50 protein-coding genes (1 of these 50 running past the window's edge) are annotated in these 57,671 nt (G+C 60.5%); 35 read left to right on the forward strand and 15 right to left on the reverse strand.

Translation table 11 applies throughout. From position 1 onward, the window contains the following. Nucleotides 1–49 precede the first annotated feature (49 nt). The 5 genes from RI101_13295 (at nt 50) to RI101_13315 (ending at nt 3,965) form a co-directional block, all read left to right on the forward strand. The gene (locus tag RI101_13295; protein MEC4891023.1) at nt 50–667 is read left to right on the forward strand and encodes a c-type cytochrome; all 618 of its coding nucleotides are present in this window, start codon (nt 50–52) and stop codon (nt 665–667) included. Between the two features lie 29 nt (nt 668–696). Beyond that, a complete protein-coding gene (locus RI101_13300) occupies nt 697–1,044 on the forward strand; it encodes a DUF5666 domain-containing protein (protein ID MEC4891024.1) in 348 nt (115 codons plus the stop codon). Between the two features lie 8 nt (nt 1,045–1,052). After that, the gene (locus RI101_13305; protein ID MEC4891025.1) at nt 1,053–1,508 is read left to right on the forward strand and encodes a phage holin family protein; all 456 of its coding nucleotides are present in this window, start codon (nt 1,053–1,055) and stop codon (nt 1,506–1,508) included. 71 nt (nt 1,509–1,579) lie between these two features. Next, nucleotides 1,580–3,412 carry an ATP-binding protein gene (locus RI101_13310; GenBank protein ID MEC4891026.1) on the forward strand — a complete coding sequence of 611 codons (1,833 nt, stop codon included), beginning with the start codon at nt 1,580–1,582 and terminating at the stop codon, nt 3,410–3,412. Between the two features lie 187 nt (nt 3,413–3,599). After that, nucleotides 3,600–3,965 carry a hypothetical protein gene (locus tag RI101_13315; protein MEC4891027.1) on the forward strand — a complete coding sequence of 122 codons (366 nt, stop codon included), beginning with the start codon at nt 3,600–3,602 and terminating at the stop codon, nt 3,963–3,965. Between the two features lie 94 nt (nt 3,966–4,059). Here RI101_13315 and RI101_13320 read toward each other — a convergent pair whose 3' ends face one another. The 6 genes from RI101_13320 to RI101_13345 all read right to left on the reverse strand — a co-directional run bounded on the left by RI101_13320 (nt 4,060) and on the right by RI101_13345 (nt 12,111). After that, nucleotides 4,060–4,641, reverse strand: a complete 582-nt coding sequence (locus tag RI101_13320) for a DNA-3-methyladenine glycosylase (GenBank protein MEC4891028.1) — start codon at nt 4,639–4,641, stop codon at nt 4,060–4,062. A gap of 139 nt (nt 4,642–4,780) precedes the next feature. Then, nucleotides 4,781–6,823: a TonB-dependent receptor plug domain-containing protein gene (locus RI101_13325; GenBank protein ID MEC4891029.1), complete on the reverse strand. Its 2,043-nt coding sequence runs from the start codon at nt 6,821–6,823 to the stop codon at nt 4,781–4,783. A 7-nt stretch (nt 6,824–6,830) separates the two neighbouring features. Next, nucleotides 6,831–7,247, reverse strand: a complete 417-nt coding sequence (gene nikR, locus RI101_13330) for a nickel-responsive transcriptional regulator NikR (protein MEC4891030.1) — start codon at nt 7,245–7,247, stop codon at nt 6,831–6,833. Between the two features lie 103 nt (nt 7,248–7,350). After that, entirely contained in the window at nt 7,351–8,757 is a 1,407-nt protein-coding gene (locus RI101_13335; protein ID MEC4891031.1) for a Do family serine endopeptidase, read from the reverse strand. An 80-nt stretch (nt 8,758–8,837) separates the two neighbouring features. Next, nucleotides 8,838–11,375 (reverse strand): heavy metal translocating P-type ATPase, encoded by a 2,538-nt coding sequence (locus RI101_13340; GenBank protein MEC4891032.1) that lies wholly within the window; start codon nt 11,373–11,375, stop codon nt 8,838–8,840. Between the two features lie 85 nt (nt 11,376–11,460). After that, nucleotides 11,461–12,111, reverse strand: a complete 651-nt coding sequence (locus tag RI101_13345; GenBank protein ID MEC4891033.1) for a thioredoxin domain-containing protein — start codon at nt 12,109–12,111, stop codon at nt 11,461–11,463. Between the two features lie 86 nt (nt 12,112–12,197). On the opposite strand from RI101_13345, the gene RI101_13350 reads away from it, so the two are divergent. Continuing rightward, nucleotides 12,198–12,731: a Slp family lipoprotein gene (locus RI101_13350; protein ID MEC4891034.1), complete on the forward strand. Its 534-nt coding sequence runs from the start codon at nt 12,198–12,200 to the stop codon at nt 12,729–12,731. Nucleotides 12,732–12,734: 3 nt separating this feature from the next. Here RI101_13350 and RI101_13355 read toward each other — a convergent pair whose 3' ends face one another. From RI101_13355 to RI101_13375, 5 genes are all read right to left on the reverse strand, one after another. Further along, entirely contained in the window at nt 12,735–13,808 is a 1,074-nt protein-coding gene (locus tag RI101_13355) for a tetratricopeptide repeat protein (GenBank protein MEC4891035.1), read from the reverse strand. 121 nt (nt 13,809–13,929) lie between these two features. Then, a complete protein-coding gene (locus RI101_13360) occupies nt 13,930–14,973 on the reverse strand; it encodes a hypothetical protein (protein ID MEC4891036.1) in 1,044 nt (347 codons plus the stop codon). Between the two features lie 143 nt (nt 14,974–15,116). After that, on the reverse strand, nt 15,117–15,431 hold the full coding sequence (locus RI101_13365) for a hypothetical protein (protein MEC4891037.1): 315 nt from the start codon (nt 15,429–15,431) through the stop codon (nt 15,117–15,119). Between the two features lie 4 nt (nt 15,432–15,435). After that, nucleotides 15,436–15,990, reverse strand: a complete 555-nt coding sequence (locus RI101_13370) for a redoxin domain-containing protein (protein ID MEC4891038.1) — start codon at nt 15,988–15,990, stop codon at nt 15,436–15,438. Nucleotides 15,991–16,018: 28 nt separating this feature from the next. Then, nucleotides 16,019–17,128: a transporter gene (locus RI101_13375; GenBank protein ID MEC4891039.1), complete on the reverse strand. Its 1,110-nt coding sequence runs from the start codon at nt 17,126–17,128 to the stop codon at nt 16,019–16,021. Nucleotides 17,129–17,807: 679 nt separating this feature from the next. Here RI101_13375 and secA point away from each other — a divergent pair. The 17 genes from secA (at nt 17,808) to RI101_13460 (ending at nt 40,016) form a co-directional block, all read left to right on the forward strand. After that, nucleotides 17,808–20,549, forward strand: coding sequence for a preprotein translocase subunit SecA (gene secA / locus RI101_13380; protein ID MEC4891040.1), 2,742 nt, complete (start codon nt 17,808–17,810; stop codon nt 20,547–20,549). A 586-nt stretch (nt 20,550–21,135) separates the two neighbouring features. Beyond that, nucleotides 21,136–22,386, forward strand: a complete 1,251-nt coding sequence (locus RI101_13385; GenBank protein MEC4891041.1) for an SAM-dependent methyltransferase — start codon at nt 21,136–21,138, stop codon at nt 22,384–22,386. A 5-nt stretch (nt 22,387–22,391) separates the two neighbouring features. Beyond that, nucleotides 22,392–22,763, forward strand: a complete 372-nt coding sequence (ndhC, locus tag RI101_13390) for an NADH-quinone oxidoreductase subunit A (protein MEC4891042.1) — start codon at nt 22,392–22,394, stop codon at nt 22,761–22,763. A gap of 79 nt (nt 22,764–22,842) precedes the next feature. Beyond that, nucleotides 22,843–23,322, forward strand: coding sequence for an NADH-quinone oxidoreductase subunit B family protein (locus RI101_13395; protein MEC4891043.1), 480 nt, complete (start codon nt 22,843–22,845; stop codon nt 23,320–23,322). Further along, nucleotides 23,322–25,076, forward strand: coding sequence for an NADH dehydrogenase (quinone) subunit D (gene nuoD / locus RI101_13400; GenBank protein ID MEC4891044.1), 1,755 nt, complete (start codon nt 23,322–23,324; stop codon nt 25,074–25,076). The genes RI101_13395 and nuoD overlap by 1 nt, the downstream gene beginning before the upstream one ends. Before the next feature lie 102 nt (nt 25,077–25,178). Continuing rightward, nucleotides 25,179–25,715, forward strand: coding sequence for an NADH-quinone oxidoreductase subunit NuoE (gene nuoE / locus RI101_13405; protein ID MEC4891045.1), 537 nt, complete (start codon nt 25,179–25,181; stop codon nt 25,713–25,715). A gap of 68 nt (nt 25,716–25,783) precedes the next feature. Beyond that, a complete protein-coding gene (nuoF, locus tag RI101_13410) occupies nt 25,784–27,091 on the forward strand; it encodes an NADH-quinone oxidoreductase subunit NuoF (GenBank protein ID MEC4891046.1) in 1,308 nt (435 codons plus the stop codon). An 80-nt stretch (nt 27,092–27,171) separates the two neighbouring features. Beyond that, a complete protein-coding gene (nuoG, locus tag RI101_13415) occupies nt 27,172–29,841 on the forward strand; it encodes an NADH-quinone oxidoreductase subunit NuoG (GenBank protein ID MEC4891047.1) in 2,670 nt (889 codons plus the stop codon). A gap of 119 nt (nt 29,842–29,960) precedes the next feature. Then, nucleotides 29,961–31,037, forward strand: coding sequence for an NADH-quinone oxidoreductase subunit NuoH (nuoH, locus tag RI101_13420; protein MEC4891048.1), 1,077 nt, complete (start codon nt 29,961–29,963; stop codon nt 31,035–31,037). 15 nt (nt 31,038–31,052) lie between these two features. After that, nucleotides 31,053–31,613, forward strand: a complete 561-nt coding sequence (gene nuoI, locus RI101_13425) for an NADH-quinone oxidoreductase subunit NuoI (protein ID MEC4891049.1) — start codon at nt 31,053–31,055, stop codon at nt 31,611–31,613. Between the two features lie 109 nt (nt 31,614–31,722). Further along, nucleotides 31,723–32,238: an NADH-quinone oxidoreductase subunit J gene (locus RI101_13430; protein ID MEC4891050.1), complete on the forward strand. Its 516-nt coding sequence runs from the start codon at nt 31,723–31,725 to the stop codon at nt 32,236–32,238. 70 nt (nt 32,239–32,308) lie between these two features. Then, nucleotides 32,309–32,614: an NADH-quinone oxidoreductase subunit NuoK gene (gene nuoK / locus RI101_13435; protein MEC4891051.1), complete on the forward strand. Its 306-nt coding sequence runs from the start codon at nt 32,309–32,311 to the stop codon at nt 32,612–32,614. 7 nt (nt 32,615–32,621) lie between these two features. Next, nucleotides 32,622–34,523 (forward strand): NADH-quinone oxidoreductase subunit L, encoded by a 1,902-nt coding sequence (nuoL, locus tag RI101_13440; protein ID MEC4891052.1) that lies wholly within the window; start codon nt 32,622–32,624, stop codon nt 34,521–34,523. 6 nt (nt 34,524–34,529) lie between these two features. Continuing rightward, a complete protein-coding gene (locus RI101_13445) occupies nt 34,530–36,098 on the forward strand; it encodes an NADH-quinone oxidoreductase subunit M (GenBank protein ID MEC4891053.1) in 1,569 nt (522 codons plus the stop codon). Then, a complete protein-coding gene (locus RI101_13450; GenBank protein ID MEC4891054.1) occupies nt 36,095–37,570 on the forward strand; it encodes an NADH-quinone oxidoreductase subunit N in 1,476 nt (491 codons plus the stop codon). Before RI101_13445 ends, RI101_13450 begins: the two co-directional genes overlap by 4 nt. A gap of 102 nt (nt 37,571–37,672) precedes the next feature. Continuing rightward, entirely contained in the window at nt 37,673–38,527 is an 855-nt protein-coding gene (locus RI101_13455; protein MEC4891055.1) for a YihY/virulence factor BrkB family protein, read from the forward strand. Between the two features lie 133 nt (nt 38,528–38,660). Beyond that, entirely contained in the window at nt 38,661–40,016 is a 1,356-nt protein-coding gene (locus tag RI101_13460) for a hypothetical protein (GenBank protein ID MEC4891056.1), read from the forward strand. Nucleotides 40,017–40,059: 43 nt separating this feature from the next. Here the strand turns inward: RI101_13460 and RI101_13465 are convergent, their stop codons facing one another. After that, nucleotides 40,060–41,211 carry a site-2 protease family protein gene (locus RI101_13465; GenBank protein ID MEC4891057.1) on the reverse strand — a complete coding sequence of 384 codons (1,152 nt, stop codon included), beginning with the start codon at nt 41,209–41,211 and terminating at the stop codon, nt 40,060–40,062. A gap of 71 nt (nt 41,212–41,282) precedes the next feature. On the opposite strand from RI101_13465, the gene RI101_13470 reads away from it, so the two are divergent. From RI101_13470 to uvrC, 5 genes are all read left to right on the forward strand, one after another. Then, entirely contained in the window at nt 41,283–41,984 is a 702-nt protein-coding gene (locus tag RI101_13470; protein ID MEC4891058.1) for a polysaccharide deacetylase family protein, read from the forward strand. After that, nucleotides 41,981–42,454 (forward strand): GNAT family N-acetyltransferase, encoded by a 474-nt coding sequence (locus RI101_13475; GenBank protein ID MEC4891059.1) that lies wholly within the window; start codon nt 41,981–41,983, stop codon nt 42,452–42,454. Before RI101_13470 ends, RI101_13475 begins: the two co-directional genes overlap by 4 nt. A gap of 84 nt (nt 42,455–42,538) precedes the next feature. Next, the gene (locus tag RI101_13480; GenBank protein MEC4891060.1) at nt 42,539–42,937 is read left to right on the forward strand and encodes a VOC family protein; all 399 of its coding nucleotides are present in this window, start codon (nt 42,539–42,541) and stop codon (nt 42,935–42,937) included. Nucleotides 42,938–43,021: 84 nt separating this feature from the next. Next, nucleotides 43,022–43,891 carry a diaminopimelate epimerase gene (dapF, locus tag RI101_13485; GenBank protein ID MEC4891061.1) on the forward strand — a complete coding sequence of 290 codons (870 nt, stop codon included), beginning with the start codon at nt 43,022–43,024 and terminating at the stop codon, nt 43,889–43,891. 87 nt (nt 43,892–43,978) lie between these two features. After that, entirely contained in the window at nt 43,979–45,781 is a 1,803-nt protein-coding gene (gene uvrC / locus RI101_13490) for an excinuclease ABC subunit UvrC (GenBank protein ID MEC4891062.1), read from the forward strand. A gap of 13 nt (nt 45,782–45,794) precedes the next feature. Here the strand turns inward: uvrC and RI101_13495 are convergent, their stop codons facing one another. Further along, nucleotides 45,795–47,186, reverse strand: coding sequence for an outer membrane protein transport protein (locus RI101_13495; protein MEC4891063.1), 1,392 nt, complete (start codon nt 47,184–47,186; stop codon nt 45,795–45,797). A 179-nt stretch (nt 47,187–47,365) separates the two neighbouring features. Between RI101_13495 and RI101_13500 the strand changes: the two genes are divergently transcribed. Continuing rightward, complete coding sequence (locus RI101_13500) at nt 47,366–48,166, forward strand: LuxR family transcriptional regulator (protein MEC4891064.1); 801 nt, start codon at nt 47,366–47,368, stop codon at nt 48,164–48,166. A 48-nt stretch (nt 48,167–48,214) separates the two neighbouring features. Here RI101_13500 and RI101_13505 read toward each other — a convergent pair whose 3' ends face one another. Next, on the reverse strand, nt 48,215–48,886 hold the full coding sequence (locus RI101_13505) for a GNAT family N-acetyltransferase (protein ID MEC4891065.1): 672 nt from the start codon (nt 48,884–48,886) through the stop codon (nt 48,215–48,217). A gap of 228 nt (nt 48,887–49,114) precedes the next feature. On the opposite strand from RI101_13505, the gene RI101_13510 reads away from it, so the two are divergent. From RI101_13510 to RI101_13535, 6 genes are all read left to right on the forward strand, one after another. Next, on the forward strand, nt 49,115–49,903 hold the full coding sequence (locus tag RI101_13510) for a sensor histidine kinase (protein ID MEC4891066.1): 789 nt from the start codon (nt 49,115–49,117) through the stop codon (nt 49,901–49,903). Next, entirely contained in the window at nt 49,900–50,580 is a 681-nt protein-coding gene (locus RI101_13515; protein MEC4891067.1) for a response regulator transcription factor, read from the forward strand. The genes RI101_13510 and RI101_13515 overlap by 4 nt, the downstream gene beginning before the upstream one ends. Nucleotides 50,581–50,799: 219 nt before the next feature. Continuing rightward, on the forward strand, nt 50,800–53,190 hold the full coding sequence (locus RI101_13520) for a PAS domain S-box protein (protein ID MEC4891068.1): 2,391 nt from the start codon (nt 50,800–50,802) through the stop codon (nt 53,188–53,190). Continuing rightward, nucleotides 53,171–53,851: a response regulator transcription factor gene (locus tag RI101_13525; protein ID MEC4891069.1), complete on the forward strand. Its 681-nt coding sequence runs from the start codon at nt 53,171–53,173 to the stop codon at nt 53,849–53,851. The genes RI101_13520 and RI101_13525 overlap by 20 nt, the downstream gene beginning before the upstream one ends. A gap of 134 nt (nt 53,852–53,985) precedes the next feature. Beyond that, nucleotides 53,986–54,669: a response regulator gene (locus RI101_13530; protein MEC4891070.1), complete on the forward strand. Its 684-nt coding sequence runs from the start codon at nt 53,986–53,988 to the stop codon at nt 54,667–54,669. Nucleotides 54,670–54,788: 119 nt separating this feature from the next. Continuing rightward, nucleotides 54,789–55,355 (forward strand): TIGR00645 family protein, encoded by a 567-nt coding sequence (locus RI101_13535; protein ID MEC4891071.1) that lies wholly within the window; start codon nt 54,789–54,791, stop codon nt 55,353–55,355. Between the two features lie 72 nt (nt 55,356–55,427). On the opposite strand, the gene RI101_13540 is transcribed toward RI101_13535, so the two are convergent. Next, nucleotides 55,428–57,671 carry the 3' portion of an ATP-binding protein gene (locus tag RI101_13540; protein MEC4891072.1) on the reverse strand. The gene runs 261 nt beyond the window's last position, so 2,244 of the gene's 2,505 nt are visible here — the last part of the coding sequence; its start codon lies beyond the right edge, outside the window; its stop codon occupies nt 55,428–55,430.

A 57,671-nucleotide genomic window follows, 5' to 3' on the forward strand; every position in this document is an offset into this window, starting at 1 on the left:
AGTAGCATTGATCGGCGAGACTTTGTATAGTGGATGAACTGGAGACCCGATGCGGAAGAAGCTCATCACGATTCTCGTCGTCGGCATCGTTGGAACCCTGGCGTTGCTGGGCTGGTTCGGCTATCAGTCCTTTACGACCGGGTTCAGCGCCAAGGCCGAGCCGCATGCGCTTGAAGTGTTGATGGCCCGACAGGTCCGCTACCTCGCGATTCCGTTGGAGCACCGCAACAAAACCAACCCGGTCGCGGTGACCCCGGAAATCCTGCAGGATGGGCTGGCGCACTTTGCCGACCATTGCGCCACCTGCCACGCGAATGACGGCAGCGGACAGACGCCGATCGGCAAGAACGTGTACCCGAAGGCCCCGGACCTGCGCGAACGGGCCACCCAGAATATGTCGGACGGCGAACTCTTCTGGGTCATCCATAACGGCATCCGCTTCACCGCCATGCCGGCCTGGGGCGAGGGCGATCCGGAGCAAGATATGGATAGCTGGAAATTGGTGCATTTCATCCGCCACCTTCCCCAGCTCACGCCTCAGGAGTTGGAACGGATGAAATCGTTGAACCCGAAAACCCAGCACGAGCTGGACGAACAAGCAGCCCTTGAGAAGTTCCTGCAAGGCGACGATTCCGCCGCAAACGCCGGAACCGGGCATCACCATTAAGTGTCCGTGAAAGGAAAACTGGCCCTACCATGATGATTCGAACGATTCTCCTCAGCCTCGCACTCATCCTGACCTCGTCCGCTGCCTGGGCGCATGGGTCGGGACAGCATGTGTTTGGCACCGTCACCGCCATCGATAGCACCCATATCGAAGTCAAAACACCGAAAGGTGCCATGATGACGGTGAAGGTGACGAAACAGACCCGGTTCAAAGAGAAAGGCAACCCGGGGTCACGGGAGCAGCCGGTCATCGGCGACCGCGTCGTCATTGAAGCCACGAAAGACGCCAAGACGCTGACGGCGACGGAAGTGAACTACTCCTCGGCCAAGAAAGCGGCTGGCGCCGCCGCCCCGGCGCCGGCGCCAGCCGCGCCATAGAGGTCCCAATGCCGACCGTCCACATCTCTCGATTCGCGCAAGCGTCGCCCTTCCATGGCGGGCTTCAGGCCTTTTTCGCGCGCACGCTGATCACGGGCATTGCCGTCTTTCTCGCCGTGACCATCGTCCCCGGCATCGACGCGGAGACTCTGGCAGCCGGCGTGGCCGCCGTGCTGGTCTTGACGATTCTGAACCTGATTCTGCGGCCGATCTTGCTGGTGCTGACGCTGCCCTTGATCGTGCTTTCGCTGGGATTGTTTCTGGTCGTCTTGAATGCGCTCTTGCTTGAATTGACATCCTATCTCGTGAAGGGATTCACCGTATCCGGGTTCTGGCCCGCCGTCGGCGGCGCGCTGGTCATCAGCCTCGTCAGCAGCCTGCTGAGCCGGTGGAAGGGCGACCCGCCGCCCGTCGAACCCTACTTTGCGGAGCACCGCAAGCCAAAAATTATCAATCCGGAATGACCGGAGCGTCCCTTTTCATTGCATCACTGAACTATCGTTGCTAGAATGCGCCCTTTGATCCCCACACACCTATGATGACTACACCAGCGACATCCACGAAACCGACAGCCGAAACGCATTTGCAGCGGACGCTGAACACCGCCCTGAACGAGTTGGGGATGGAGGCGGCCTTGGCCGCCATCTTCCATCAAGAACAAGGGCCGCTCGTCGCCCATGCCGCCCGCGGATTCACGCCGCGCGATGTGCAATCGATTCTCCGAACCCTGTCGGCCCACGCCTCGATCCCGCAACCGGCGGCCCAGGACTCCGAGAACGGGCGGACGATTCGCCTTAGGCTGATCACGCCCGGATCGAAATCGCTCTTGGGCATGCCGCTCCGCTATCGCCAGCGAACGTATGGCTTTGTGGTGATCGGACGAAAAGAAGGCGCCGCCTTCGCCAAGAAAGAGAAATCCCTGCTGGAACAGGCGGGCGATGGCATCACGAAGGCCCTGGAGCAAGAGGGGCTCTTCGATATGAACGTCGTGCTCAGCCGCCCCTATGTGGCGCGCGAGCCATTGCCGGCGACTCCGGCCGTTGCAGAAATGTTCGCCGCCCCGGCCTCGCAGCTGACCCCGGAATTGCAAGACAAGATCGTCGCTGTCCTGGGAGAAGCGAACCAATATGTGGCCTTCGATCGCGCCTGGGCCTCCTCCTATGATCCGCTGGCGGGCAGTGTGGAAGTGCTCGGCTTGGCCGGCGATCAAAAGGGCGAGCAGAAAGACGGCAAGAAAGATTTGCGGGCGGGCTTGCGCCTGACGCTCGACAGCTCGGCCTCCGGCTGGGCCGTCCGGCACCGCAAACCGCGCGTGGATCACGACCTGGCCTCGACGCAGGGCCGGTTCCTCGACCACAAACATCTCTACAAAGACCGGTTTCTGTCGTCACTCGTCGTCCCCTTCTTTGTGCGCGGACAGGTGGGCGGCACACTGACGCTGGGCTCGAAAGAATCCTCGCGCTATCAAGTGACGGATGCCCGCACCCTGGAGCCGATTATCCTTAAATTGGCCGATCTCCTTCAGGCCCCGCCCGTTGCCGCCCCGGCACCGGCGCAGGCGCCCGGAACCGAGGGTGGCGATGAGACCGCCTCCGTTGCCGCTCCGACAACCTTGGAACCGGCCATCCGAAAACAAGAACGTCAAGCCGCGATCGGGGAATTCAGCGCGTTCCTGGCCACGGAAATCCGTGAGCCGCTCGCGTCGATTCGCTCTCAATTGGAAGAAGTGACCGGCGAAGGCATCTTGGATTTCGACCCGCAGACCCGCGTCGAGAACGCCATGCGCGATCTGATGCGCGTGGAAGCCATCCTGAACGAGATCCTCGACTTCGCCAAACCGCTCGAACTGAACCGCCGCCTCTGCCGCATTCCTGAAGTCCTGGAAAGCGCGCTGGTCGTCGTAGGGACCGATCTGGAGGTCACACGCATTCAGGTCACCAAAGATTATGCGACCCAGATTGCCCCGGTGCGCGGCGATGAAGCCAAGCTCCAGCAGGTGTTCCTCAGCATCTTCAAGAATGCGGGGGAAGCCATGACGCCGGGCGGCCATTTGCACATTCAAGTCACTCAGCATCGCGCCGGCCGGGGCATTGAAGTTCAGACGCTGATCAAAAACGACGGTGCGCCGATCCCTGCCGACATTGTCGACAAGGTATTCGAACCCTTCTTTACGACGAAGCGGTCCGGAACCGGATTGGGCTTGGCAACCGTGAAAAAGATCATTGAAGAGCATGGCGGGTCGATTGCCATCGGCAGCGCCCCCGGCGAAGGCACGACCGTCACGATTCGCCTTCCCGGTGTCAGCCGTGGACCGGCCTTCCGCCATCGCGGGCGTGGCCGCCGGCCGACTCGCCGGCCGGCCAGTTAGCGGTTTCTGCCGATTCGCCCATGAGCGGGCCTCGGCATCGAGCATGGAGATCGGAGACCCAACCGGCCGCTTTCATGCTTGACAGGGGTACCCCCCCGTCGCTATGATCTCGGCCACTTGATTCGGCTTTGAATTCGATTGTTTTAAAACGTATTTCTCCAGCCACCATTATTCAAAGGAGTAGGGTATGAAGCTCGTACTCGGCACTATTGCGACGTTGTCCGGTGTGCTTTTCGTGTTGTCGATGGCCTCGGCCAATCCGGCGCTGCTCCCCAAGCATGAAGGCTATCCGATGAAGAACAGCGGGAGCCCTGTCACGGGCCAGCCCACGGCCAATGATCCAGGCCAGTCGGATGCCCGCGGCGAAGCCACGCTGCTCAAGTCGGCGGATTCGATCAAGCACAGCCAGCAGAACCTGACCAAGACGGACAATGCCCGTATCGTCGAGGGCGCAGGCGCAGGCCGGCTCCCGAAGGTGCAAGGTCCCCAGATTCAGATTGCACCGCCGGTCACCTCGGCCACGAAGATCGGTGCCGATCGTAAGATCGAGTAGTCGGTCCCTCGTCCAAGTTGAAGTTGAAAAGGGGGATGCCGTCTCGCACGGCATCCCCCTTTTTCATTTTACCCGCATGCGTCAATCCACTCGATCAGGGCGGCGTCCCTCTCCTGCCACGCGTGCTGATCGGACGAGGCAAATCGAGCCGAAACCGCCAGGGCTTCTTCGCCCACTCACCGGCATAATCCACGCCGATGCGCGGGAAGGCATTGACCAACCGCCGGGGGATGCGCTCCCCTCGCTCCTCAAACCAGAGTAACTCTTGAATCGTCAGGTCATGCCGGTTCAAGCTGCGATCGATCTGCAGCGCCCGGCAAAGCCGGCCTGGGCCATCAATCAGCTGTCCGCCGACTTCAATCGCGCGAATCAACACCGCCGCAGGACGCTCCTCCCGCTCCGTCACCACATTCAAACAGTGATACATGCCATAGATGAGATACACGTAGGCGATCCCGCTCGGACCGAACATCACCTCCGTTCTAGCCGTTTTCCCTTTCGAGGCATGACAGGCCTGATCCTCGCCACCCACATAGGCTTCGACTTCGATAATCCGTCCGGCAATCTCGTGGCCGTCGATGACACGCACCAGATACTTGCCAATCAAGGATCGGGCAACCTGCACCGTAGGCCTGGAGAAGTAGGCTTTCGAGAGAACTGTTCGAGGGATCTCCATTACAGCCTCCATGTGCCTGCTCAAAACGTTCTTCTAACAAGGCCGCAGGCGACGAAAGCACCGGAGGCGTACCCTCTGGGGGTACGTTGAGGATGCTTTCGAGCCGAGAACGCAGTTAGAAGACGTTTTCAGCAGGCACTTAAAAGTACCAGGACAGGCCGCCCAAGACCATCCGCGGATTCCCCGGCACAAAATGGATGTCGGTGACGGCCGCCGCTTCGCTACGCAGCCGGGAGGCGAATGCGAAGGTCGCCTGTTCCCACTTGGTATTGAACAGATTCTGGATAAACAGAAACGCCTCCATCCGGCCATGAGGCAGCGTCATCGGCAACTGATAGCGCTCCGACAGGTCTACCTCGATCCATGCCGGAGACGTGATGCGGCGATCTTCGGTCAACGGCCGCACCCCGAGATAGGTGGCTTGCAGTTGGGAGGTCACGCCCTCCGGCCATTTCAAGAGGAGGGCTCCGTACGCCGTCATTTCAGGAGCCAAGGGAATGGCATTCCCATTGCGGAATTCCGCCTTGGTCCAGGTGACACTGCCGTTGAAGGACAGCGGCCCCCACACCTGTCCGCGGGCGGCGAGTTCCACCCCTTCTCGTCTGGTGGCTCCGCGAATCTCCGTGGTGCCTTCGTCGCCGACGAACACCAGCTCCGACTTCAAGTCGAGCCGCCAGAGCGTCGCGATCAGTTCCACGCCATCGGCGCCGAAGGGTTTCGACCGGACGCCGGCTTCATAGCTCCTGGCTCGCGCAAGCGGCGAGGAGCCTGGCGCCACCGCCGACCGCGCATCGTTGCTGTGATACCCCTCCCCGTAGTTCGCAAAGAACTCCGTGCCGGCCCAGGGTCCCACGATGACATTCATTTTGGGCAGGACCACGCCGGAACTCTTCCGGCCAGCCGGTTGCTCCGCACAGGTGGCACAGCGGTTCCGGACATCGAACGTAAAGGTTTCACCGCGCAGCCCCCCGGCCAGCCGCAGCCAATCCGCCGGCTGAACCTCGGCTTTGACGAACGGCGCATAGGATGCTTCCAGAATATCGCTGTCCGTGGTGGTGCCCGTCACGGCCCGCTTCGTCTGAGTGCCCAATCGGGCATGGATGTCGTCCACCCGGCTCTGAAGGCCAATGGTCCCAATACTGGGCAGCCCGAACACCTCGCCTCTCTGTTTGTAGCCGAGATCGCCACCGTACATGACACGCCGGTCTGACTGGATCATGCCGTCCCCATTCACCGGATCGGTTTGGAAGAAGGTGAAGTTCGTATAGAGATCGAGTCGATAGTACTGGGCGTAGGCATTGGCAAAGAACTGCCCCCCCGAGGTGGTGTCGTAATGATAGTTCAGGCGTGCCGTACTGCGCAGGGTCTTGCCGCCCTCAGACGGGTCGATCGCGCCGAAGCGATCGAGCGAGCCCTCATTCACGGCCCGCAGCGGGATCTCGCCGGACGCATTCCATTGCGACTGCTGAAAGGTCCCTGTGAGACTGAGCTCATCGCGGCCGGAGAGAGACGTCGTCATTTTCCCGAAGAGATTGCTCCTGACATAGCGGTTGTCGTTCTGAAAGGGGCCGTTGGTGTAGTAGCCCTCGGCCGCAATGAGCGTGCGGATCTTCTCCTTCGTCGGCGAGAACATCAGCAGATGCCGCTGCGTGCCGAACTGCCCGCCGGCTGACTGCACGACGCCTTCCTTCACCACATCGCGCGTGCGAAAGTTGACGGCCCCGGCCGTCGCAAAGTCGCCATACTCCGGCAGATAGGCCCCCTTGTTGACCTCCAGGCCTTCGAGAGTTTCCGGAATAATGAAGTTGAGATCGGTATAGCCCTGCCCATGGCCATGTGACCGCAGATTGATCGGCATGCCGTCGGCAAAGAAGGCGACGTCGGTGCCATGGTCGGCATCGAAACCGCGCAGAAAGTATTGATCGGCTTTCCCGGCTCCGCCGGAGTGTTCCACGGACAGAAAGCCGGGAATCAATCGCAACACTTGAGCCGGCCGGCCCTGCGGCTGGAGGAGATATTCCTTGTCGGGAATGAATTGCTGAGAGGAGGCCGCCACGGGCCGTTCGCCCACCACCGAGACTTCGGGCACCTCGATCTCCGGAGCGTCCGGATCATGGGCAAGGGCCTCCCAGGGAGTCAGCGCCGATACACAACAGAGCAGGACAAGCGTACGAGGTATCACGCCGTGCTCAGCTCAGCCCTTTGCCGGTCGTCGTCATCGTGAGCTTGCCGTGCTTCACGCCCTTCACACTGATCAAGGCGTCGGCAACCTTGCGAATCTCAGCGCCTTTCCCCCTGACCACCAGCACCTCCAGGCAATGATCGTGATCGAGATGCACATGCATCCCCGACAGAATCTTCCCGTGATAGTCGTGCTGAATATCGGTCAGCTTGCTCGTCAGATCTCGAACATGATGGTCGTAGACGAAGGTAATGGTCCCGACCGTCTCTTTGTTCTCGCCCCATTCCTGCTCGACCAAATTATCGCGGATCAAATCGCGCAGGGCCTCTGAACGGCTGGCGTACTTCCGCCGCTCGATATGTTGATCGAATGCGTCCAACAGATGATGATCGAGGGACACGCCGAAGCGAACCAGTTTTTTCATATTCCTCCAGTGCCATGAATATTAAAAACGTAGCACTGCAAGAACAAACCCGTCAAGGGAGGACGCAGCCCGCACCCGGCCTGTTCGTGAATGGCTGGAGAACCTAATCGCCCTGGATGGGAATATACATGGCGTTGCCCTGGCGATTGACGAGCAGGAGGGCAAGGTCGGTCGGCTTGAGCGGATCGGCAAGCCGCTGAAAAGTGGCAAAGTTGTGGACGGGCTGCCGGTTGAGTTCGAGCACCACATCGCCGGGCTGAAGCCCTGAAGACTCGGCCAGGCTGCCTTCTTCGATATCGGTCACCACCACCCCGGTGTTCACGGATAAGTCCATCTGCCGGGCAAGCGGTGGCGTCACATCGTCAAAGACCACGCCCGACAGCGGGTGCGCCGTCGACGCCGTGGACGAGGCACCCTGTGCTTTTTTAGGCCGTTCCCTGGGAGCTTCCTGAACCACCAGCTCCGCCTGATAGGATTTTCCGTCGCGGATAATGTCCAGGCGGTGTTTCGTGCCGATCGCCGACTGCGCAACCAGATTGCGCAGATGCCCGCTGTCCATCACATCGCGACCGTCGAAGCGCACCACCACATCGCTCCGCTTGAGGCCGGCCCGTTCCGCGGACCCCTTCGCCTGCAAATCGGTGACAATCGCCCCCTTCACATCAGGGAGCCGGAAAATCTTCGCCAGCAACGGGCTGACATCCTGAGTCGAGGCGCCAAGGAATCCCCGCACCACCCGTCCGGTCTTGATCAAACTCTGCATCGCCGCCCGCGCCATGTTGCTCGGAATGGCAAACCCGACACCGACACTCCCGCCGGTCGGACTGGCGATGGCCGTGTTGATGCCGACCAGTTCGCCGTTGACATTGACCAGGGCTCCGCCGGAATTGCCGGGATTGATGGGGGCATCGGTCTGGATGAAATCCTCGAAATCCGCCACGCCGACATCGGCCCGTCCGACGGCACTGACAATGCCGAACGTGACCGTCCGGCTCAGGCCGAGCGGATTCCCGATCGCGAGGACAAATTCGCCGACGGCAAGCGTGCTGGAATCTCCCCAGGTCGCCACCGGCAAATTGGTCGCGTTGATTTTGACCACCGCGACATCGGTCTTCGGATCGGTCGCCACAACCTTACCCTTGTACTGCCGCCGATCGGCCAAAATCACTTCCACATCCACCGCATCAGCCACCACGTGATTGTTCGTGATGATGTAGCCGTCAGACGACACGATCACACCGGAACCTTGCCCGTACTGGCGGCGCGCCGGCGGCTCTTTGAACAGCCCGAAGGGCAAGGTCTCGTCGCTGAAGGCCTGATCGCGGACCATCACGGTCGAGGCAATGCTCACGACGGCCGGAATCACCTTGATCGCCGTCGCTTTGACCTGGCTCTGGAGATCGGCCCCGTTTGAGACCGGATAGAGATGGGACGCCGCCTCCCCCTCTCCGGCAGACAGCCCCAGCGAGAGGACGAGACCGAGACCCCAAAAGAACGATTGTCGTATCATGTCTGCGCCCTACGGTAACGGGAATTCAGATTCTGAAGAAATGCACGCGTGAGCGTACCATGCGGGCCATACCCGCGCACTTATAATTCGATATGCCGCAGCCGGAGCGCGTTGGAAATGACGGAGACCGAACTGAAGGTCATGGCCGCGCTGGCGATCATCGGGCTCAGCAACAATCCTGTCAAGGGATAGAGCACTCCAGCGGCAATCGGCACCCCCAGCAGATTATAGGCAAACGCAAAAAACAGGTTTTGCCGGATATTCCGCATGGTGGCCACGCTCAACCGCCGCGCGCGCACCAGGGCCTGCAGATCCCCTTTCAGCAAGGTCATTCCCGCGCTCTCGACGGCGACATCGGCCCCGGTGCCCATCGCAATCCCGACATCGGCCAGCGCCAGAGCCGGCGCATCGTTGACCCCGTCGCCCGCCATCGCCACCACCCGGCCGCTCGTTTTCAGCGCCTGGACGATCTGCCCCTTGTGCTCCGGCAACACCCCGGCCCGCACCTCATCGATCCCCAGCTGTCCGGCCACCGCTTCAGCCGTCCGTTGATGGTCGCCTGTCACCATGACCAGCCTGAGGCCCTCTGCCTTCAAGCGGCAAATCGCATCAGGAGTCGATGCCTTGATGGGATCGGCCACGCCGACCAAGCCCGCCGCGGTCCCATCCACTGCCACAAACATGACCGTCTGCCCGCGCTCCCGCAAGGCCTGCGCATCGTGATCCAGCGTTTCTACGGCGCGATCCGCCCCTTTCACGATGTCATGCATAAACGACAGCGTTCCAATCGCCACCGCCTGCCCGTCAATCCGCCCGGTCACGCCCTTGCCCGTCGCCGCACGAAATTCCTGCACCGGCGCCAGCGTCACGCCTCGCGCCCGCGCGCCGGACACAATCGCCTCGGCCAGCGGATGTTCGCTGCCTTGCTCCAGACTCGCGGCCAGCCGAAGCACGGTCTGCTCGTTGAAGGGCGGCAGCACCCGGAAGGACACCAACGCCGGCTTGCCTTCGGTCAACGTCCCGGTCTTGTCGAAGACCACCGTATCGACCCGGCCCAGCACTTCCAGCGCCTCGGCCTTCCGCACCAGCACGCCCGCCGTCGCGCCGCGGCCGGTCCCGACCATAATAGACATCGGCGTCGCCAGGCCCAGCGCGCAGGGACAGGCAATGATCAACACCGCCACGGCATTGACCAGGGCATAGGCCAGTTTCGGTTCAGGGCCCCACCACGCCCACACGGCAGCCGTCAGAATCGCCGCTGTCACGACGAACGGCACGAAATATCCTGCCGCCACATCGGCCACACGCTGGATCGGCGCCCGGCTGCGTTGCGCCTCGCTGACCATTTGCACGATGCGCGCAAGCAAGGTCTCGCGCCCCACCCGCTGCGCCTGCATCACGATGGTGCCCATGCCGTTCAGCGTGCCTCCGGTGACCGATGCGCCGGCCATCTTTTCCACCGGCAAGGACTCTCCCGTTACCATCGATTCATCGACGGCCGTCGAACCCTCCCGCACGACCCCATCGACAGGAATACGCTCGCCCGGCCGCACCCGGAGCCGGTCTCCCACCAGCACCTGGTCGAGGGGCACATCCACTTCTGTGTCGCCCCGCACCACCCGCGCCGTCGATGGAGCCAGCCGCAAAAGTCCCTTGATCGCGGAAGAGGTCTGGCTCCGTGCCCGAAGCTCCAAGACCTGGCCAAGCAACACCAATACCGTGATCATCGCCGCGGCTTCAAAGTAGACGGCCACCCCGCCGCCGTGATGGTGAAAAGACGCCGGCAGCCAGCCGGGCGCAATCGTGCCAATGGTGCTGTAGCCGTAGGCGGCCCCCGTCCCGATGGCAATCAGCGTGAACATGTTGGGCGCGCGATTGATGAGCGAGGCCCAGCCGCGTTGAAAGAACGGAAACCCGCCCCAGAGGACCACCGGCGTGGCCAAGAGCCACTGCGCCCAATTCAACAGCGCACTCCCCATCTGTGCCTGCAACGGCTGTCCCGGAATCATGTCGGACATGGCCAGAATCATCACCAGCACGGCCGGGCCCAGGCAGAGCCAAAAACGCCGGCTCATGTCCTCGAGTTCCGGATTCGGCCCCTCCTCCATGGTCACGACCTTCGGCTCCAAGGCCATCCCGCAAATCCGACAGGCGCCCGGCTTGGTTTCAAGGATCTCGGGATCCATCGGGCAGATGTATTCGACCGTCCCTCCGGCGGGAACGGGAACCAGACGGGCAGGCCGCTGCTCAGGCGGCAACAGGTAATGCTCGGGATCGCTTGTAAATTTAGTCAGACAGTTGGTCGCGCAGAAGTAGTAGGTCTTTCCCGCATGCTGATGCGAGCCCGCCGCCGTCGCCGGGGACACCATCATGCCGCAGACCGGATCGCGCGCACTGCCGGCGGCGGGCGCCGCCGGCATCATCATGGGCAGTGGTTTGCGGGTCGAGGGAAAGAGCGGAGGATCGGGAGACTTCTTCGCAAGGGCCTTCTCGGGATCAGCGCGGAATCGCTCCAAGCAGGATGTGGCGCAGAAGTAGTACGTCTGGCCCTTGTAGTCGAACCGGCCGGCCGCAAAGGCCGGCTCGACCGTCATCCCGCAGATTGGATCGATCGCCATAAATACCCTGTGCCGCGTAATGGGTGATGTGTGACAGGTGACGAGGAACCCCGCCGGTCACGCTCTCCCCATCACCGTTCACTCATCACTTCTTTTTGTCGCCATCCAGAATGCTCTGAATGACCAGCTTGAGATTTTCCGGATCGATCTGCTCCACCTTGATGTTGCCGTCAAGCAGCACCGTCGGCGTCTGCTGCACCTTGATCCGCTCACCCCATTTCTTGCTCTCCTCCAACGCTCTAGCCGGCTTGCCGCTGGCCATGCCCTCTTCAAACGCCTTGGGGTCGAGCCCGACTTCCTTGATCAACACTTCCCGAAGCGACCGGTCCAGCACACCCGTCACCTTGTCCGTGTGAATCGTCCGGAAGAGGACCTTCTTCATCTCGTCCCCTTTGCCCATCGTGCGAGCCTGCTCATACATGTCGAAGGGCGTCGGCAATTTCCCCTGAAAGACCGGGAATCCCACCATCGTCACCTCAAGCTTGTCCCCGAACTCTTTCTTGAGAATCGCCACTCCGTCGCCATCGAAGCGATGGCAATGGGGGCAGTAGAAATCGGCAAACTCGATCAGCTTCACTTTGCCCGGTTGATGGACGGACTTTTCATCCTTCAAGATTTCGAACTTGCCCTTCAGCTCAGGCGTCCCGGCCCATCCGCTGACCGACACCATGAGGGCCACCGCCGCGCTGATCGCGCACCATGCCCAACGCCACCCCTGTCTCTCTCCTCGCACCATGTCCTGCTCCTTTCGAGAATATCTGATCTGCTGTCGAGTCATTATATAGAATGCAGGGCCATCTTGCCCTCTGTTATACTTTTCTTATGACGCCACACCGGATTCTGCTGCTCAGCCTTTGCCTCATCATCTCAACCGGCTGCGCCACCAGCGAAAGCCTCGACGGGCAACCGCCGCAGCTATCCTTCGCGCAAGTGAAAGCCGCTCCGGACTCCTTCAAGGGACAGTCGGTGACATTCGGGGGAGAAGTCCTCTCGGCCAGGCGGCTCAAGGATGGAACGCGCGTCGAGATTCTGCAACTGCCTGTGAACAGTTCCCTCCAGCCCACGATGCAACTGAACAAATCCCAAGGCCGCTTTATCGCCATTCAACGGGAGTTTCTCGACCCCGCCACGATTCCTGCCGGCACCTTCGTCACCGTCACAGGAGAACTCACGGGATCGATCACGCTGCCCTTAGACGACACCGAATATACCTACCCCATGATGGAAATCAAAGACATGAAAGTCTGGGCAAGGGGAGAAGAAGCGCCGGTTCGCATCAGGCCCTACATGGGGCCAGGGCCCTATTGGGGGCCGTACTGGTCTCCCTACTGGAGACCCTGGCCATACCGGTGGTGAGCCCTACCGGAACGTCGATCCGACAATCCGCTCGACTCGATCATCCCGCCCGCCGAGCTCACGGTACTTGCGATACTGCGCCAGCGCGCGCGGCAGATCCTTCCGGTGCAGCTCATAAAACACGCCGAGATTGTAGTGGGCCTCCGCGTACTCCGGCTTGAGGGCCACCGCCGCTTCATACTCATGCTCCGCATCGTCGAGCTTGTTCAGGCTCGTATACACCACGCCCAAGCTCATATGGGCTTCCGCATATTCCGGCCGATAGCGCAACACTTCGAGAAAGGCCCGCTCCGCCTCGCTCGTTTTCCCCTGGCTGCGATAAATAAACCCCAGGTTGTAATGGGCGTCGACTAAATCGGGCTTTGCCGCCACGGCTTGCTTATACGCATAGGCCGCCTCGACTAAGTCGTTTTGTTTTTCGGCCATGCGCCCGATCAAGTACCAGCCATCGGCATGTTTCGGATGGGCCTTCGTCAGCTTGGCCAACGCCTCCTTCGCCGCCTTGCCATCACCGGCGCCGTCAGACAACACCGCCAGATGAAACAGGGCCTCGGCCTGGGCTGGCTGCATGGCTAAGAGCGACTGGTACGTTTTGACTGCGGCCGGTGTATCCCGCCGCTGTTCATACAGCTTGGCCAGGCTCAGATACGACTCGGCCTGTTTGGGATCAGCCGCCATCGCACGCAGAAAGGCCTGTTCGGCATCGGCCTCTTTCCCGAGCAGGAGATATACCTCTCCCAAATCATGCAGCGCTTCGGCAGAAGCCGGCTTCACCTTAACCGCGTGCAGAAAGGCCTCGGCCGCCTCTGCCGGCTTGCGCGCCTTCAGCAAGACCGCGCCTAAGAGGCGATAGGCCTCCGCGGACGATGGATTCCGCTGAATCGCTTTCCTCGCCGCATCCTCAGCCGGCTTCAGATCGCCCTGACGAAGCAGCGCGGCGCCTTGATCGAGAAAGGGCTGAATCGATTCAGATGGAGCAGCGGCGGCGAGACGGAGGGAAACAGGGGGAGACACATCCAGGAGAAGCCCAACCAGGGCGATGACTTGCATCCATCGGCAGAACGCCAACCGATCCATCCTCCCTCCCAGTGACAGCGCGAGCACAAACTATAACGGCGGGATGCGGCGAAATCAATGAACCGGCGGGAGGGGAATACGGAGGCTCAGGGAAACTGAGCCTCCGCGAACATGATGCCGCTCAGGCCTTTCCTCCCAGCTGGAAATACTTGGTCAGCCCAAAGGTATAGGTCGTCCCCTGGGAAAGATTGTTATTCGCATCGCGCACCAGCGGCACCTGCGCCATGAAATAGGTTTGCCAGGTGTCGGCAAAGCTCACGAGCACGCCGGGAGCAATCCCAAACCAGGACGATCCTGTGTTGGGCACGCCACGGTCGATAATCGGTCCCGTCCCTTGGCTGGCAACCATACTGTCATGCACCTGATAACGATAATTCAGTTGCGTCGTCAACGCGAGCCATGGCGTCGACTCGACGGGCACAAGATTGAGCCCTGCATTGAGAATGTATTCGTCGCCATACTGATAGCCGTCATTATTCCGAAAGGTGTGCCGGAAACTCGCATAGGCGAATTGATTCAGCCGGTGAGGAATCAGTTCATACCCCTGATAAATGGAGCCGACAAGCCCGGCTTGGCCTCGTCCGAGCTGTCCCGAGGGTTCGAGCAAATTCCCCTGTCGGTCAATCTGGTTGTTATCGCCGGTAGGCAGCTCGACGCCGACGCCGACGACCAGCATGCTCCGAAGCGACGGCAACACATTGTACTTTCCTGTGATTCGAACATCGCCGATCCCCTTGTCGCTGAATTGTGCGCGCTCCTTATCGGCCCCCTGATGCCAATGATAGTGGTCATGGTTGCGAATCAAATAGGGAACCGTAAGCTGAATGCCCAACCGGTCCGTGATGCCGTAATTCGCGTCGAAGGTATAACTATTGGTAATGGTCGAAAGTTCCCGATGGTGATTCGGAACGATCCGGCGGGCTGCCTGGTCTGCCTCGGCGATATGGCCCGTGGTTCCGCTCGGTAACGTCATGGGCGTATAGCTGTAGATGAAATTCGTCGTCAGGAGCCCTTCCTGCGGCACTTGTTGCTGCGACCCGATGGTCACAAAACAACTGACCGACCCGCAGGCCGCATCCGAACGGACCGGCCCAAACAAGGGGCCCAGAACAAACACGGCAAACAGACCGAGCAAAAGACTGAATCGGTGAACGACGTTCGACATGATGAGCGCACTCCTCGTTGAGAGAACAGATTCAAAATAAACCCGCGGAGCGACGGCAGGCTGAATCAGGCCAAGCCTGCCGTGCGGCCGACAACTGGGAAGACCCAGCCCGCCCTGCGCATGCGCGGGAACAACATTTCAGATTACAGAGAGGGAGGAACAGACGGGGGACCGCGAGACGCGGTGCGCACGACGAACGGTTTGCAGGATATGTGGATTTCCGGCAGAAACGCCGGCGCGGTGACGGCCACCACGAGCATGCTCAGCGGGGCCGCATCCTCCGCCGTCTGCCCGGCAGCGCATTGCCAGGCACAGAGTCCGGTCGAATGAGTCCCGGCGTCATGCTTCGCATGGTGGCCGGCATGGGCCACCGCCGGTGCGGCCAGGAGTCCGTTCACCAGAACGAGTCCCAGCAGCAGCAACCAGACCAGCCAGGATTGTTTCAATCGCACGAACATAGGCTTATCGGAACGATGCCGCCTTAACCGGTTCCTGTTTCTGGATCTTCACGACCATCTCGTTAATCATCTGCTCGGTCAGCAAACCGCCTTTGATGTATTCCTGTACACGGCCCTGCTGATCGATGAACACACTCACCGGCAATCCGAAGACGCCGAACTGGTTGGCCACTTTATTGTCGCGATCCAGCAGCACAGGAAACGTATGCCCGTAATGTTTGACGTGCTCGCGCACTTTGGCTTCATCTTCGAGTTCGTTGATCGCCAGGACGATAAATCCCTTGTCCCGCAGCTTGTCGAAGCTGGCTTGCATGGCCGGCATTTCCGTCGTGCAGGGCTTGCACCAGGTGGCCCAGAAATTCACCAGTACGACCTTCCCTCGATACTGGCTGAGACTGTGCATCTGCCCCTCAAGATCGATCAGACGAAACTCATCGGCCGGCGTCCCCACCGCCGGCACGCGCGAGCCCATGCTCCAGCTATCAAGGATCGGGTACGCTAAGACCGCCGTCACCAACAGCGCCGCCGCGAACTGGATACGAGTCTTCCGTGATCTCATCTGAGCCTCCTCACACAGTACCGTCGAACTAGGACGGGTTCACCAGTTGAAACGAGCGGGTGAGCCCAAAAATGTAACTGGTTCCTTGTGCCAAACTGTCGTTGGAATCACGGGCAAAGGGAATCTGCGCGAAGAAATAGGCCGATGTCATATTGGTCCAGCTGGATTCAATCAACTGGCCAAGGTTGACTTGAAACCCTGGCGAAAACGCATGATAGGTCGAACCAGTAGTCGGCACTGCACGGTTCCTGATCGTCGGGTCAATCTGCTGAGGTTCATCAGGAAAACCCGCATCGGCTGGCGTCAACGACCGAGAGAGCGAGGATTTGAAATTGTCGTGTACGAGATAGCGGTAATTCACCTGGCCGGTGAGGATCAGCCACGGGGCTGCGATGAGATTCAGCCCGGCATTGATCATATACTCGTCGCCGAACTGATAGCCGTCATTGTTCCGAAACGTATGCCGATAGCTGGCCGACGCAAACTGATTGAGCCGATGCGGGATCAGCTCGTAGGTCTGATAGATGGTCGGATTCAACCCGACCTGCCCGCGCCCCAGCTGGGTCGGAGACTCCATAATATTCTCTTCACTGTCATGCGCGTGGGTATTGCCGGTCGGAAGATAGACGCCAAGACCCAGCACCACCATGCTGCGAAGCGTCGGCAACACGTTGTACTTGACGCCTACACGGATATCTCCGATCCCATTGGCCGAAAACTGAGACGGAGCCCCCTCGCCGGTTGGAGCCTCCCCAAGGCCATCAATATGTTTATGCGTGCGCCACATGTAGGGAACGGTCAACTGCACGCCCAGCCGCTCGGTCACCCCGTAGTTCAGATCCAGCGTGGCCTGCTGAGTAATCGTGCGCGTTTCCTTGTGGTGAGCGAGAATCATCTGTCTGCCGGCTTGGTCGACGGCGGGAATCACGCCCGTCGTTCCGCTCAACAGTCGCATGGGCGTGTAGTTATACATCCCGTTGACCGTCAGGAGCCCTTCCTGCGGAACCTGCTGCTGGGAACCCACGACGACAAAACAATTGACCGCTCCGCACGAAGCCGAGGCGTTGGATACGAATATGCCCAGGCCCATGAGAATCAAGAAAAACCCCGCTACGGAAGATGCACGACGGCTGTTCATGAAGCACGAAACCTTTCCGCTCTGCGCAGTGACTCCATTGCAAAGAATCAACTGGCGCGTACGCGAGAAAATAAAAGATGGATTCCCGGCGACGCCCTGCCTTCTCACAACCGGAAAAAATTCCGGTCTCTGGCTCAGCGGCAGGGTCAGGCTTGATTAGGCGAAATAGAAGGCTGGAGGCCCGCGGGTCGTGTGAACGCTCGAGGGAAGAGGCGTCACGTGATCGGGCGAAAAGAGGTCGACGGATTCGCGAGAAGCCACGTACTGAAACGCAAGAACGGTCGCGGCTTCACCCGCCTGTCCGGCTGCGCACATCCAGGAGCAAAAGGCTGATCCGTGAGTGGCCGCCTGGTGGTGGCTATGATGGTGGCTTTCGTGGAGGACGGATTGGGCCGACGCAATACCGCTGATCCCCACAACACAGAGGACCAACAAAACCGCGACGATGACCTGGAAACGACGCATCATCATGCCCATCGCTATCGACAAGACCAGACTATCCTATAGGGGCGCATGCTAGCCGGTGGCCCCCTGCGGAGTCAAGGCGGACCCGAACGCAACCTGTTCTGTTCTTCCTGATAGGATTCGGGGAAGTTTTGCTGTATACTGCGCCGGTAGATTTGCGTGGTAGATCGACCTCTCCCGCATTGATCACCCTTACGATAGCCATACGTCGTCTATGCTGACTCAACTCCTGAATCTTGTCTTCGGCAGTAAGAACGATCGCGAAATCAAGGCGTTGATGCCCACCGTGGCCCGTATCAACGACCTGGAGTCCAGCCTGACGCCCCTCTCCGACCAGGCGCTGGCGGACAAGACCCAGGAATTCAAGACACGCCTGGCCGACGGCCAAACCCTTGACGACATTCTTCCCGAAGCCTTCGCGGTCTGCCGAGACATGTCGCGCCGACGCCTGAACATGCGGCATTTCGACGTCCAGCTCATCGGCGGCATGATCCTGCACAAGGGCCGCATCTCTGAAATGAAGACCGGCGAAGGGAAAACGCTGGTGGCCACCCTGCCGATCTATCTGAATGCGCTCGAAGGCAAGGGCGTTCATCTCGTGACGGTCAACGACTATCTGGCCAAGCGCGATGCGCAATGGATGGCCCAGCTGTACCACGCGCTCGGCCTGTCGGTGGGCATCATCCAGCACGACGCCTCGTTCCTCTATGACCCCACGTACAATGCCTCCGATAAACGCCTGCAGTCGTTGCGGCCCTGCACCAGGCAGGAAGCCTACCGCGCCGATATCACCTACGGCACCAACAACGAGTACGGGTTCGATTATCTGCGCGACAATTTGATCGTCAGCGACCTGAGCCAGTGCGTGCAGCGCGAGCTGAACTTCGCCATCGTCGACGAGGTGGACAGCATTCTGATCGACGAAGCGCGCACGCCCTTGATCATCTCCGGACCGACCGATCAAACCACCGATCTCTACTACCGCATCAATTCGATCATCCCGCAGCTGCAAGCCGAGCGGGATTTCACCATCGAAGAGAAGACCAAAACCGCCTCGCTGACAGAGGACGGCAACGTGCGCGTCGAGAAACTGCTCGGCGTGGACAACCTCTATGATCCGGCCCACATGGATCTGGTCCACCATGTCGTGAAGGCCCTGCAGGCCTATACCCTCTATAAGCGCGACGTGGACTATGTGGTGAAAGACGGCGAGGTCATCATCGTCGATGAGTTCACCGGGCGCCTCATGCCGGGCCGCCGCTGGAGCGACGGGCTGCACCAGGCCGTGGAAGCCAAGGAAGGCGTGAAGATCGCCAACGAAAACCAGACGCTGGCCTCCGTCACCTTCCAGAATTATTTCCGCATGTACAAAAAGCTCGCGGGCATGACCGGCACCGCCGATACCGAAGCGGGCGAGTTTGCGAAAATCTACAACCTCGACGTCAACGTGGTCCCGACCAACCGGAAGATGGTCCGCCTGGACTACGCGGATGTCGTCTACCGCACGGAAAAAGAGAAGTTCGCCGCGATCGTCGAAGAAATCAAGGAATGCCACCAGCAGGGCCAGCCGGTGCTTGTCGGCACCATTTCCATTGAGAAGTCCGAACGGCTCTCCGGCCTCTTAAGCCGGAACGGCGTGAAGCACAACGTCCTGAACGCCAAATTCCATGAGAAAGAAGCCGAAATCGTCGCGCAGGCCGGGCGGAAAGGCGCCGTCACCATCGCCACGAATATGGCCGGCCGCGGCACAGACATTCTCCTCGGCGGCAATGCCGACTTCCTCTTCAAGCAAATCCTCTATCGGGAAGAAAACCTGCCCGAAGAGAAAAAGCTGGAAATCTACGAACAGATCAAGGCCGACTGCGACAAAGACAAACAGGACGTCATGGCCGCAGGAGGGCTGCATATCCTCGGCACCGAGCGGCACGAAAGCCGGCGCATCGATAACCAGCTCCGCGGCCGCGCCGGCCGCCAGGGCGACCCCGGGTCCTCGCGTTTTTACCTCTCGCTCGAAGACGACCTGATGCGGATTTTTGCCTCCGAGCGCGTGTCCCAGCTCATGCTCAAGCTGGGCATGGAAGAAGGCGTGCCGATCGAACACGGCATGGTCACCCGCGCCATCGCGAACGCGCAGAAGAAAGTCGAAGGGCACAACTTCGAGATCCGGAAACAGCTCCTCGAATACGACGACGTGATGAACAAGCAGCGGGAAGTGATCTACCAGCACCGCCACGCCGTCCTGGCCGGGGAAAACTTAAAGAGCGATATTTTCGACATGATCGCCGAGATCATCGACTCCGCCACAAGCATCTACTGCCCGCCGGAACAATATCCGGAAGAGTGGGACCTCAAGGGACTCACCGAGATGATGCACGGCCAGTTTGGTCTCGACATCACCCACGGCAAGCACGACCACGGCGAGTCGCTCCGCGATCTCGGCCGCGATGCCCTGGTGGAAGACCTGAAGAAGCTTGCCCACGAGGCCTATGAGCGGAAAGAACAGGAACTCTCCTCAGAACTCATGCGCTTCCTTGAAAAGACCTTCATGCTGCAGGTCATCGACCATCATTGGAAGGACCATCTGCTGGGCATGGACCACCTGCGCGACGGCATCGGTTTGCGCGGCTATGGCCAGAAAGATCCGCTGATCGAGTACAAACGCGAGGGCTACGATCTCTTCGCCGGCATGATGCAGCAGGTCAAATCAGACGCAGTCGAACGGCTATTCCGGGTCCAAGCGGTCAGGCAAGAGGCTCCCCCTGACCAGCAACAAGCGGCACCGCCCCCCCCGCCACCGCCGCCGGTCATCGCCAGGCCGCAGCCCAAACTCACCTTGAACCGGGGGGATGAACCGATTGCGCCGCAAACCGCACAACGCGCGGACGACAAAGTCGGCCGCAACGATCCCTGCCCCTGCGGCTCAGGCAAGAAGTACAAGAAATGCCACGGAGCATAGACGGGGAAGACTGGGCGATGAGGACCAGATCTTCGGCGTTCGGCATGATGCGACGGCTCTCCGCTGCCACTGACCCTCTCTACTTTCTCCACGCGCGCCTGTAATACCGCGCCGAAGCGTCGCAATGCCGGCGCGCCTGTCCTACAAGCCCACTCATTTCGCGACCACGCATACCGAGCACCGAAGATCTGCCCCCCATCGCCCAGCGAAGGGGGGAGGGGAAGGAAAACTGCCCTTGAATCAGTCACACACCTTAGTGCCTATCCATTCGGGTACCGTTCTGGCGACCCACTGCGGCTCGCCAAAGGCGAGTGACGCCGATGTCTGAAGTTCCGTCCCGCGAGGCAGCGGACGGAACGAGTTTCGGCGTCAAGCAGTACGGGAGATCCAGAACGGTCGAATGGCTGGGCGGGAGCAAAACGGGTGCAACATCACCGCCCTGTTCCCCTGATTTCGCCTTGACTTAGCGCTGGCCGCAAGGCTACTCTACCCCACTTTTGGCACGCCGATTCGGATAGATGCCCCGCACCTATCTCGGTATTGGTGTTCCCGCTGAAGCCTTACCCGCGGACGAAGGGATTTGTCTGTGTCGATCGGGCACCCACAACTTATTGAGGCCATCGCCTCCGAAATCGCCGCCTTTGGGCCCATCCCCTTTGCGCGGTTTATGGAGCTGGCCCTCTATCACCCGCAATTCGGCTACTATACCCGTCCGCCTGAATCCGGCACGGAACGGATCGGCTGGTCGGGCGACTTCTACACCAGCTCAGACGTCCATCCCATTCTCGGCCAGGCCTTGGCGAAACAGGCCCGGCAGCTTGACGCACTCCTCGGCCATCCTGATCCCTTTACGGTTGTCGAGATGGGCCCGGGCAAAGGATTGCTGGCCAAGCATTTTCTCTCCGCCTGCCGATCGCGCGAGCAGGATTCATTCAGCCAGCGCCTGCGCTATGTGCTGATCGAGCGCAGCCCCGCCATGCGGGCACTGCAACAGGCAAACCTGCTCCATGGTTTGGTCGAACCAGGCCGCATCACGTGGGTGGAGAGTCTCGACGATGTCCAACCCAATAGCGTCACAGGATTATTCTTTAGCAACGAATTGCCCGACGCCTTCCCCGTCCACCGGATTCAGATCGAACAGGGGCAGATCCGGGAACTCTACGTAGACTATGACGGCGCCCGGTTTATCGAGCGCCTTCAGCCGCCGTCCTCGCCGGACCTTCAGCACTATCTGGCACGGCTCAATCTGTCGCTCCCTGACGGCTATCAAACCGAAATCAACCTGGACGCCGTCCGCTGGATGGCGCAGGTCGCCCGTGCGATCGATCGCGGCCTCGCCATCACCATCGACTATGGCCATACCGCGCAGGATCTCTACGGGCCGGACCGGGCGAAGGGCACGCTGCTCTGTTACTACTCGCAGATGACGAACGAGGAGCCCTATGTCCGGGTCGGCCAGCAGGACATGACCGCGCATGTGGATTTCTCCACCCTGGCCACGGTCGGGGAAGATCACGGGCTGCATGTGACGGGCTTTACGAATCAAATGAGTTTTCTGATGGGGCTGGGCGTGGAAGAGATGATCGCGCACATGGACCCGGAAGGGCCTGAGTTTCGCGCCGCCATCCATCTCCTGAGACCGGAAGGGATGGGCCGGACCTTCAAAGTCTTGATTCAGCACAAGGGCATGGCCGCGCCAACCTTGGACGGCTTGGCGTTCAAGCCGTTCTTCGGATCAGCCCTGGCGATGAGCCAGGCACGCGGCGAGAGGCACGAGGCGATGGACCATGATCTTGCCTCTAGCCACGCGCCCCTCACCCCTAGCCTGCGAGCATAAGCAAGATGGGTAACGCCGCGATCCCAGCGAATTACGTTCCGATTCTGGTGTTTATCGGCATCGCGATTGCCTTTGGCGCCGTGTCGCTGCTGGCCGGACGGCTCGTCAGGCCCAGCCGCCCCTACCGAGCCAAGCTGGCCCCCTATGAGAGCGGAAGCCCGCTCTTCCAGGATGCGCGCGTGCAGTTCCCGATGCGGTACTACATCATCGCGATGCTGTTCGTGATTTTCGATATCGAGATTGTGTTCATGTTTCCCTGGGCCGTCGCGTTCAATAAATTGGGCCTCGTCGGGCTGGCCGAAATGGTCATGTTTATCGGCATCCTGGTCGTGGGATTTTGGTACGCCTGGAAGAAGGGCGCTCTTGAATGGGACTAGGCGAGAGGCACGAGGCGAGCGGCAATAGGAAATGCACCCCTCGCCACTGGCCCCTTGCCCCTAGCCTGGAATTGGACTTATGAGCTTTTTAGAACGACAATTTGAAGCCAATATCATCACGACGAATCTTGACGCGGTCGTGAACTGGTCCCGGAAATCGGCGCTCTGGCCGATGACCTTCGGGCTGGCCTGCTGCGCGATTGAAATGATCGCCAGCGTGTCGTCCCGCTACGATCTGGACCGGTTCGGGGCCGGCGTGTTTCGCGCCTCTCCGCGTCAATCGGATTTGATGATCGTGGCCGGCACGGTCTCACGCAAGATGGCTCCGGTGATCCGCCGCATCTACGACCAGATGCCGGAGCCCCGGTACGTCATTTCGATGGGGTCCTGCGCGACCTCCGGCAACCATTACAACAGCTACGCCGTCGTGCAGGGCGTCGATCAGATTGTGCCGGTGGATGTGTATGTGCCGGGCTGCCCGCCGAGGCCGGAAGCGCTGCTCGACGGGCTCTTGAAACTCCAAGAAAAAATTCAACGCGAAAAAGTCTTTGTGAAGTAATGCTGCAAGACCTGGCGGAACGCCTGCAGAAACAGTTTCCGGACGCCATCCTGTCCGTCCATCTCGACGAGGGCCGGGCGGAGCTGTCGGCCCGTGTCCAGGCGTCCCGCATTGTGGAGATCGCCCGCTATCTGCACGACGCCCCCGACATGGCGTTCAATCACATTACCGACATCTGTTCAGCCGACTACCCGTCGGACCAGGACCGCTTCGAGGTGATCTACCAGCTGCTCTCGCTGCCGCATGGCCTGCGCATCCGGCTGAAGGCCCGCCTGCCGGAGGAGAATCCGTCGATTGCCTCGGTCACCGGCGTCTGGCGGGGGGCGGAGTTCCTCGAACGTGAAGTCTACGACATGATGGGGATTACGTTTACCGGCCACCCGGACCTGCGCCGGATTCTCATGCCGGAAGACTATGCCGAGGGCTACCCGCTCCGGAAAGATTTCCCGGCGGAAGGGCGGGGCTGGCGCAGCCAGTTCGATTTCATCCCACGCCTGGACGAAGCTCCGGAAGAAATGACCGGCAGTGAGTTCACGGAAGCCGAAAAGAAGCCCTTCCGTTCAACCGCTGCTCCCTCCGGATCGCGCCGGCGGGAAGAACTGCTGCTGAACATGGGGCCGCAGCATCCCAGCACCCACGGCGTCTTGCGCGTCGTGCTGGAGCTCGACGGCGAGCGGATCGTGAAAGCGACGCCCGACCTCGGCTACCTCCACCGGGGCGTGGAAAAACTGGCCGAGGGCCTGGCCTACATGCAGGTCATCCCGCACACCGACCGGCTCGACTATGTCTGCGCGATGGCCAACAACTATGCCTACGTCCGGGGGGTCGAGAAACTGCTCGGCATCACCGTGCCGGAACGGGCGGAATATATCCGCACCATCGTGGCTGAGATGCAGCGCATCATCGGGCACCTGTTCTGGCTGGGCACCCAGGCCCTCGATATCGGCGCCATGACCGTCTTCTTCTGGACCTTCCGCGAGCGCGAGATTCTGCTCGACATGTTCGAGAAGCTCTGCGGCGCGCGCCTCACGCTGAACTATTACCGGATCGGCGGCGTCGATAGCGACTTCACACCCGATCTCGTGCTGCGGCTCAAGACCTTCCTGGAAACGTTTCCTCAGAAAGTGAGCGAATACGATTCGCTGATCGCCTCCAATCGCATTTGGCTGGGCCGGACCAAAAATGTGGCCGTGATTTCCGGCGAGGACGCGATCAATTTCGGGCTCACCGGCCCCACCCTGCGAGGATCGGGCGTGGCCTATGACATTCGAAAGATGGAGCCCTACGGGGTCTATGACAAAGTCGAGTGGGAAGTGCCGATCGGCAAGAACGGCGACACCTACGACCGCTATTGGGTGCGGATGGAAGAAATGCGCCAGAGCGCGCGCATCATCTCGCAATGCCTGGACCTGCTGCCGTCCGGCCCGATCATCGCCAACGAGCCTCAATATATCCCGCCGCCCAAACAGCTGGTCATGCGGGATATGGAAAGCTTGATCCATCATTTTATTATCTTTACCCAAGGCTTCAAGCCGCCGAAGGCCGAAACCTATTGCGGCACCGAAGCCCCCAAGGGCGAATTGGGCTTCTTTCTCATCAGCGACGGGACCCCTCGTCCGTACCGATTGAAGATCCGCTCGCCCTCCTTTATTCATATGGGCGCTTTCGATCACATGGCGCGCGGGTATTTGATTTCCGACATCATCACGATCTTCGGAACCTATGACATCGTGATGGGCGAGTGCGACCGATGACACAAGAGCGAATGGCACATAGCCTATGGCAGATGGGTGGGATCCTCTGCGCCTCATCGTGCCATCAGCTATCAGCCATAAGCTCTTGAGGTAATGCTATTTATGTTGCGCGATAAGTACCGAGCAGAAATTGATGACATCCTGTCCCGCTATCCGGTCAAGCGATCGGCGCTGATCCCCTTGCTCTATCTCGCGCAACGGGAGCAGGGCTACATCACGGAAGCGTCGATGACCGAAATCGCCGGGCTGCTGCGATTGACCCCGTCGCAGGTCTATGAAACCGCGACCTTCTACACGATGTTGAATCTGAAGAAGGTGGGGAAGTTTCACATTCAGGTGTGCAAGTCGCTCATGTGCGCGCTGGTGGGATCGGATACCGTGATCGGCTGGATGAAGACCAAGCTCGGGATCGCACCGGGTGAAACGACCACGGACGGGCTCTTCACCCTGACCGCCGTCGAATGTCTGGCGGCCTGCGGGACCGCGCCCATGATGCAAATCAATGACGACTATTACGAGCGGCTGACGGAAGAGAAGGTCGATCGCATTCTGGCCGACCTCAAAGCGACCGGCACCAGCGCGTTGAAAAGCGGCCCCTATCTGTGGCCGGAATCTGTCACTGTAAAACGTGAGGCGTAAAACGTGAGACATTACGGAAACGACAAGCCTCAACTCCTTTTACGTTTCACCTTTCACGTTTAACGATTATGCCCAAGTACGAACTGGTCCTTCTGAAAAATATGATGCAGCCGGGCTATACCGGCTCGCTCAAGGATTATGAGCAGGCTGGCGGCTATCAGGCGCTCCGAAACACGCTCGGCAAGATCGCGCCGACGGACGTGACCGGCACGGTCATGAAGTCCGGCCTGCGCGGGCGCGGCGGCGCCGGGTTCCCCACCGGTGTGAAGTGGGGATTTCTGCCCAAGGACTATCAAGGCCCGCGCTATCTCTGCTGCAACGCCGACGAGAGCGAGCCCGGCACCTTTAAGGACCGCCAGCTCATGGAGCGCGATCCGCACCAGCTGCTTGAAGGCATCGTCCTGGCGTGCTACGCCATCGGCGCGGCATCGGCGTATATCTATATTCGCGGCGAAATGGTGCTCGGGTCCAAAATCCTGGAACACGCGATCGGCGAAGCGCGCGCAGCCGGGTACATCGGCAACAACATCCTGGGAACGGGCGTCACGGTCGATGTCTGGGTCCATCGCGGGGCGGGCGCTTACATCTGCGGCGAGGAAACCGCGCTGCTCGAATCGCTGGAAGGCAAACGCGGGCTGCCGCGCGTCAAGCCGCCGTTCCCGGCCACCCACGGCCTCTACAACAAGCCGACGGTCGTGAATAACGTGGAGACCCTGGCCAACCTGCCGCACATTCTGAATCGCGGCCCCGAATGGTTCGCCGGCATCGGGTCTCCGCCCAAGAGCACCGGCACCCGCGTCTTCTGCGTCAGCGGCCACGTCAAGCGTCCCGGCAATTACGAGCTGCCGATGGGGGTAACCGTACGCGAACTCGTTTACGAACATGCGGGCGGCATGCGATCCGACAAGCCGCTGAAAGCCTTTATCCCCGGCGGCGCCTCAGCACCGTTCCTGACGCCCGACCATCTGGATGTGAAGTTGGACTTTGAATCCGTTGCGGCGGCGGGCTCGATGCTTGGCTCGGGCGGCGTCACCGTCATGGAAGAAGGCACCAGCATGGTCTGGGCCGCGCTCCGCCTGATGGAATTTTTCTACCATGAGTCCTGCGGCAAGTGCAGTCCCTGCCGCGAAGGCAGTTCCTGGCTTGTCCAGACGATGCGCCGGATTATCGCCAAACGTGGGCAGATGCAAGACCTTGAAACCCTGACAGATCTGTGTAAAAACATCGCGGGCCGAACGGTCTGCGCCTTTGGCGATGCCGAAGTTTCGCCGATCATGAGCACGCTGAAACATTGGCGGCACGAATACGTGACCCTCATTCACGAAGCGGAAGCGGCCAATTTGATTCGGCCGGAATCGACAGGAGCGCGGCACTGACGTGATGCGCAACCTGATCCATCAACGCCGAAGCGGCGAATTTGATTTGACCGGAATCGACGGGAGCACGGCACTGATCCATGCCTAACCAGACTGCCGATATGGTGCGCGTGACGATCGACGGCACGGTGGTGTCCGTCCCGAAAGGCACGCTCGTCATCGAAGCGGCACGCCGCGTCGGCGTCATGATTCCGCATTTCTGCTACCACCCGAAGCTGAAGCCCGACGCCAATTGCCGGATGTGCCTGGTGGAAGTCGAAAAAATGCCGAAACTCCAGACCGCCTGCAGCACGCCGGTCGCGGAAGGCATGAGCATCAAGACCGCCACGACCGTGGTGGACGATGCGCATAAGTCGGTGCTGGAATTTATCCTGGCCAATCATCCGCTGGACTGTCCGGTCTGCGATCAGGGCGGGCGCTGCGACTTGCAGGACTTCTCCCATCAATACACCCCGACGACGAGCCGGTTTGCCGAGACCAAACGCATCTTCCAAAAGGAATATTTCAGCCCGCTGATCGAAACCCAGATGAACCGTTGCGTCCAGTGCCTGCGTTGCGTGCGCTATTGCGACGAAGTCATGGACGTCAAAGCCCTGGCCCCGGTCGGCCGCGGCACGATGACGGAGATCAAGCACTTCGGCGCCCATGCGCTGGACTGCGAATTCTGCGGCGGCTGCGTCCAGATCTGCCCGGTCGGCGCCATCACCAGCCGCCTCTCCATGTACGAATACCGCCCCTGGATGCTGAAACGGGCGGAGACGATCTGCGGCTATTGCGGCGACGGGTGCCAGATCACCGTCCAGACCAAGAACAACCAATTGATCGAAGTAAATTCCGCCCATGGCGCGGGACGCAACAACGGCGATCTCTGCGCGAAGGGGTTTTTTGGCTTCCATGCCACCAGCCATCCCGAGCGGCTCACGCATCCGCTCATCCGTCGCAACGGCGCCCTCGTCCAGGCGACCTGGGAAGAAGCGTTGGAATTCATCGCGGCCCAGGCCAGCCGCATCAAGCAGGACCACGGAGGCCATGCCTTCGGCGGCTTGATCACCAGCCGATGCACCAACGAAGAGCTGTATCTGTTCCAGAAATTCCTGCGCCTGGCCATCGGCACCAATAACATCGACAGCAGCGCGCGCTACGGTCACATGAACGCCGTGCAGGCCATGCGGCGGGTGCAGGGCACCCACCGCTGGAGCGTGACCTTCGAGGACCTGGCCGCGGCGGATGTCCTGCTGCTCGTCGGCACGAACATCACGGAAGCCAATCCCATCACCGGGCTCAAGATTAAAGAGGCCGTCAAGAAGCGGCAGGCCACGCTTGTCACGATTGAATCGCTTCAGCCGGCCGTTGGCACCATCAGCAATATCGCCAATCTGTCCGAGCACCATTTCTGCGTGGCACCGGACCAGATCTCAACCGCGGTGCTCGGCCTGCTCAAAGCCGTGGCGGAAGAAAGCTTGATCGTCACGGGCCTGAAACAAGACCAGCCGAAATATGTGACTGCCGTGACCGCCCGGCTCCAGTCGCTTGCATGGCCGGAGATCCAGGCCGCCACCGGCATGGACAGGGAAGCCTATGTGGCCGCGGCCAAAGCGCTGGCCGGAGGAAAACGCGTGGTCGCCGTGGCCGGGCAAGGGCTGCTGCGCGGGGAGCGGGGCTATGCCGGCTCCATGAACCTGCTCGACCTGCTGCTGCTCACCGGCAAACTCGACCAGCCAGGCTGCGGATTCGCGCCGCTGACGGAAGAAAACAACGACCAGGGCGCCATTGAAATGGGCGCAGCCGCCGAATTCTTACCGGGTCCCTCCGCCATCACGGACCGGGCCGGCCGAGACCGTGTCGCCAATCTCTGGAAAGAAGAGCCGCCGCCGAACAGCGGCGCCTCCCTGATCGAGATGTTGGATCGCGCCAGAGCCGGCATTCTCAAGGCGATGTTTATCGTCGGGGAAAACCCGCTGGCCAGCCTGCCGGCGACCGTGCGCGTGGGCGAATCCCTGGCCAAGCTGGACTTGCTCGTGTGCCAAGAACTCTTCCTGACCGAAACCGCCGCTCTGGCGCACGTCGTCCTCCCGGTCTGCTCATCGCTGGAAAAGGACGGCACGTTCACGAATACGGAAGGCCATGTGCAAGCTGTGCGGCGAACCGTTGACCCGGCTGGCGAAAGCTGCCCGGACTGGGAAATTTTCTCCGCGCTCGCCGGATTGATGGGCGCGCCGCTGGAATACGGCGAAAGCCGGGAAATCTTGAAAGAAATCCGGAGCCTCATTCCCGGATACGGATCGCTCGGCCCGTCGCCGGTACCGCCGAAAGTCGACCGGACGGCCATCGACCGTTACCTCGCGCAGGGATTCGAGCAGGATCTCACGGGCCGGTACCAATTGACTGCGGCGGCTCCCCAGCCAGACGGCACGGTGCAGATCAGTCTCGTGCAAAGCCTGTTTCACTCCGGCAAATTGTCCACGCGCGCCAAGGGGCTGCTGCAGATTGAGGACCGGGGCCGCCTGCGCATCAATCCGCAAGACGCGGCGCGCTTCTCGCTGGTGGACGGCAACCGCGTCCGCCTCTCGAACGCGCGGGGTGAGATCACCACCGACGTCACGGTGCTCGCGCGCGTGCCGGAAGGGCAGGCCTGGTTCCCGAATCATTTCAGCCAGGACATGAATAGGCTGTTCGACTGTGCGATCGATCCGGACACCAAGGTGCCCTCCATCAGGGCCACCTCGGTTTCCATGGTGAAAGTGTCGTAAGATGCGCCATCGATCCGAAGACCGATATGTTGTCAGTTCGGCCGCTTCCAACGCGTCGGCCACAGTGTCATACGTTGAACGTGAGGATGTTCATCATCCGTTAATCCAGGGGTGCCATCGTGACTGAACTAGGCTTGCGCCTTGCCGTGTCTCTCGCCCAGATCGCTGCGGTCATGGGCATTGTGATGTTAACCGTGATGATCCTGACACTCGCCGAACGAAAAGTGCTCGGCTGGATGCAGGATCGCATGGGCCCGATGGAAGTCGGCCCCTACGGCATCCTCCAGCCGATCGCCGACGGCCTGAAGCTGTTCTTCAAGGAAGATATCGTGCCCGCGGGCGCGAACAAATTCATGTTCACCCTGGCGCCGATTCTGGCCATGGTGCCGGCCATGATCGGCTTTGCCGTCATCCCCTTCGGCCCCGACCTGACGCTCGACGTCTTCGGGATTTCCGTCAAACCCTTCGTGATCAGCGATATTAACATCGGCATTCTCTATATCCTGGCCTTCGCCTCCATCGGCGCCTACGGGATCATCCTCGGCGGCTGGGCCTCGAACAGCAAATACTCGCTCCTCGGCGGATTGCGGTCGGCTGCGCAGGTCATCAGCTACGAATTGAATGTCGGCTTGGCCATCGTCGGCGTGCTGATCATGGCCGGCTCGCTGAGCCTGGTGAAAATCACCGAAGCCCAGGCCGGAGGGTTCTGGCATTGGTATGTGTTTGCCTTTCCGGCCCCGCAGATTTTCGCCTTCGTCGTGTACGTGATCTCGGCCGTCGCCGAAACCAATCGCGTGCCGTTCGACTTGCCGGAAGCGGAAAGCGAACTGGTCGCCGGATTCTTCACGGAATACAGCGGCATGCGCTTCGCGTTTTTCTTCATCGCCGAATACGCCAATATGGTGCTGGTCTCCTGCGTGGCCGCCGCGATGTTCCTCGGCGGATGGAACGCCCCCTATCCCGGCACCATCCTCGCCCAGATCGGGCTGGAGGGCTTCGCCTGGATCGAAGGGGTGGCCTGGTTCACCGTGAAGGTCTACGGTTTCCTCTTCCTGTTCTTCTGGCTGCGGGCCACGCTGCCGCGCCTCCGGTACGACCAACTGATGAAGTTCGGCTGGAAGGTCATGTTGCCGATCGCCCTGGGCAACATCGTCGTCACAGCCATTGCGATGTACATCTATAACCAATTCAAGTAGCGACCGGCATAGACGATGACACAGACCACCGGCACACAGCGCCTCATCGGCTGGCTCAAGACCATCACCTTCTATGAACTGTTGGTGGGAATGAAGGCCACGATGTCGCATTTGCTGCACTACCGGCCGATCACGCTGCAGTACCCGCACGAGAAGCGGACGCTGCCGGACAACTACCGCGGCATGCTGGCGCTGCTCCGCTACGATGACGGAACGGAAAAATGCGTCGGATGCGATCTCTGCGAAGCGGCCTGTCCGTCGCGTGTAATTCGCGTGGTCAGCGGGGAAGTGCCGGGGGAGCCGACCAAGCGCTACTCCAAAGAATATTACATGGACATGACGCGCTGCCTGTTCTGCGGAATGTGCGTCGATGCCTGCCCGGTCGATGCGCTCGGCATGACCAGGGAATTCGAATGGGCCGTGTACGACAAGCGGCAACTCCATCTGAACAAGCAGCAGCTGCTCGCCATCGGTGACCGGTCGTTCCCGGTGCGCGAAAAACGCCTGGAACTGCAGCATCCGAACGTCGCCTTCTTCAACGTGGCGTTCAAGCACGTGCCGCAGAAACCGAACTGAGGCCGGAAGGCGGAGCCGGCTTCCCTCATCACCGTAGCGGCGGGGGGAGCATGGGAATGATTGGCCCGCGCCGGAGAACATCGGGGCAACGGCCCCCTAGAGGAGAGACGTGGATCAGTTGTTTTTTGGGTATTTCGCCGGAGTGATTGCGCTCACGGCCATCCTGGTCGTCGCGCTCAGGAATCCGGTCTATAGCGCCCTCTCGCTGCTCGTGATGTTTTTTCACGTCGCCGGACTCTACGTCACGCTCCATGCCGAGTTCCTCGCGGCCGTCCAAATCATCGTCTACGCGGGCGCCATTCTCGTGCTGTACCTGTTCGTCGTGATGCTGCTCAACCTCCATCGGGATGACCGGTACCACAGCCAATGGCGCACGGTCGCCTTCGTCTGCGTCCCGCTGCTCATCGAATTCATGGTCTTGATCGGGGGCAGCATCGCGGCCGCGCCGCAATCCGTGGCCCCGGTGGAAACCGGGAGCGGCGAGAATACCCTGGCGATCGGCGAAGTGCTCTTTTCGACCTATCTCTTCCCCTTTGAAGTCGCCTCGCTGATCCTGCTGGTCGCGATGATCGGCGCGATTATCCTGGCGAAGCGAGATGTTGGGGACGCAAGGAGCGAAGGGTGATGCGATTGCTATCAACTAGATTGCCCCAATCACCCGTTACCCGTTACCCGTTACGCATCACGAGGATGTCATGACCGTCCCCGTCACCTACTACGTCATATTGAGCGCGGTGGTCTTTCTCACCGGCATGGTCGGGGTGTTGATCCGGCGGAACATCATCGCCATTCTGCTGTCGGTCGAGCTGATGCTGAACGCCACGAACATCAACTTCGTGGCCTTCTCCGAGCATCTCCACGATCTCGGCGGCCAGGTGTTTGTCTTTTTCGCCCTGACCGTTGCGGCAGCGGAAGTCGCCGTGGGGCTGGCCATCATCATCGCCCTGCACCGGGCTAAGGATACGATCAACGTGGAAGAGTTCAGTTTGCTCAAGTGGTAACTAAACGATGTATGCGCTGATTCCATTATTGCCGCTGACCGCCTTTCTCGTGCTCGGCCTCGCCGGCTCGCGGATTAAGGAACGGGCCCATCTGGTTGCCGTCCCGGCGGTCCTGCTGTCGTGGCTCCTGGCCGTCACCGCCTTCATCGAGGTGGCGCAAGGAGGGGTGATCGCCCAGCCCTTGTACACCTGGCTGACATCGGGCGCGCTCGACATTCACATCGGACTTTATATCGACCGCCTCACGGCGGTCATGCTGTTGCTGGTCACGACCGTCAGTTCACTCGTCCATATCTATACGATCGGGTACATGCACGGAGAAACGGGGTACGCACGCTTCTTCAGCTACATCGCGCTCTTTACCTTTTCGATGCTGATGCTGGTGCTCGCCGACAACCTGCTCCAACTGTTCGTCTTCTGGGAAGCGGTCGGTCTCTGTTCCTACCTCCTGATCGGCCATTGGTATGAGCGGGCCTCGGCTTGTGCCGCGGCGACGAAGGCGTTCCTCGTCAATCGCGTGGGCGACTTCGGCTTCATGCTGGGCCTCCTGCTGGTCTGGACCAGCTTCGGCACGCTGAACTATCTGGAAATCTTTCCCGCCGCCCACGAGGCCGCCAACCAGACCATCAATCTGCTGAGCCCCTTCGGCGGCACGTGGGAGGTGTCGGTCTTTACGCTCATTTGCCTGCTCCTGTTCACCGGGGCCATTGGCAAATCCGCGCAAGTACCGCTGCATGTCTGGCTCCCGGATGCGATGGAAGGTCCCACGCCTATTTCGGCGCTGATCCATGCCGCCACCATGGTCACCGCCGGTGTCTTCATGGTCGCCAGGCTCGCCCCGCTCTATAACTTGTCCCCGACTGCGATGACTGTCGTGGCACTGGTCGGCGCCGCCACCATGGTCCTTGGCGCCACGATCGCCCTCACGCAAACCGACATCAAACGCGTGGTCGCCTACTCCACCGTCAGCCAGCTGGGGTACATGGTCATGGCCTGCGGCCTCGGCGCCTATACCGCGGGCATGTACCATCTGCTCACCCATGGCGCCTTCAAGGCCTTGCTCTTTTTGGGATGCGGCTCCGTGATCGTCGCACTGCACCATGAGCAGGACATGCGGCATATGGGCGGCCTGAAAAACAAGCTTCCCGTCACCTATTGGACCTTCGTCGTCGGCTCGCTGGCGCTGGCCGGCTTTCCACTGACCGCCGGGTTCTTCAGCAAAGACGATTTGCTCGTCTCGGCCTGGTCCTCGGGATCGCTGGGACAGGTTCTGACGATTCTCGGCCTGCTGACGGCGTTGATGACGGCCTTCTATAGTTTCCGGCTGGTCTTCGTGACCTTCTGGGGACCGTCGCGCGTGGATCCGCATCACGCCAAACATATCCATGAGCCGTCCAACACCATCACGATCCCGCTGATCGTCCTGGCCGTCCTGAGCATCGTCGCCGGGTATGTCGGCATTCCCTCGTTCCTTGAGCCGGTGTTTGCCCATGGCGACAGCGGGGCGGCCCCTCATGAGCATGGCGCGGCGGGACTCGGCATCATGATCGTCGCCACCCTCATGGGCCTCACCGGCATCGCGGGCGCCTACTATGTGTATGTGCTGAACCCCCAGCTGCCGGACCAGTTTGCCCGGCAGTGGAAGAGCCTCTATGAGGGCTCGCTGAACAAGTGGTACGTGGACGAAGCCTACGACAAGGCCTTCGTCCGGCCGACGTTTACCGCGGCGGCAGAAATGTGGAAGCGCGTCGATGTCGCGATCATTGACGGCGCCGTGAACGGCATCGCCCGTGGGATCGCCTGGGGCGGCTGGCTGCTGCGCCTGGTACAAAGCGGGCAGACGCAGCATTACGCCTTGGCGATGGCCCTGGGCGTGGTCATTCTGGTCACAGTCTTTTTGGTGTTTTGAGGGCCTATGCAATCGGGCGGATTCCCCTGGCTGACATTCTTGATTCTCCTTCCGCTGGCCGGCGCAGCCGCGCTGTTCTTCGTCAAGGAGACCAGCGTCCGCATGGTCGCGCTCGGCGTCACCCTGGCCGATCTGCTGCTGTCGCTTCCCCTCTGGTGGCTGTTCGACGCCTCGTCGAGCCAGATGCAGTTCACCGAGAACGCCGCCTGGATCACCTCGCCGCCCGTTCACTATCACCTCGGCCTGGACGGCATCAGCCTGCCGCTCGTCTTGATGACGACCGTCCTCATGCCGCTCTGCGTCTCGATTTCCTGGCGCTCGATCGAATCGCGCATTCGCAGCTTCATGGCCATGCTGCTGATCATGGAAGCCGCCATGATCGGCGTGTTTGCCGCGCTGGATTTCGTGCTCTTCTACGTGTTCTGGGAAGCGATGCTGATTCCGATGTATCTGCTGATCGGCGTCTGGGGCGGACCGAACCGGCTGTATGCCGCCATCAAGTTCTTCCTCTACACCCTGGCCGGGAGCGTGCTGCTGCTGGTGGCCATCATCGCCCTCTACTTCCAGGGCGGCCAGACCTTCGACATCGTCCAGCTGAGCCAGCACACCTATTCGTCACGGCTCCAGTTCTGGCTCTTCCTGGCCTTCTTCGCCGCCTTCGCGGTGAAGGTGCCGATGTTTCCGTTCCATACCTGGCTGCCGGACGCCCACGTGGAAGCGCCGACCGCCGGCAGCGTGATCCTGGCCAGCGTCCTCCTCAAGATGGGCACCTACGGGTTCCTGCGGTTCAGCCTGCCGATGCTGCCCGACGCGTCGAAAGACTTTACCCCGATGGTCGTGACCCTCTCGATCGTGGCCATCATCTACGGCGCCTACATGGCGTTGGCACAGGCGGACATCAAGAAGCTCATCGCCTATTCCAGCGTGAGCCATATGGGGTTCGTGACGCTGGGACTGTTCATGTTCAATCAGCAGGGCATTGAGGGCGCCGTGATGCAGATGGTCAACCACGGGATCACGACCGGCGGCCTCTTCCTCTGCGTCGGCATCATCTACGAACGGACTCACAGCCGCCAGATTGCCGACAACGTCGGCCTCACGAAGCCGATGCCCCGGTATGCCACCCTGCTGGTCATCTTCGCCCTCTCCTCGCTCGGGCTTCCCGGCACCAACAGTTTTGTCGGCGAGTTCATGGTGCTGGTCGGAACCTTTCTGTGGAGCAAACTCGCGGCGGCGATTGCGTCGCTGGGGATTATCCTGGCGGCCGCCTATATTCTCTGGATGGTCCAGCGGGTGGCCTTCGGGGAGCCCTTAGCCAAGTTTCTCCCCAAGCTGAAGGATCTCAATCAGCGCGAGATGCTGACGTTGATTCCGCTGGTCGTGCTGGTGTTCTGGATCGGCCTGTTTCCCAACCCGATTCTCACCCGCATGCATGCCTCAGTGACACAGGTGGTCGCCCGCGCCACCGCGCCGCCGCGTGAATCGCCCACCTCCACGGGGCGGGTCGCGCCGCTGAGCAATCCCATTCAGAAGGCCCACATGATTCAAGCGATGGAGGAAGCGGCACGGCCATGACGATCTCGGCCCACGATCTGTTCCCCATTCTGCCGGAGCTGCTGGTGATCTTCGCGGCTTGCGCCGTCCTCGCCCTGGATCCCATCACCCCTGCGTCGAAGAAGGACGGGCTGGCCTGGCTCAGTCTGGCCACCATGGCCATCTGCATGGGCCTGACCGCCGCCCGCATGAGCGATCCGACCACGGCGTTCGGCGGACTGGTCGTGGTCGATGCCTATTCCTGCTTTTGGAAACTGCTGCTGTACTTCGTCACCGGCCTGACTATTTTATTGTCCTTCCCCTATCTGAAAGAGGAGCGGATCTACTTCGGCGAGTACTATGGGTTTGTTCTGCTGGCCTTGTCCGGCATGATGGTGATGGTGTCCGGCGCCGACCTCCTGACGATCTATCTCGGCACCGAACTCATGTCGCTCTCACTCTATGTGATGGCGGGATTAAAACGAGCGGAACCCCGCTCCCTGGAAGCCTCGGCCAAATACTTTGTGCTCGGCGCGTTTTCCTCCGGCATCCTGCTGTACGGCATCTCCCTGCTCTACGGCGCAGCCGGCAGCACGCAGCTTCCGGCCATTGCCGCCGCCATCGCCGAACGAAGCTTGAACGATCCGTTGCTCTTGTTCGCGACGATTCTCCTGGCGGTCGGATTCAGCTTCAAGCTGGCCGTGGTGCCGTTCCACATGTGGACGCCGGACGTCTACCAAGGCGCCCCCACCTCCGTCACGGCCTTCATGGCCGTCGCCGCAAAAGCCGCCAGCTTCGGCGCCTTCCTGCGGGTCTTTGTGGAGGGACTCGGCGGAGTCAAAGCCAACTGGTCCGCGATCTTCCTGCTGCTCTGCATCGGCACATTGATATTGGGCAATATCGTTGCCCTTGTCCAAACGAACATTAAGCGGATGCTGGCCTACTCCAGCATCGCCCACGCCGGCTATGCCTTGATCGGCATCGTGGCGGCCGGGCGGCTCGAAGCCGCCGATTCGACCTCGGCCATTGCCAGTGTGATGCTCTACATCGCCCTCTACGCCTTCATGACCTTCGGCGCCTTTGCCATTGTCGCCATGTTGCGCAAGGGCGGCCAGGAGGGGGAAGAGATCGAAGACTACAGCGGCCTCGCGAAGCGCCATCCCCTCGCCGCCCTGTTCATGCTGATCTTCATGGTCTCACTGGCCGGCATTCCCCCGACGGCGGGATTCATCGGCAAGTTCTATGTCTTCATGGCGGCGGTCCAGGCGGGCATGTCCTGGCTGGCAATCCTCGCCTTGGTCTTCGCCGCCATTTCCGCCTATTACTATCTGCGCCTCGTCATGGTGATGTACATGCGGGAGCCGGGTGAGGTCACCGCCACGTCGCCGCGCTTCGTGCCGTCGCCGGCCTTGTCCATTGTCCTGGCCTGCGCCATTGCCGGTGTGCTCTTCTTCGGCCTGTATCCCAATCCCATTGTGAACCTGGCCACCCAGGCCGCGCTGACCCTGAAGTAACGCTCCGTCTTTGTTGAAACAGGTGCGCCGCCGCCCCGCTCATGCTAGGCTCGCACCTGTCGGCTTGCACCGAACGCAGCCACCCCTAAAGGGTCCTGAACGATGCTGCCAGCCCTGCGCTTCCTCCTCGACGTGGTCAAAGCCTTTCGACGGCATGGCTGTGCCAGCCTGGCGGCCTCGCTGGCGTTCTTCTCCCTGCTCTCGCTGTTTCCGCTCGTCTTCCTGCTGCTGTACGGCATCAGCTTCCTCGTCAGTCAGGATGTGATCGGAGAGCAATTCCTCCTCAGCTTCCTCAAGGGCTTCCTCCCTTCGCTGGGTGAACGGCTGGCCGATGAGCTGCACCGCATCAGCGTGCTGGAGAGCGTGCGCTGGGCTGTCTTTCTGTCCTTCGCCTGGTTCGGCGCGCTCGTGTTCTATGAACTGGATTATGCGTTGAATGTCGTCTTCGAAAGCACCTGGCGGCGCCACCCGCTGATCTCCACGGCGATTTCCGTCGCCTCCTTGGGCGCCACGGGATTGCTGCTCATCATTTCCTACGTTGCCACTCAGATCATCAACTTCTTGACCAGCTATGTCCCGCAACTCTGGGGGCTGGATCTCGTGGCATTGGCCGCCCACGAATTCCTGCTGACCTACACCGTCCCCTTCGGCTTGGCCTTTGTGGCAGTCAGCAGCCTCTACCGCTACGTGCCGCGCCGCCGGCCGGCTTGGCGGGAAGCCATGATCGGAGGGCTGACTTTCGGTCTCCTCTGGGTCGCCGCCAAACTCCTCTTCGTCACCTACAGTGGCTATGCCACCGTCTACGTGCGCCTCTATGGCTCGCTCCTGGAAATCGTGTTGATGCTCCTGTGGGTCTACTATTCGGCCAGCTTGCTCTTGTTCGGCGCCGTCGTCACCCACAAGCTCCAGCAGCACGCCCAGGCCATGACACCTCCATCGGCACCATCCGCCGCCTAGCCTGTGCCCCTCCCTCACGGCTCGGGCCGATCCCCTTGCCAGAGCCATGTTGAGCCCGTGCAACTTCCGGGCTTTTTGTAGTCCAATCCCCCCTTCCCCGATACAATGGCTTCCGGCGGAAACGGAGGTCTTCATGTCCGAAGATTTCGGCAAAGAGATGTTGATGTTGGGCGGCACGATCGCGGGCTTTGTCGCGGCCATGCTGACCGTGCTGGAAAAGCTCCTCGACCTCCAGCATCGCCTCCGATCAGGAAAAGAAGGAACGAACGCCGCACAACCGGAGCGAGCCTCCCCTGCCGCTACATCGACGATCGACTTCTTTTCCTCCAAGCCACTCCGCGGATCGTCCTATTTGCTGCTCTATGAAACGGGCGTCATCATGGCCGCCGGAGTGTTGCTCAACTATGTCGGGCTGACCCTCAGCCGCCATATGGAAAGCATCCTGTTTCTTGATATGACCGGCACGGCGCTGGTGGCATTCCTCCTGGGCCCCTGGTGGGGCGCCATCGCCGCCTTATTGTCCAATTCCGTCGTGAACTGGCTCCTCTATCCGGAGGTCGGCGCCGATGTCGTGATCTTCCCCTGGTCGCTCGTCAATATGACCGGCGCGCTCTTCTGGGGCGTTCTGGCGAGACAACCGGGCTTTCAGAAATATGTGCGGACGGCCAAGAGCTCTGCCCTGGCTCACACCTGGTTCCTGCTCAGCTTCGGGGTTGTCGGCGCAGTGGTTATGAGCATCCCCGGCACGCTGGTGCAAGCCGCACTGAACGAGCGCACCACGTTTGCGCTCAACCCCGACGTCGCCGAGTCATTGAGCGCCCGCGTGACGCAGTGGGAAAGCACCGTGCGGGTGGCGCTGGAATCGATCCTGGGCCTGCAATGGGGGGAGAATCTCAGTTGGGCGGTCGTCAACTGGTTCCAGAACTGCGTGCGCTACATTCCGGACAAGACCATGAGCGCGGCGATTGCCCTCGTCGTTCTGAAGTACGGCTATCCGCTATTTGAACAGGAATTGATCCACGGCGGGCCCGAGGGAGCACGCCCGAGCGACGAACGGATGCTTCCGTTAGCGCTGGGACTCCTCTATGCCCCCTCCTACGCCACGCTGATCAGCAGCGACGGCTATGCAGGCATGGTCTATTGGCCGCTGTGGTCGCTGCCCTGGCTGTTCATCGTGATCGGATATGTCTCGCTCAGCTACTGGGGACAACCGGACGATGCGATGCGGGAGGCGCGCCTCCAACGGGCCGCGCGCTATGCCCGCGCACTGAAACCCATCGGGAAAGAACCCTCCTATGAATTCTGCCGCCGGCTCACCTTCGTGACGCTGGTCGCCAGCCTCATCTTTGCCCTCTGCCTGCCCATCCTCTTGATGGACTTCTACCGTGTGACCTTCAAATTCTTCTGCGTGGTCTACGGCTTCCTGCTCGTCGTCCATCTCATCCGTGTCGCCATCGCGCAGAATATTTCCGTCGCACGAGCCGAGTGAGCAGCGACGCGCCATCCGCCTCTCGCCGTTTGCGAGATACGTTTTACGCCTTGTGCAGTTGCAGATAATGCAGGATCGCGGAATGGGTCACGAGCCCGATCACCTGTCCCTCCTGCACCACCACCAAACGATCCCAGCCGGCTTGCGTCATCCGCTGCATGGCGTCTAAGACCGGCGCGTTCGGTTCGATCGTGAGCGAGGGATCCGCCGGCCGCATCACTTGCTGCACGATCTTCCAGGCCCAGAGCGATTGGGGCACCGTCTGTACGTCCATCACCGTGACCAGCCCCACCAGCTGCCCCTCGGCCACGACCGGAAACCCGCCATACCCATGCGGCACGAAGTACTGATTGACGGCGTCGGCAATCGTGCAGTCCGGAGGAATCGAGACCACCGTCTGCACCATGAGATCCCGCACCGGCACCACGGCCAGCGATTGCCGCACCACCGCCTGACGGCGGCTCGCCAAGGCGGTCGCAAAGAGAAACGTGGCGAGAATGACCACCCACCCGCCATTCGACGCCATCGATTCGGGCAAATCGCCGCTCAACGCCCCGATGACGACCATCACTCCGGCCAGGCCCAGCAAGACCCCGAAGGACTGGCCGACAAACGACGCCTGCACCGTGGCCCGATAGAAATCCTTCCCCCACGCCCAGAGACCGGCACGCAACGCCCGTCCCCCGTCCAGCGGAAATCCCGGAATCAGGTTGAAGAGTCCCAGCTGCACATTGACGAAGCCCAGCAGGCTCCCGAGCATCATCAACCCCTTCCATCCCGCCGCCTCGCCCACGGTTCCCGCCACCTCGACGGCTCCGAGGCAGAGCCCGCCCAGAAGAAAGCTCACGGCTGGGCCCGCGATGGCGATGAGAAACTCCGCTTTGGGATGCGGCGGCTCCTCCCGCATATGCGCCACTCCGCCGAAGAGAAAGAGGGTGATCTGGCTGATGGGAATGCGGTAGCGCAGCGCGACATAGGAATGCCCCAGTTCGTGCAAGAGCACGGACAGGAACAACAACACCGCCGCGACGGCCCCCATCGCCCAGTACCGCTCCTCGGACAATCCCGGCAGATTCTCCGGCAGAAACCCGGACGCGAGGCTGGAGGTCACAAAGAAAAAGACCAGGAACCAGGAGGCATGAATGCGAATCGGAATGCCCAAGGCCCGGCCGATTTCCCACGAAGGCAATTGCATAGGCCCACCGTAACAGTCGAATAAACAACGGGTCAACTCTTCTTCGCCCGGCTTGAGGTATACTAGATTGCATGTCACTTCGAGCATGGGCTTTCCTCTGCATCGGCGTCATCGGACTGGTCGCGCCCCAACTTGGATCAGCCCAAGTCATCAAGTCAGGCCCTCCGTCCTGCCCAGGCATCGCGCTCACCTTCGATCTCTGCCCCGTCAGAAAGGGACCAGGGTTCGATCAGGCCCTGGTGGACTACCTTGTCCAGCACCGGATCCCTGCGACATTTTTCATGTCGGGCAAATGGATCACCAAGCATGATGCCGAGGTCGAGCAGCTGCTCGGCATCGACTACTTTGAAGTCGGCACGCACGGCGAAGTCCATGCGCATCTGCCGATGCACGACGCCGACGAGCAACGCGAAGAAATCCACCGGCCCGTCCGGTTCCTGCATGAACGCTATGCCCATGACGCCACGCTCTTTCGCCCGCCCTATGGCGAATATAACGACACGACCGTAGATGTCGTGAAACAGCTCGGCCTGCGCTTCATTCAATGGAACATCGAATCGGGCGACCCGGATCCCACCCTGTCAGCGGATCACATCCTCGCCCGCATCGAGAAACGCGCAAAACCGGGCAGCATCGTCGTGCTCCATGCCAACGGCAAAGGAAAGCAGACCAGGGAAGTCATCGAGCGGTTGACGGCGGACGTGCTCCCACGCAAAGCCCTGAAACCCATGACGGTCAGTGATCTCCTGGCTTGCACACAAAAGAATCCATGAGCCTCCCAACCATCAGAGCGATGCAGCAGGATGACCGCGACGCGGTGGTGCAGCTCCTCGCCGGCTCCGATCCCTGGAAGACACTCGGCTACACCAGCGCCGATTGGAACCGGATCTTCTCCCCCCTCCCGCAAGGCCGTGAGGCGCTTGTCGCCCTGGTTGATGGGAAGGTGGCCGGCATCGCGTTGCTTCGCGAGAAATTTCTGCTGGGCGATTATCTGGAATTGCTCGGGGTGGCGTCATGGGCAAGAGGCCATGGGCTGGGGGGCCAGTTACTCGGACACATCGAGCCCCTCGTATTTGGACGAACGAAGAACCTCTTCGCCTGCGTCTCCGACTTCAATACGCCCGCCAGAGCCTTCTATAAGAAGCACGGCTTTCAGGAAATCGGCCCCATGCCGGACTTCTTAATCCCGGGAAGCGCCGAGCTGCTGCTGCGAAAGACCGCAGGACCGGCGAGAAAGAACTGATGGCTGATAGCAAATAGCGTAGGCAGGAGGAGAAACCCCTGTCTCTTGCCATCGGCTATAGGCGATCTGCTATAAGCTCCTCATATGAAGGTCACCAAACTCCTCCACACCCGCATGCGCGTCAGCGATCTGGACCAGACGATCCGGTTCTATACGAACGTGCTGGGTCTTGAAGTGGTCGAACGCAAGACCTCGCCGCGCGGATCACAGCTCGCCTTTTTGAAAGTCCCCAACAGCGACGAGTTGATCGAACTGACCAGCTTTCCCCCGAGCGGGCCTGTGAAGGTGCAGGAGGATCTGGTCCATCTCGCCTTTCAGGTGGAGAATCTTGACCACACCATCGCCTCGCTCACGTCAAAAGGCGTGAAGATCACGGACGGTCCCACACAGACCTCCTCCGGCAGCCGGTTCATCTTCATTGATGCCCCAGACGGCTATGAGATCGAATTGATCGAACGGCCTCACGGCGTGACGATCGTCTGATCATCACCTCCCTCTTTTCCTGCCGATTGGCTTCATGCTACCTTCGACGCCTGACAGCATCGCTTCACCCTGAAGGAGATTGGTATGAAGAACGGGTTTTTCCGCGGCCACGGCCTGGGCAACGACTACATCGTGATGGATCCAAAGGAACTGACGTTCAAACTCACACCGAAGAACATCAAAGCGGTCTGCGACCGCAATTGGGGCCTGGGCAGTGACGGCATCCTCGCCCTCGTCCCGACCAAGAAAGCCGACTTCGGCCTGCGCATTTACAACCCGGACGGCAGCGAAGCGGAAAAATCCGGCAACGGGTTGCGCATTTTCGCCCGCTACCTCCATGCGACCGGCAAGACGAAGAAAAAGCATTTCACGGTTGAGACGAAAGGCGGCCTCGTCACCATCGATCTGCATGTAGATCGCCATGGCGACGCCAGCGCCGTCACGGTCGAAATGGGGCAGGCCACGTTCAAACCGGCGGCGCTTCCTTGCACCCTCGGCGTGCCGGAATTGATTCAACAGCCGATCGACGCAGCCGGACAGTCGCTCCTGTTCACCGGCGTCAGTGTCGGCAATCCCCATTGCGTCGTTTTCAAGCCAACTGGGGAGTCCTGGTCGCGCGAAGAACTGCTGAAGCTCGGGCCTGTATTGGAAAACCACCCCCTCTTCCCCAAGCGGACGAATGTGCAATTGGCTGTCCCGACCGGGCCCAAGGAAATCTTCATCCTGATTTGGGAGCGCGGGGCCGGGGAGACGCAAGCCTCCGGTTCGTCCTCATGCGCGGCCGCGAGCGCGGCGGTGCGCCTGGGGCTGGTCAAGAGCCCCGTCACAGTCAAGATGCCGGGCGGCCAGCTCAACATCGAGGTCGCGCCAGACTTCAGCCTGACGATGAAAGGTCCCGTGGCCGAAGTGGCGCGGGGCAGCGTGAGCCCCTCGTTCCTGCGCGGGCTCAAGTAAGGCCGGCGGTCACCGTCAGGCGCCATTCGTCAATCGGCAAGAAAGAGCACGGTGGTTCCTGCTATTCTTACGATTGACGGATGATGTATGACGACCGACGCACTCCACTCCAAACTCGACCATTTGCCGCCGAATCCAGGCGTCTATCTCTTCAAGGACCAGGCCGGCGACTATCTCTACGTCGGCAAGGCCGCGTCGCTGGCCGACCGTGTCCGCTCATACTTTCAACGCACCGCCGACCACAGCCCCAAAACGACGCTGCTCGTCAGCCAGATTGCCGATCTGGAAACCATCGTCACCCGGTCGGAACTCGAAGCCCTCATCCTCGAAAGCAATCTGATCAAGCGGCACCGGCCCCGTTTCAACATCGTGCTGCGTGACGACAAGCAGTACCCCTATCTCCGCCTGCCGGTCAAAGAGCGGTTCCCCCGCCTCTCCATTGTCCGGCGCGTCCAAAAAGACGGCGCCCTCTACTATGGCCCCTACACCCCGGCCGGCGCACTCCGCGAAACGCTGAAGGTCATCAAGAAAGCCTTTCCGCTGGCGACCTGCACCATCGACATCGACGGGACGGCGGAGCGGGCCTGCCTGGAATTCGAGATCAAGCGGTGCATGGCGCCCTGCACCGGCAACCAATCGCAGGAGGAGTACCACAAGATCGTCAGCCAGGTTCGGCAGTTTCTGGAAGGGCGCGATCGTGAATTGCTGGACGAATTGCGGGCCGGCATGGACGCCGCCGCGGAACGGGAGGAGTTCGAAGAAGCGGCGAGGATTCGTGACCGGCTCTTCAAGATCGAGCGGACGCTTGAAAAACAGCGCATCACCCAGACCGCATCGACGGATCAGGACGTCATCGGCCTTGCCCGGCAAGGCACCGCCGTGGATCTGCAGTTGCTCTTCGTGCGCGGCGGGCTCTTGATCGGCCGGAAGGATTTCTTCTGGCCCCAGTCTGCCGATGTGAGCGACGAGGACCTGGTCCGATCGGCCATCGAACAGTTTTACAATAAGGACGGCCAACCGCCGAAAGAACTCCTCGTTCCCGCAGCCCTCGCCGACGCCGAACTGATCGAACAATGGCTCAGCGACAAACGGGGATCCGGCGTGAAGGTCCTCGCTCCGGAGCGCGGCACGAAACATCAGCTGGTATTGCTGGCGGAAGAAAATGCCGCCGCAGCAGTAGCCGATCATCTCAGAGACGAAGCCCTCGACCTTCAGGCGGTCGAAGACCTGAAACGGTTGCTCCACCTCGACAAGGCTCCCAGACGGATCGAAGGATTCGACATCTCCAACACAATGGGCCAACAGTCCGTCGCCTCAATGGTCGTGTGGGAAGACGGCCAGATGAAGAAGGCGGATTATCGCCGGTTCAAAATCCAGACAGTGACGGGCGCCAACGACTTCGCCAGCATGCAGGAAGTCGTCGCCCGGCGGTATGGAACATCAGAGGATTTGGCCCGCCCCGATTTGATCCTGATCGACGGAGGGCTCGGACAACTGGCCGCCGCCATGGAAGGGCTGAAGCAGGCCGGCCACCATGACCAAGCCATTATGGGCCTGGCCAAGGCGCGCGGTGAAAAAGATGAGCGCATCTTTCTGCCCGGCCGGAAGAATCCCATCCTCTTGAGACCGAATGCCCCGGCTACGCACCTGGTGCAACGCATCCGCGACGAAGCGCACCGGTTTGCCTTGGGCTACCATCGCAAGCTCCGCGGCAAAGCCTTGATCGCGTCAAAGCTGGATCACATCATCGGGATCGGCGAGATCAGACGGACCACCTTGCTGAAACAGTTCGGCAGCGTCGATGCGCTGGCCGCGGCCAGCGACAGTGCCCTCGCAGAGGCCGGCCTCGACGCCACCACCATCGCGGCTCTCCGCAACACCCTCACCTAATCGTCGCGCAGACTTAAAAAAGGAATTTGACGCTAACCGTCCCCAAATGGACAAAGGCGTGATAGGTTCCGTTGACCGTAGGATTCTGATTTCCCGCCACCGTATGCGGCTCGTAAAACCATTCCTGATAGGCCACATCAAACCCCATGGCCTTGGGCCACACAGCCGACTCGCCTCCGCAGGGAACGATTCCTAGAAACCGGCCACCCTTTCTGCACAGAAACCCTGCCCCAAGTGAGAGCGTGTTAGATGACAGGGAAATAGTCGCCGGATTAAACGTCAGATCCGGCACAGGGTTTTCGGTTCTGGTATAGCCGGCCCGGGCCGATATGTTCCAATGCCGCAACCACGCAGGATTGAGCCACGTATATTCCGTCCCGACCGCCACGACCTGGACGGTCTTCCACTGTTGAGGCTGAGGCACCGTGACACCATTGGATAGACGCACGTCCAGATTCTGATTGGATTTCCAGACGACATAGTCCACATCCAGTTCCAGCTTCCATTCCCGCTCACTGGTGCGCACCGGCCAGACCGCCACCGCCGCGGTATAGATCGGCGGAAGGGCGAGGCTTGTGGAAGCCTCAGCGACTTTCGCGCCATTGACCAACAGCGCGCCATGCAACGGAAGCACGGCCTGGCTGCGATAGACCAGGCCAATCGAAGCGAGGGGTTTGCCCTCATGGTTTTTGATCGGGGCATACAAGAGGCTGGCATTCATCCCCACGCCAGTCCCTTTCCCGTTGAGTTCCACCGAAGCCCCGGCTGGAATGCCATAGAGCCCCGCCCCAACTTGCCGCTGTTCGACCTGGCCTTCCCCTAGAAAATTGGCAAACGTATAGATATCGGCCCCGAGGCCGATGGACAGATCGTCCGTCACTTTGTAGGCCACCGTCGGCTTGATATCGATCAGGGGTAAGGTTGCAACCGTTGCCGCCGTGTTAAACGGCCCATCGACGGGATAGCGCGTATTCAACCCGAAGGGAGAAGTCAGTCCAAGCCCCACCGTCATCCGCGAGAGGCTCGCCAACCCAAGCGCGCCCAAATTGGCACTGAAATAAGCATGACTCGGTGGAGGGAATACGGCACTGCCCCCCATATCACCGCGAATATCGGCCCCGGATATATTCTTATACTTTACCGACCCACCAAGCAGAGCGGTCCCCCCAATAGCTTGAATTCCCTCAACCTGTGTCAGCCCAGCTGGGTTGTAATGAATCGCGGATGCATCGTCTGCCTGCGCGGCAAAGGCATTCCCTTGGCCAACAGCGGCAGCCCCTTGTGGTTGAAACCGAAGGGCTTGCGCGAGAGCCGTCCGAGGGGAACTGAAACACATGGCGCACAGGCACAGGAGCGCAATCCCATACCGCATCCGATACCCCAGGCAATTGCTGACACTGTTCATATTCGGCTTCATAACGCCACCGGCATATTGCCCTCTCCCCATACATCACGGTAGTGCCACTTGGTAGTAGCTTGGCCTTCTATCTCTCTCCCACAGTCCTCACGCCCGTCTCCAGACCCCATTGTTCTTCCCTTCCCCCCCGTGCTAGGCTTCCCTTGTCATCCGACCAGGAGGGACTAATGGCTTACGCCCGGAACAAACGCCCCTTCCCAGGAGAGCTGTTCGCTCGCCTCTCGAAATCCGAATGCGAAGGCTTCATTGAACTTCTCCACTACACCGCGGAATCGGACAATGTCGATGACGTCAAATCGGTCCTCGTCCGATTTCAGCATCTCTTTCCGTTTACCAGAGTGATCGGCGGATTGGCGAGGTTGGGTCCCACGGGAACGTTCGAAGGATTTACGAATGTCCTCAATGCCAGCTACCCGGAAGAATGGCTGCGTCTCTACTGGCAAAAAGGTTATTTCGACGTCGATCCGGTCTTCCAAACCGCGCTGCAGAAGCCAGGCACCCAACACTGGGCCAAAACGTACAACACCGGCGCGTCGGAAAAACAACAGGAGTTCATCGCGGCCGCCAAAGAGTTCGGGCTCGGGGACGGCATTACAACCGGATCCATCGATTCGGCATGCGGCATCGCGACCTTCTGCTCATTCGCCTCGGCAGGGCCCGTTGATGCCGAACGGTACCTCCAGTTGATCGAGTATTTCGGCTACCATATTCATCTCGCCCTGCTTCGAACCGCGCCTCCCCATTCTCAAAACCTTGATCAATGCGTCCGGGAATTAACACTGCGTGAGATGACGATCTTGAACTGGATGAAAAACGGGAAGACCAATGGAGAAATTGGTCAAATCCTCGGCGTCACCGAACGAACGGTCCGGTTTCACGTGGGGAGCATCTTCTCGAAACTCGACGTGACATCCCGATCGCAAGCCGTTGCAACCGCCATCGAGCACGGGCTCCCCAACGTCGTCTAACAACTGCGGCCTTTCGCAATCCGGCTTCGGGCCTCGGCCTGGGATCAATTACCCGCCCGCTGCACCTGCCTGCACCAGCTCCTGATTCGTGCAGGCCAATGCCTGACGCCCCGTCACTACAACTCCGTCCATTGTTTGAATAGTCGACATCCATTGCAGGAATTCTGGACGCCTTCTGGCATTCTGTTCATCGAACTGCATCATGTCGTAGACCGCCGCCACAGAACTCGCTCCTGCCGGCGGGAGCGAGACCGGCGCGCCTAACGGCTCACAGGGGAATCCCAACGCGCGCAATACCCTGAGGAATCGATGCTCCACCTCCAGATAGTAGTATCGAACGTTGTTCTCAACCGCCCACTGATACACGCCTTTCAACACCGCAAGCATGATCCTGGCCGACAGTCCTTTGTCGCGGATTTCCGGCGTGACCGCCAAGCGAGTGATTTCGGCAGTATCGGACGTCTTTCTCACCCGGTGGCCGGGAGGAAGGAGTGCGGCAAGATCATGCTCCAGCATAAATGGCCCGGACGAAGGGAGTAATCGGGCCATTCCAACGACCATTCCGTCCGCGCGCACCAACCCGATCGTCGTTCCCCAGACATCGTACAAATCGATCTCTTTCCCATCACTTGACGGCAACACCCATCGCAAGGTTTCCGCAAACACCCGATGTCGAAGCCGATAGGACTGATCCAGCTCCGGGCCGTGCAATGTTCTCACAACATAATCCTCTTCTCGAAATGCAATGTCTTTCAACTCTGGCATATCGCCCTCCCCTGTTTGGCCTCGCTTGAGGCGTTCGTGTAAGGGCACGATATGGAGAAAGCACGTGAATTGGTCACCTGGCGGATCCGCCAGGTGACAATTCTCGTCACTCTCCACTACCCTCCCCTCACACAGCGCAAGTATTCAGATCGATAGAGTCGCTCACTCGGAGAAGGATGGAATATGAATCGCGACGGGCACGACTTATTTGTGATCACCGGCGGGCGGCCAACGTCTCCACGCCCCTCGCGACAGAGACCCGGCATCAGAGGCCTTGCACCCGCACACCAGTTAGACGAATCGCTGTCTGTTTCGTTTGTTTCGATGGAGGAGCGCTTGAGCCAGCTGCTGGAGGATCGCGAACGGATGGGGCGCGACCTGCATGACTCGGTGCTGCAATCCCTCTATGCCATTGGCCTCAGCCTAGAGACCGCCAGAAAGATCAGTCCGCCGCTGTCGCCGGAAGCGACCCAGGCCAGCACCCATGCGATTGAGCAACTCAACCGATTAATCCATGAGGTGCGGGGGACGATCCACCGTCTCAAAGACGGCAGGATTCAGAACTTTGATTTGGCGGTAGAGCTAGCCAATCTCCAGCACACCTACGAGCAGGTCGGCGGCATCTCCATCACGCTGAACCTGCAGCCGGGCGCGATGGACCTGCTCACCATGGAAGAAGAACAAGACATCCTGCACATCGTCCGGGAGGCCTTGAGTAACTGCGTCCGCCATGCGCAGGCCACACACGCCTCCATCTCGCTCCGCCTGCGCGGCACCCGCCTGCGCCTCACCATCAGCGACGACGGAATCGGCTTCTCAACTGCGGCCCTTCCATGCAGAGGCTACGGCCTCACCAACATGGAGGCCCGCACGAAAAAACTCGGGGGGATGCTACGCGTGCAATCAAAACCGGGCGAGGGTACCCGTCTCACCGCGGAGCTTCTCCTGGAACCCGTACTGACACCCTTATGAAACACACTCGCACAACTATTCTCATCGTTGACGATCATGAAGTCGTCCGCCAGGGACTCCGAACTCTGTTGAGCCTAGAACAAGACCTCCACATAGTCGGGGACGCCTCAACGGTCGCCGAGGCACTGACGGAAACGGCCAGGCTTCGTCCGCACGTGGTTCTGTTGGATATGAAATTGCCGGATGGGACAGGGCCCGAAGCCTGCAGCCGACTACTGGCGCTTGCTCCCGACACCCGCATACTAATGTTGACCAGCTTTGCAGAAGAAGCGATGGTCGTGAGTGCCGTACAAAGCGGAGTGCATGGCTATCTGTTAAAAGACGTTCGCGCCACCGATCTGGTTCAGGCAATTCGAACGATTGCCGGCGGGCAGAGTTATCTCGATCCGCGCGTCGCCCAGCAAGCCCTCAGCTGGATTCGACACCAGAACAAGCCTGATCACCCAACGCCCCCCCAAGGGCTCGAACAGCTCTCCCCGCAAGAACGAGCCATTCTGCCCCTCCTCGCCGAAGGAAAAACCAACAAGGAAATTGCCGCGCGGTTGCGGCTAAGCGATAAGACCATCAAGAACTATTTGGCCCATATTTTCGACAAGTTACAGGTCAGCAGGCGAACGGAAGCCGTCGCCTGGTACATAAAAATGAGCCGGTCAAGCCCTATAGACCAGATCAGCTAGTTCCGTACCCCCCCCCTTTATTGCTACTACTCCCCCCTAGCATTTCTTTGAGCGATCATACTATCCTACCGCTGAAAATTGGCCGCTACCGGTAGCTAGCCGGAGGGAGCACAGAACGACAGCGCTCCTCCGAAGCATCAACACCGGCACGAGACAACATCGATGAGCCCCCCTCACGATCACCTCACTCCGCAATGGGTGGAATCCCCAACGGATGCTATGGACCTTGCCCGGATGGAAATCCGCACGGATCAATCCGTCCAGGCCGTCCCATCCGATGCGTCCACAGACTCCGAACGCGCCCTCCAAGACCTGCAGCGAACGTTTGACCAACGCCTTCAGGAGCGAACCAGGGAACTCAACCAAACCATTCACCACCTGCAACAGGAAATCATGCGCCATCAAGCGACTGAGGCCCTCCTCGCGGCGCGCGAACTCCGATACCGTCTGCTCTATGAACAGAACCCCTCCATGTATTTCACGCTCGATCCGAGCGGCCGCATTCTGTCTGTCAATCAATTCGGCGCCACCGCGCTCGGCTATCGGCCCGGCGAGCTGATCGATCGGTCGGTTCTGTGCGTCTTTCATCCGGATGATCATCAAACCGTGCTCACCCAGTTGCACCTGTGCGCAAGCAGCCCCGAAACGACCTTTGACTGGGAAATTCAGAAAATTCGAAAGGACGGGAGCCAGCTGTGGGTCAAAGAACGGGCGCGACAGGTTACCGATCCGCACGGGCATCCCATGATCCTGGTGGTCTGCGAAGACATGACCGATCGGCGGGAAGCGGAGGCCACCCTTCGGAAGAGTGAAGAACGGTTCCGGCAAATTGCCGAGACCATCGAAGAAGTCGTATGGTCTGCCGACCCAAGCATCGGCAAAATGTTGTATATCAGCCCGGCCTACGAGCGCATCTGGGGGCGCTCCTGCGCCAGCTTGTATGCGGAACCCAAATCCTTCATTGAGGCTATTCATCCCGATGATCGCCCACGTGTGGTGAAAGAACTCATTGCGCAGCAGGAAGGACGGCTCTTTGCCCACGAATACCGAGTGCTACGTCCGGACGGGACCATCCGCTGGGTCTGGGACCGGGGATTTCCCGTTGTGGATCAGGCAACCGGCCTGCTCACACACTATGTGGGCGTGGCCTTGGATATCACCGAGCGCAAGCAGGCCGAAGAAGCGCTCCGGGAGAGCCAAACCCGGCTCGCCTTTGTGCTCTCCCACTCTCCCGCCGTCATTTACACCGCGGCCGCTTCTGGAGAGTTTGGGGCCACCTTCGTCTCCGCGAATATCACCGCACAACTCGGATACGAGCCGCAGGAATTTACGAACGATCCCCGATTCTGGGTCGATCGGATTCATCCGGACGATGCTCCGGAGATTTTCAAGCGTCTTTCCGCTCTCTTTGCTCAAGGAACGCTGGCCCACGAATACCGCTTTTTAAACAAGCAGGGCCAGTACCGCTGGATGCATGATGAAGTCGTTTTGATTCGAGACCCTGACGGCCATCCTGTCGAACTGCTCGGCTCCTGGCTCGACATCACCGAGCGCAAGCAGACCGAAGAATTGCTGCGCGTGAGTGAAGAGCGGTTTGCCAAAGCCTTCCGGTCGAGCCCCCATCCCGTCATCGTCACGGAACGTGAGACGGGACTCTGCCTGGAGGTCAACGACGCGGGGCTCGCCCTGTTCGGCTATCGACGGGAGGAAGTGATCGGCCAGACCGTGCCAACCTTGAGATTGTGGGCGACCCCCGAGGATCGCGCCCAGTTTTTTGCGCGGCTGGCCCAGGCGGGAACCTTCCGCAATGTCGAAATGGAATTTTATACGAAAGACCGCACACCCCGGCAATGTCTGGTCTCCTGCGAACCGATCGAGATCGACGGGAAGGCCTGCCTGGTGACGGTGGGAACCGACATCACGGAACAAAAGCGGGCCGAAGAGGCTGTCCGCCTCCAAGAGCGCATCCTGCAGCAGGCGAGAGAGGAGCGTGAACGCATCAGCCAGGACCTGCACGATAACATCTTGCAATCTTTGTACGCGGTCGGCATGCAGCTGGAGGCCAGCAAGCTGGTGGCCGGCACCTCGGCGAGAAAATCCAAGACCCATGTCACGCAGGCCATCGCCCAACTCAATCAGCTCGTTCAGGAAGTGCGCCACTTCATCGCCTTGCTGCACCAACGCAACGCGCCGAACATGGATTTTGAGCGCACACTGCGCCAATTGGCCGACTCATTTTCCTCCGCCGGACACAATGCCCCTACCCTGACCATCCAGCCGGAGGCCATCCCGCTGATCACGGCCACTATGGGAGAGCAGCTCGTGAGCATCGCGCGCGAAGCCCTCAGCAACAGCATGCGCCATGCCAAGGCCAGCACGCGATCCATGACCCTGCGCTTCATCGGCTCAATTATCCAATTGCGTATCACCGACGACGGCATCGGCTTCAAGCCAGGCCAGAAGCGCCGGCGGGGCCAGGGGCTGAGAAACATGGCCACACGCGCCGCACACATCGGCGCCCGTTTTCTGCTGGCCAGCACGCCAGGACAAGGCACAAGTGTCATCGTCGAGGTCCCGCTAGAAAGGCCGCATGAGCCAGGCACAATCTAAACCCACTAAACCCATTCGGATCCTGCTCGTCGACGACCATGAAGTGGTCCGTATCGGGCTGAGCGCCGTGCTCAATTTGACGCCCGGCATGAAAGTGGTCGGCCAAGCCAGCAAAAAGGACGAGGCGCTCAGGCAATGCGCGCGGCTGAAACCCGACATCGTGCTCCTCGATATCCGCTTGCCCGATGGCAACGGCGTGGACGCGGCGGGAGACATCTTGGCGGTCAGCCCCTCATCCCGCGTCCTGTTCCTCACCAGCTTTGCGGATGAGCATACCGTCGAAGAAGCGAGCCTGTCAGGCGCCCACGGGTATCTGCTGAAGGACATCGCCTCGCAGGCCCTGGTCCGCGCCATCAAAACCGTCGCCGCCGGCCAGCCCCTCACCGATTCCCGGATCACGCACCATGCGCCCGGCTGGCGAACGCCCTCCCCCTCGGCGCCCAGCCCGTCGAAACGTCCGCTGCTGTCGCCGCAGGAGCAGCGCTTGCTCCCCCTGGTTGCCGCAGGATATACGAATAAAGAAATCGCCCAGTCCTTAACCCTCAGTGAAAAAACCGTGAAGAATTATTTGGCCAACATTTACTCCAAGCTTCAAATCAGCCGCCGGTCTCAAGTCGCCACCTTCTTCGCCAGCAGTTTCAGGGGCACCCCGCTCTCCTGAGCCCCTACCGTCACCGTCCTCCCCCTCCACCTGAACACCCTGGACACCCCCACCGCTCAAGATTCTCGACGCAGACGCCGATAGCAGGAGAGACATGCGGCCCCATAGGCATTCGCAGATCCTTCTGACACATCATGACTGATACGGTCCCCCTTTCAATCCTCTATCTGGGCCCTCAGAGTCCGCTCACGGCGCAGATCGGCTCGTGGCTGGCCACTCATCTTCCTGGTCCGCACACGGTCCGCATGACTCACACGCTGGCCGATGCCCTCGAACATCTCCAGGCCCAGCGAGTCGATCTGGTCCTGCTCGATCTCAAGAGCCAGGAACGGCCGGGTCAGGATCTGCTCCACACAATCCATGCCGCCTCGCCCACCAGCGCGCTTCTCGCGCTGGTGCTGCATACGGACGATAGCTCCGCCTTTGACGCGCTTCGCCGGGGCGCTCACGAAGTCCTGGCCATCACCTCATCGACCCACGCTGACGCCTGCCGGGCCATCGCCCGAGCCCTCGCACGCACAGGAAAACAACCGCCCGCGTTCATGCGGCCGAGCACGGCGCCTCCCGCATCGCTCAAGCCAGACCGGCTGATTCATGACCTCAATAATCTCCTCACCTCGATCAATGGATTTGCGGATCTCCTGCTGACGCGCCTCGCGCCGCAAGACCCTGCCCGTACAAGTGCGGAGCATATTGTCACAGCCGGGAAACGAGCCGCGGCACTGCTCAAGGCCCATGCGCCAGTCCCGCACTCCGCTTCCACGGCGCCCCCCGCGCCGATCATGCAGCCGCCTGCCATCACCGCCAAAGCCGCCTAATCCATCGGGCCATCGGCCCGCGCCATTCGCGGTCTAGAATTGACAGCCTGGCGCACGCACCTTAGGATACGCGGCAGGCGCGCCCGCTACGGTGGCGCATGCATCATTGAGGAGGCCTGATGTCCAGCGAGCATTCTTCCCCGTCCCCAACCCATGCCAAACCATCCCATTCACCCTGGCACAGAATCGAGCAAGGCTTCGAGTTTGCCGTGTTCCACAGCCGGTGGATTCAAGCCCCGCTCTATTGCGGGCTGATCGTGGCGGAACTGCTCTATGCCTATAAATTCCTGGTCGAATTGTGGGAAATGCTGCTCCACGTCAACCAGAGCAAAGAAGTCGAATTCATGCTCGGCGTCCTCGGATTGATCGATGTCACGATGGTGGCGAATCTGCTCACGATGGTCATTATCGGCGGCTATGCGACGTTCGTCAGCAAGCTCGACCTGGAAGGCCATCCTGACCGGCCCGACTGGCTGGGGCATGTGGATCCCGGCACGATCAAGGTGAAACTGGCGGCCTCACTCATCGGCATCTCCAGCATCCACCTCTTGAAAGCCTTCGTCGATATCGAGAATGAGAACCTTGACCACATCAAGTGGAAGATCTTCATCCACATGACCTTCCTCGGCTCAGCCATTCTGCTGGCCTGGACCGACAAGATCATGCAAAAGGATAAAAAGCACTGAGAAAGAGACGTCTCTCGTGACGTGCCGTTCGCACAATACGAGAAGCGCGTCACGAATGACGAAGCAGGATGGTTACTCCCATGCGGCGGTGAGCCGCCCCTCGGCGTCCTGCCACTGAGGCATCCAGGCGAGCGCCACGACCTTCACCACGATGTTGGCCTTCGTGGGTTTCAGCGACACAACCTCCAGCCTTTCCGTGAGGGGATCGATGGCCGCAGCCAATGCGTCGGCTTCGGCCTTGAACTGTGCTTCCAGATCGGCCAATTGCTGTTGCAAGGCCGCGACATTTTCCTCTGCGTGCCCCACGTCCTGCGATTCCTTCATCACCCGGCCCGCGCTCCTGACCGCCGTCGTCGCCCGCCCGATGTTCGTCGCGCTGATCGTCTTGCGCCCGAGAAACGCGCCGAGGATTGAGGCTCCGACCGAGATCGCGGCCTGGATCTGACTGGACCGGGCTTCCGCCTGCTGCCGTTCTTTCATCTGCTCCGCCCGCCGAAGGCGATCTTGCAGCACCGCGATCTTGGGCGCGTATTTCTTCCGCAAACTATCCGATTGCTGATCCCGCAGCTCCCGGCCGGCCTGCTGAAGACGGACGCGGAAATCCCGCTCAGACTCGCCGGGGCGGGAGAGTTCCTTCGTGCTCGGACTCCTCAAGAGCTCTAGTTTATGGGTGCGAAAGAGCCACCCCGCAAAATCCTTGTTCCACGTGTCGTAGTGTTTCCCCTTTGCCGCGGGAGCGGGAAGCGCCGCAAACCGGGCACTCTCTACCGGAGACTTCTCCAGATCCGCGACCGCGATCGATGCCGCCGTCGCATGCTCCCACTCCACCGGCACCGCTCCGTCAACAATCGGCGCCAGCCTCGCCACATCCTCCGCCACATCGATCGCTGCTTTGCTGTCGGCCAAGCGGATTTGCGCAACGCCCAACACCATCGGCTGATAGACCACCGTGCTCCCGCCAGGCTGGCTGCCGCGCAGCGGAATGAAATATTGCGGCACATCGGGAGGCAGCATCGGACGGGCAACGCCAGGCGACAGGCCAGAGGCACGAGGCGCGGGTGAAGACGAACCGATCTGACGGCTCTGCCCCTGTTCGCTACCCCTAGCCTCTACCCCCTTGCCCTTCACCTCGCTCATCAGCGTCTTGATCTGGGTCCTGGTCAGGGGCCCACGCAGATAGGAAAGCGTCCACCTCGTTTGAAACACTTCGGGGGCATCCTCGTGAACGTTGTTCAAAAGAAACACCCGATTGCCCAACCCGGCGAGAAGCTGCTCCATCCGCTGCCGGTCAAATTTCTTCCCCGAGCTCGCCGCGGCCCCCTCCAACCCCTCCAGCACCCGCGCCTTGTCCCGCTCCGTCTGCAACCGGCCGATGAACCAGGTGCCGGTATTGGCAAGCCCCTTGTAATCGAGATCGACCGGGTTCTGCGTCGCGAGCACCACGCCGAGACCATAGGCCCGCGCCTGTTTGAGCAAGGTGAGCAGCGGTTGTTTAGACGGAGGATTGGCGACCGGCGGAAAGTAGCCGAAGATTTCGTCCATGTAGAGAATCGCCCGCAGGCTGGTCGTGCCGGACTGTGCCCGCACCCAACCCAGCGTCTGGCTCAACAGCAGCGTGACAAAGAACATGCGCTCGGCGTCGTTCAAATGCGCGATCGAGAAAATAGCCAGGCGCGGCTTCCCGCTGGGCGCATACAACATCTGCCCCACGTCGAGTGCTTCGCCCTCCAGCCAGGCACTGAACCCCGGCGCCGCCAATAAGTTATTCAACTGCATGGCCAAGGCAAACCGATCCTTCGACGGATAGAACGAGTCCACATCCAGCACGCCGATCTTCGTCATAGGCGGCGCCTGGATCTGGTGGATGAGCGATGCCAGATCCAGATCCTGCCCCGCCTTCCAGGTGCGATCGAGGATCGTGGAGAGGAGAATGTGCTCGCGGCTCTTGATCGGGTCGGCGTCCACGCCGATCAATCCCAGCAGGCTGGTGACAGTCGTCCCGATACGCTCGCGCAGCATCTCCGCGTCATCGAGAATCTCCGACGACGGCGCCGCGAAGGATTTGAGGATCGAGACGGGAATGCCGGCGTTGCTCCCCGGCGTATAGACCGCCACATCGGCGGCCTCACGCAACTTTTGAATCCGCTCGCCGCTCTGCCCCCAGTCGGCCAGCCCCTTCTTCCACAGATCGGCCTGCGCCTGCGCGTACTCGGCTGTTGAGAGGCCCTTCTTGCGCGCATCATCTTCGTTCACCCAGGGTGCAAAGTCTTCACCCCGTAATTGCGGGAAAGTGAGGAGCAGATTCGCCAGGTCGCC

This window comes from Nitrospira sp., assembly GCA_035968315.1.
GTDB lineage: Bacteria > Nitrospirota > Nitrospiria > Nitrospirales > Nitrospiraceae > Nitrospira_D.

Coding starts and splice junctions, on each gene's coding strand:
- RI101_13295 (MEC4891023.1), top strand. CDS start 50: ATGCGGAAGAAGCTCATCACGATTCTCGTCGTCGGCATCGTTGGAACC.
- RI101_13300 (MEC4891024.1), top strand. CDS start 697: ATGATGATTCGAACGATTCTCCTCAGCCTCGCACTCATCCTGACCTCG.
- RI101_13305 (MEC4891025.1), top strand. CDS start 1,053: ATGCCGACCGTCCACATCTCTCGATTCGCGCAAGCGTCGCCCTTCCAT.
- RI101_13310 (MEC4891026.1), top strand. CDS start 1,580: ATGATGACTACACCAGCGACATCCACGAAACCGACAGCCGAAACGCAT.
- RI101_13315 (MEC4891027.1), top strand. CDS start 3,600: ATGAAGCTCGTACTCGGCACTATTGCGACGTTGTCCGGTGTGCTTTTC.
- RI101_13320 (MEC4891028.1), bottom strand. CDS start 4,641: ATGGAGATCCCTCGAACAGTTCTCTCGAAAGCCTACTTCTCCAGGCCT.
- nikR (MEC4891030.1), bottom strand. CDS start 7,247: ATGAAAAAACTGGTTCGCTTCGGCGTGTCCCTCGATCATCATCTGTTG.
- RI101_13335 (MEC4891031.1), bottom strand. CDS start 8,757: ATGATACGACAATCGTTCTTTTGGGGTCTCGGTCTCGTCCTCTCGCTG.
- RI101_13340 (MEC4891032.1), bottom strand. CDS start 11,375: ATGGCGATCGATCCAATCTGCGGGATGACGGTCGAGCCGGCCTTTGCG.
- RI101_13345 (MEC4891033.1), bottom strand. CDS start 12,111: ATGGTGCGAGGAGAGAGACAGGGGTGGCGTTGGGCATGGTGCGCGATC.
- RI101_13350 (MEC4891034.1), top strand. CDS start 12,198: ATGACGCCACACCGGATTCTGCTGCTCAGCCTTTGCCTCATCATCTCA.
- RI101_13355 (MEC4891035.1), bottom strand. CDS start 13,808: ATGGATCGGTTGGCGTTCTGCCGATGGATGCAAGTCATCGCCCTGGTT.
- RI101_13360 (MEC4891036.1), bottom strand. CDS start 14,973: ATGTCGAACGTCGTTCACCGATTCAGTCTTTTGCTCGGTCTGTTTGCC.
- RI101_13365 (MEC4891037.1), bottom strand. CDS start 15,431: ATGTTCGTGCGATTGAAACAATCCTGGCTGGTCTGGTTGCTGCTGCTG.
- RI101_13370 (MEC4891038.1), bottom strand. CDS start 15,990: ATGAGATCACGGAAGACTCGTATCCAGTTCGCGGCGGCGCTGTTGGTG.
- RI101_13375 (MEC4891039.1), bottom strand. CDS start 17,128: ATGAACAGCCGTCGTGCATCTTCCGTAGCGGGGTTTTTCTTGATTCTC.
- secA (MEC4891040.1), top strand. CDS start 17,808: ATGCTGACTCAACTCCTGAATCTTGTCTTCGGCAGTAAGAACGATCGC.
- ndhC (MEC4891042.1), top strand. CDS start 22,392: ATGGGTAACGCCGCGATCCCAGCGAATTACGTTCCGATTCTGGTGTTT.
- RI101_13395 (MEC4891043.1), top strand. CDS start 22,843: ATGAGCTTTTTAGAACGACAATTTGAAGCCAATATCATCACGACGAAT.
- nuoD (MEC4891044.1), top strand. CDS start 23,322: ATGCTGCAAGACCTGGCGGAACGCCTGCAGAAACAGTTTCCGGACGCC.
- nuoE (MEC4891045.1), top strand. CDS start 25,179: ATGTTGCGCGATAAGTACCGAGCAGAAATTGATGACATCCTGTCCCGC.
- nuoF (MEC4891046.1), top strand. CDS start 25,784: ATGCCCAAGTACGAACTGGTCCTTCTGAAAAATATGATGCAGCCGGGC.
- nuoG (MEC4891047.1), top strand. CDS start 27,172: ATGCCTAACCAGACTGCCGATATGGTGCGCGTGACGATCGACGGCACG.
- nuoI (MEC4891049.1), top strand. CDS start 31,053: ATGACACAGACCACCGGCACACAGCGCCTCATCGGCTGGCTCAAGACC.
- nuoK (MEC4891051.1), top strand. CDS start 32,309: ATGACCGTCCCCGTCACCTACTACGTCATATTGAGCGCGGTGGTCTTT.
- nuoL (MEC4891052.1), top strand. CDS start 32,622: ATGTATGCGCTGATTCCATTATTGCCGCTGACCGCCTTTCTCGTGCTC.
- RI101_13445 (MEC4891053.1), top strand. CDS start 34,530: ATGCAATCGGGCGGATTCCCCTGGCTGACATTCTTGATTCTCCTTCCG.
- RI101_13450 (MEC4891054.1), top strand. CDS start 36,095: ATGACGATCTCGGCCCACGATCTGTTCCCCATTCTGCCGGAGCTGCTG.
- RI101_13455 (MEC4891055.1), top strand. CDS start 37,673: ATGCTGCCAGCCCTGCGCTTCCTCCTCGACGTGGTCAAAGCCTTTCGA.
- RI101_13460 (MEC4891056.1), top strand. CDS start 38,661: ATGTCCGAAGATTTCGGCAAAGAGATGTTGATGTTGGGCGGCACGATC.
- RI101_13465 (MEC4891057.1), bottom strand. CDS start 41,211: ATGCAATTGCCTTCGTGGGAAATCGGCCGGGCCTTGGGCATTCCGATT.
- RI101_13470 (MEC4891058.1), top strand. CDS start 41,283: ATGTCACTTCGAGCATGGGCTTTCCTCTGCATCGGCGTCATCGGACTG.
- RI101_13475 (MEC4891059.1), top strand. CDS start 41,981: ATGAGCCTCCCAACCATCAGAGCGATGCAGCAGGATGACCGCGACGCG.
- RI101_13480 (MEC4891060.1), top strand. CDS start 42,539: ATGAAGGTCACCAAACTCCTCCACACCCGCATGCGCGTCAGCGATCTG.
- dapF (MEC4891061.1), top strand. CDS start 43,022: ATGAAGAACGGGTTTTTCCGCGGCCACGGCCTGGGCAACGACTACATC.
- uvrC (MEC4891062.1), top strand. CDS start 43,979: ATGACGACCGACGCACTCCACTCCAAACTCGACCATTTGCCGCCGAAT.
- RI101_13495 (MEC4891063.1), bottom strand. CDS start 47,186: ATGAACAGTGTCAGCAATTGCCTGGGGTATCGGATGCGGTATGGGATT.
- RI101_13500 (MEC4891064.1), top strand. CDS start 47,366: ATGGCTTACGCCCGGAACAAACGCCCCTTCCCAGGAGAGCTGTTCGCT.
- RI101_13510 (MEC4891066.1), top strand. CDS start 49,115: ATGAATCGCGACGGGCACGACTTATTTGTGATCACCGGCGGGCGGCCA.
- RI101_13515 (MEC4891067.1), top strand. CDS start 49,900: ATGAAACACACTCGCACAACTATTCTCATCGTTGACGATCATGAAGTC.
- RI101_13520 (MEC4891068.1), top strand. CDS start 50,800: ATGGACCTTGCCCGGATGGAAATCCGCACGGATCAATCCGTCCAGGCC.
- RI101_13525 (MEC4891069.1), top strand. CDS start 53,171: ATGAGCCAGGCACAATCTAAACCCACTAAACCCATTCGGATCCTGCTC.
- RI101_13530 (MEC4891070.1), top strand. CDS start 53,986: ATGACTGATACGGTCCCCCTTTCAATCCTCTATCTGGGCCCTCAGAGT.
- RI101_13535 (MEC4891071.1), top strand. CDS start 54,789: ATGTCCAGCGAGCATTCTTCCCCGTCCCCAACCCATGCCAAACCATCC.